Raw genomic sequence first — 56,746 nt, 5'->3', positions numbered from 1 at the left:
TGTCGTGTCTGTGTGCCAGCCGGGGCCGCCCGTTCTGGCGGCCTGTGCGCTGATGGCCGCTGACGGGCATCCGAACCGGCCTGCCTCGATGAGCTACCTCGGCTCTCCTATCGACGCGCGTCTGTCGCCCACCGTGACCAACCAGCTGGCCGAGGAAAAGCCGTTCACCTGGTTCAAGTCGAACATGATCCATACCGTGCCCTTTCCCTATGCGGGCATGGGGCGGCGGGTCTATCCGGGCTTTGTGCAGCTTTACAGCTTCATGTCGATGAATGAGGAGAAACACATCGACGCCCATCGCAGCTATTTCGACAGTCTGGTCAGCGGCGACGGAGACGGTGTCGAAAAGCACGAGGAATTCTACGACGAATACCTGTCGGTGCTGGACCTGACCGAAGAGTTCTATCTGCAGACCATCGACCATGTGTTCCAGCGGTATTCCCTGCCGCGCGGTGTTCTGGAGCATCGCGGGCGCAAGGTCGATCTGTCGGCCATCAGCGACATCGGCCTTGCGACGATAGAGGGTGAGAACGACGACATATCGGGTGTGGGCCAGACACAGGCCGCACATGTGCTGACGCCGAATATTCCTGACAGCCGCCGTCTGCTTCATGTACAGGCCGATGTCGGCCACTACGGCGTGTTCAACGGTCGCCGTTTCCGCGAGCATATCTATCCGCGACTAAGGGATTTCATCACAGCCAATGAAGCTGTTTCAGCCTAGGTATCGTGATGGTGACCGTCTGGCTCTGTCCAGCGGCCACATCCTCAGGCTGTCGGTGAACAAGCGGGCGCGCCGTCTTTCGATCCGTATCGATGCCAGGACCCGCGAGGCGGTGGTGGTTGCGCCATCGGCATCCACCCTTGCGCAGGGTGTGGACTTCGCCCGCTCCAAGACGGACTGGATCGCCGACAAGTTGGACGGGTCTGTCGAGATACGCCCGTTTGCCCCCGGTATGACCGTCGGCCTTCTGGGGCGCATCATACGTCTGGAAGCTGTGGCGGGTGTCGGGGCCGCGCGTCTGGTCGATCTGCCCGGCGGTCCGGTTCTGCGGGCGGGCGGTGAAGCAGAGGCCTATTCCCGCAGGATCGAGAACTGGTTTCGCAAACAGGCTCGTCTGTTCCTGGTGGAGCGGACCGATCACTATCTGGAAAAGCTGGGCCAGCCGCCCGTGCGGGTATCGATTGTGGACACACGCTCGCGCTGGGGGTCATGCAGCCCGCACAACCGTTCGATCCGGTATTCCTGGCGGGTTGTGATGGCCCCTGAAAAGGTCGCCGACTATCTGGTGGCCCATGAGGTCGCCCATTTGATCCGTGCCGACCACAGCCCGGAATACTGGGCCGTGGTCGAAGGATTGATCGGCGATCACAGGCCCATGCGCCAATGGCTGAAACACCACGGCGCAGAGCTGCACGCTAACGGGGCCTAGTAGAAGAGGGCCTCGTCGGATCGCGCGGGTTCGGTGCGCTTGGGTGCCGGTCTGGCGATTTCCACCTGAGGTTCGGCAGGACGCATGTTTTCCGGCACCGTTGGCATGCCGTCTTCATCCAGGACGCCGGTCTCGTTGGCATAGGGGTCCTCGATCTGGCTCAGCGCATTGCCGACAGGGTCGGGCGGGATCCAGCCTTCCGGCAGGGCGGGGCCATTCGGGATGGCCTGAACGGCCAGCTTGGGCAGGGCGGCTTGCATGAAGGTGGCAAAAATGGCCGCAGGCGCGCCCCCGCCGGATACACGGTTCATGGGGGTGTTGTTGTCCTTGCCCACCCAGACCGCGGTCGTGAAGCCGCCGGTATAACCGACGAACCATGCGTCCTTATAGTCTGAGGTCGTGCCGGTCTTGCCGGCAATATCACGTCCTCCAACGGCGGCAGCGCGGCCCGTGCCCGAGGTCACGACGGCCCGGAGCATCTGGTTCAGATAGTAGAGCGACGGGTTCTGGATGGCCTGGCTGACCTCCGGCGTCCCGTGCTCGTAGACCACGCGGCCATCGGCGGTACGGATGCGGCTGATGCCCCATGCCTTCACGCGGCGCCCGCCATTGGCAAAGGCGTCATAGGCCTGGGCCATTTCCAGCGGAGACACTTCTACAGCGCCCAGTGCCATCGACGGCGAGGTGCTGATATTGCCGGTGATGCCCAGGCGACGCGCCGCATTGGCCACGTTCGAGCGGCCGACCTGATCGGCCACCGAGGCCGCCACAGTGTTGGTCGAGGCGGCAACCGCCTGTTGCAGGGTCATCTCGCCGCTGAAGCCGCCCGAATAGTTGCGGGGCGACCAGCCACCGATGGTGACAGCTTCGTCGACCACGCGGGTGTCCGGCGTATATCCGGCCTCAAGTGCGGCCAGATAGACAAAGGGCTTCCACGCCGAGCCGGCCTGACGGCGGGCTTCGGTGGCGCGGTTGAACTGGCTGTCGGGATAGGAGGCACCGCCGATCATGGCGCGGACGCGGCCTTCGCCATCCAGCGCCACCAGCGCGGCCTGCTCGACCCCCTTGTTCTTGTCACGATCCACGATGCGGCGCACGGCGCGCTCGGCATCGGTCTGCAGTGAAAGGTCCAGCGTCGTTTCAACGACGAGATCCTGCGTTTGCTGCCCGACCATGCCGCGGACCTGTTTGTCCAGCCAGTCCACGAAATACTGGGCGTGCTGGCTGGCCAGCGTGCGCGAAACGCGCACAGGCTCGGCTACCGCCGTATCGCGTTGGGCTGGGGTAATGGTGCCCGTATCGACCATCGAGTTCAGCACCACGGTGGCGCGGGTTGCCGCACGTTCGCTCTCGCTGACCGGCGAATAACGCGACGGGGCTTTCAGCAGACCGGCCAGAAGCGCGGCCTCGCCGACGGTCAGGCGCTGGGCGGGTTTGTCGAAATAGCGTTGCGAAGCCGCTTCGATGCCATAGGCCCCGGCACCGAAATAGACGCGGTTCAGATAGAGGGCGAGGATCTCTTTCTTGCTGAATTTCACTTCCAGCCAGACAGCCAGCATCAACTCCTGAATCTTGCGTTTCAGGTTCTGGTCCGGCGTCAGAAACAGGTTTTTGGCCAGCTGCTGGGTGATGGTCGAGCCACCCTGTACAACGCGCTTGGCCTTGAGGTTGGCCGCCATTGCGCGGCTCATGCCGATGGGATCGAAGCCGGGGTGGCTCCAGAAACGACGGTCTTCGATCGCCACAAAGGCGGCTGGGACATAGTCAGGCAGGGCGTCCAGATCGACAGGCGGTGCCATCTGTGAACCGCGCACGGCGATCAAGGCACCCGAGCGGTCCAGATAGGTGATCGAAGGCTGGCGATCGACGTTGTAGAGGCTGGAAGTGTCGGGCAGATCGCGGGCGAATACTGCGAAAAACACGACAGCGAAAATCAGGCCCCAAACGGCCAGGACCGACCCCCAATAGAACAACCGTCCGAAAAACGAGCGGCGTGGCTTGGGCTCGGCCTGATGGTTGCGATCTTTACGCGCCATGAATGTCCTCGTGCATTTGCACCCCCGAACCTAGCGGCTCGGGGGCACTACACAACAGCCATAGCCTGTCGCCAAAATGATGGCGACTTAATTGGATTTCAGGAAGGCGTCGATTTCCGAGTTAAAAACCTCGGCCTGGTCGAACATGATGAAGTGCGCGCTGTCATCGATGCGCTTCAGCGTCGTCTGAGGCCGGCTGGCAAAGCTGGCCGTATAGAGCATGTCCGTTATCTCGTTGGTCACGCGCGGGTCGTTGAATTTGACGTACAGCACAGTCATCGGAACGGTGATCTTGGGCAGGTCGCCGCGCAGATCGGTGATGACCAGGTCATGATAGGCGGCTGCGGAAACGCGCTGGTCGCTGTTGCGGGCGTCAGCGATCGCCTCTTCGCGGCGGCTTTCAGTGTTGATCATGCCGGTGATGGTGGCCGCGGCGGCGTCATCATAGGCCTGTCGGTTCAGGCCGGTCTGGGCCGCCCATACCATCTGTGCCGCGGGCTTTACGCTTTCGGCGGTGGTGCCCGGAGGTCCGAACATCGCGCCGAGGAAGGGCATCATGTCCACGACCATGACCTTGCTGACGGCATCGGGATGCTGGGAGGCCAGCGTCATGGCCAGCGTGCCGCCCAGAGAGTGACCGATCACCGCCGGCCTATCTAGGTCCGCTTCGCGTATATAGCGTGCGATCTCTTCGCTGACGGGCGCGATAAACGGTTGGGGGGTATCGCCGGTCTGGGCATTGTCCTTGGGCTCGGCACCGCCAAAGCCCTGCACATGGATGCGGTGGATGCGGTAGTTGGGCAGCAGATGATCGACCGTTCCCTGCCAGATGCGGGGCGAGGACGACAGGCCGGGGATCAGAATGATGTCGGGCGCGCCTTCGGGGCCATCCACACGTACATGGATACGTCCGGATTCGAAGGCGGCGTGCTGATGGGCGTGCTGGGTCTGGGGCTGCATGTCCTCGACTGCGAAGGCCGGAGCGGCCAAAGCCAGAGGCGCGGTGAGTGCGATCGCGAGAATGGCTGTGCGATGCGCTGCGATGCGGGACAAGGGCATTTCTCCGATGATGTGTTTTCTCGAGCTGTGCAAACCAAAGCTCTCTGCAAGGACTAGAAAGACAATTGCTTTCACTATGGGTATGAAAACGCCATGACCCATGACGCTTACCAAGCTGTACCGTCCGCCACAGCTACACCGCAAACGGCGTTTGGCAAAGGTTTCGTTACCGATGCCTGGTACTTTGTTGCCCTGTCCCGACAGGTCGCCCGTGGCGGTATGAAACGCTACGAATTGATGGGCGAGCCCGTGCTGCTGGGGCGCACGCGCGCGGGCGAGATTTACGCCATGCGTGATATCTGCCCGCACCGCGCGGCCCCCCTTTCTGCCGGTCGTCTGGTCGAGCACGAAGGCGAGGGCGAGACTGTCGAATGCCCCTATCATGGATGGCGTTTCCGTACAGACGGGGTCTGCGCCGCCATTCCTTCTGTCTGCGAGGGGCAGAACATAGAGGCGAACCGGATCAAGGTGCGCTCCTATCCCGTGCGCGAAAGCCAGGGGATGGTGTTCGTCTGGATGGCTGCCGATCCACGCAATCCGTCACAGCCGGATCAGGAGCCGCCGGTGTTTCCGGGTGCCGACGGCGATATCCGCCTTGTCGAATGGATGGATTTCGAGAGCCACATCGACCACGCCGTCGTCGGTCTGATGGACCCGGCGCACGGACCCTATGTCCACAAGCAGTGGTGGTGGCGCTCCGAGAAGTCGATGCACGAAAAGGCAAAGACTTTTGCGCCGCGCGACTATGGCTGGGCCATGGTGCGTCACGCGCCGTCATCGAACAGCCGTCTCTACAAGATCCTGGGCGGGGCACCTGCCACCGAAATCACCTTCCGCCTGCCGGGCTATCGCTGGGAGCATATCCAGGTCGGCCCGAAACAGGTTCTGGCTCTGACCCTGCTGACACCGGTCACGGCCACCAAGACCCGTATCACCCAGATTTTCTGGTCGGATCACTGGGTTTTCGGCCTGGCCAAGCCCTTCCTTCGGGCGGGTGTCGTGGCCTTCCTCCAGCAGGATGGCGGCATGGTGAACCTGCAGAACGAGGGGCTGAAATACGACCCGGCCCTGCTGTGGATCGACGATGCAGACAAACAGGCCAAATGGTACCAGCAACTCAAGAAAGAATGGCTCAAGAGCCGTGCCGAGGGACGGGCCTTCGTCAATCCGATCAAGGAAACCGTTCTGCGCTGGAAGAGCTAGGCGCGCATACAAAAAAGCCGGAAGGGATAACCCTTCCGGCTTTCTTTATAACGGTGGAACCGAGGGCTTATTTGGCCTGTTGGCCAGCCAGCAGCACGTCCATCTGCTTGCGGACCAGCGGGGTCAGCTCTTCGATGCCCCAGTTGTCGTAAGCGGCACGACGGAAGTTCGACAGATAGGCGTCCCACACCATGCGGGCGATCAGGGCGACTTCGATGTCCTGGCGCAGCTCGCCCTTGGCGATGCCGGCCTGCAGGACTTCGGTCAGGGCCGACATGATCGGGGCGAGAAATTCACGGACGCGCTTGTCGGCGTCTTCCGGCTGGAACCACGAGCGGGCGACCATGGCCTGCATCAGCGGCAGGTGGTCCAGGGCGCGGTGGTAACCGGCGGTCAGGCCGCCGGCCAGACGGGCGGCGGTGGTGTCGTCGATGGCGATGCCAGCGGCAAAGTCTTCAGCCAGTGCAGCCATTTCCTCGGCGAAGACGGCTTCGAACAGCTCGGCCTTGTCCTGGAAGTTGGCGAACACAGCACCGGTCGACATGCCTGCACCCTTGGCGATGTCGCGGATGGTGGCGGAGTCATAGCCGCGCTCTGCGAACAGATTGCGGGCGGCTTCGAGAACCTTCAGGCGGGTGCGGGCCTTGGCCACTTGGCGACGGTTTACGCGCGGTTTGGCTTCGGTTTCGGCGGTCGCAGATGCGACAACGACAGTCTCGGTCATCGACTAAATACTCAACACTAAAAAAGGAGGGCGGAGGGGGAGCCGCCAAACTGGCATCGGTCGCCTACGGTGTTATCGATCAGTAACGATGACCGACGAACAAGGGTACGTGCCGATGTGCTGGGCCGAACTTTCATCATCGAACAGTGACCAAAATGGGTCGGAATTCGGTCAAAATGCATTCGGCCTTCTCATGTTTTGTGCTGAGATGTAGGTAGATTTACGCAGGCAAAGAAAAAAACTTCCATTTCTTGCCGCGATTTTCCGAAAGACGCAACAGCGTTGTCTTAAAGCGGATACATCCGCACGGTCTTGCCTATCGGTCTTTTGCAGTTTCTCTTTTCAGACCAATGTCTTGATTGAAACCGCGGCCAAATTTTACCTCCCGCCGTTATTTGATCGGGCGGAAGGGTTGCTGCCAGGCTTGGGGTCGTTGAATAACGACGGAAAACGCATTTTGTGCCGTATAAAAAGACTTCAACCGAGGGAAAACCATGAAAAGACTACTGGCCGGCGCTGCTGTCGCGGCGCTTTTGATGCCTGCCACGGCTTTTGCCCACAATGGCTCTCATGACCACGCCTGTATCGACGACGCCTGTGAGGTGGTCAGCCTGTTCGATACGCCTATGGCCAAAGCTGCGAATGGCGGGTGGCAGGGCACCGAGAGCCCGCGTTACGGCACCTGGGGCTTTGATCTGGCCGGTCGTGACACTTCGGTCCGTGCGGGCGAGAACTTCTTCCGCCATGCCAACGGTGCCGCTCTGGATCAGCTGGTGATCCCATCCGACCGTACCTCGTACGGTTCGTTCGCCCTGCTGCGCGAACTGTCGGACAACCGCATGAAGGAACTGGTGACGGGTCTGGCGGCCCGCACGGATCTGGTGGCCGGTTCGGATGAACAAAAGATCGCCGACGCCTATCGTTCCTACATCGATGAAGCGCGTATCGAGGCCGTCGATGCCCGTCCGCTGGAACCGTATCTGGCCAACATCCGCGCCATCGACAGCCATGAGGCTATGGCCGTCTACATGGGGGCGCACAACGGTGATTTCGGCGCGGCCTTCTTCGGTGCCGGCGTCGGCGCGGATGCCAAGAACCCGACCCGCCACGTCGTCTCGACCGGCCATTCGGGCATCGGCCTGCCGAACCGTGACTACTATCTGGACGAGCGCTTCACCGAGAAGAAAGAAAAGTATCAGGCCTATGTGGCCGACATGCTGACCCAGATCGGCTGGGACAATCCGGTCGAAACCGCGGCCCAGATCGTCGATCTGGAAAACCGCATCGCTCAGGCACACTGGACGCCTGCGGAAAACCGCAACCGCGACCGCACCTATAATGAATACACCATCCAATCGCTGGCGGCCGAGGCTCCGGGCTTTGACTGGCAGGGCTTCTACAATGCTGCGGGTTTGGGCCATGCCGACCGCATCATCGTGCGCCAGAACACGGCCATGCCGAAGATGGCAGCCATCTATGCCGAAGCCGATCTGGATGTGCTGAAGGCCTGGCAGGCGTTCCACACCGCCGACCAGATGGCTCCGCTGCTGTCGAAGCGCTTTGCCGATCTGCGCTGGTCTTTCCGCGACCGCGATCTGTCGGGGCAGCCGGAACAACGCAGCCGCGAGAAGCGCGCCATCTCCTTCGCTGAAGGTGCCCTGGGTGAAGCCGCTGGCCGTCTGTACGTGGCACAGTATTTCCCGCCGGAATACAAAGCCAAGATGGAAGAGCTGGTCCAGAACCTGCGTCTGGCCCAGGCCGAGCGTATCCGGAACCTGACCTGGATGGGCGACGAGACCAAGGCCGCCGCCCTGGACAAGCTGAACAAGTTCACCGTCAAGATCGGCTATCCGGACAAGTGGCGTGATTATTCGGCGCTGGAAATCAGCGGCGATGATCTGGTCGGCAACGCCGTCCGCATGCGCAAATGGAGCTATGCAGACCGCGTTTCTCGTCTCGACAAGCCGGTCGACAAGACCGAGTGGGGCATGACCCCGCAGACCGTCAACGCCTACTACAACTCGGTCAACAACGAGATCGTCTTCCCGGCCGCCATCCTGCAGCCGCCGTTCTTCGATCCGAATGGTGATGCAGCCGTAAACTATGGCGGCATCGGTGGCGTGATCGGTCACGAGATCGGCCACGGCTTCGACGACCAGGGCTCCAAGTCGGACGGCGACGGTGTTCTGCGTGACTGGTGGACGCCGGAAGACCGCGCCAACTTCGTGGCCCTGACCAAGCGCCTGGGTGAGCAGTACGCCCAGTTCGAGCCGGTCGCAGGCTACAAGATCAATCCGGATCTGACGATGGGCGAGAACATCGGCGACGCCTCTGGCGTGGCCGTGGGCCTGCATGCCTACCGTCTGTCGCTGAAGGGCCAAGAGGCTCCGGTTCTCGACGGCCTGACCGGCGACCAGCGCTTCTTCTATGGCTGGGCACAGGTGTGGCAGTCGAAGTACCGCGAACAGGCGCTGATCCAGCAGGTCGCAACCGACTCGCACTCGGCCGCCGAATTCCGCGTGATCGGCCCGCTGCGCAACGTCGACGAGTGGTATACCGCCTTCGACGTCCAGCCGACCGACGAATACTACCTGGCTCCGGAAGACCGCATCCGCCTCTGGTAAGTCATATCGAAAGTTTTTCGATAACAAGAAGGCCGGTGGTTCAACCACCGGCCTTTTTCTTTTTGCGCGGTCAAAGGCCCGCGACAGGCCGGTCAGGGCATGATGAGGCAATCCTTGACCTGCGGATTCCAGGCATGAAAAAGCCCGCTGCGGGGGATACATCGCAGCGGGCCTTCTCGCTCTCTGATGGAGCGGACGTTTCCTCCCCGAAACGCCTCCAAGTGACTGCTTCGCTTTAACAGCGCCGCGTCCCTCGAGTGATCTCAATTGACCCGAAGCATGCCGCTACGTCAATCGAAGCAAGGGGCAGAATCGAAGGATTTATAAGTTATCGCTGATAACCTGTTGCTGAGTAGGGCTGTTTGTCGAAGGTTGTTCGATAATGCCTTTGATGGTTTCCACCAGCGCCGAGCGTGCAACCTTGACCTGACCGGGGCGGGCTGCCTTCCACGCTTCGTTGTCGGCGATCGTGGCGGCTTGGGCACGACCGGCGTCCAGATCCTTGATCGTCACCTCACCGGCAGCGATCTCGTCACCGCCGAGGATGACGGCGGCGGGCGCGTTGCGACGGTCGGCATATTTGAACTGGGCCTTCATGCCTGCACGGCCAAGGTACAGCTCTGCCGGAATGCCCGCGTTGCGCAGTTCGGCCACGGCATCGAGATAGTGCTGCATGTCGTCGTCCGAGAAGACGATGACGACCACCGGGCCGCGGGTGCGGCCTTCGCCCGTCTTGCCGGCGGCCTTGAGTGCCGAGGCCAGACGCGACACACCGAAGGAGAAGCCCGTTGCCGGAACCTGCTGGCCGGTGAAGCGCGCGACCAGATCGTCATAGCGGCCGCCACCGCCGATCGAGCCGAAGCGCATCGGGCGGCCCTTCTCGTCCTTGGTCTCCAGCAGCAGCTCGGCCTCGAACACGGTGGCGGTATAGTATTCCAGACCGCGCACGATGGTCGGGTCGAACTTCACCGCGTCCTGCGAAACGCCCATAGCGTTCAGGGCGCGGTCGATGGCCGACAGTTCCTTCAGAGCCGCTTCGCCCGCAGCGCCCAGACCGGCACCGACATTGGCAATGGCGTCCAAAACCTCGGCGCGCGACAGGCCCGGCTGTTCGGCCGAGGCAAGGAAGGCCTCGATGCTGGTGATCAGGCTGGCCGGAACATTGGCCCCCTTGGTGTAGTCACCGGATTCATCCAGACGGCCTTCGCCCAGCAGAAGGCGTACACCCTCGATACCCAGACGGTCGTATTTGTCGACGGCGCGCAGAGCGGTCAGGCGCTGGTTGGTGTCGGTGATACCGGCGGCGTCGAACAGGCCATCGAACAGTTTGCGGTTCGAGACGCGGATAACGGCCTGACCGGCCTCGAGGCCAGCGGCACCCAGACCCTCACAGGCCATGGCGATGATTTCGGCGTCGGCCTCGGGGCGGTCCGAACCGACGGTATCGGCATCGCACTGCCAGAACTCGCGGAAGCGGCCCGGGCCCGGCTTTTCGTTGCGCCACACCGGACCATAGGCATAGCGGCGGAACGGCTTGGGCAGGGTTTCCCAGTTCTGCGCGGCAAAGCGGGCCAGCGGTGCCGTGTGGTCATAGCGCAGGGCCATCCACTGGTCGTCGTCGTCCTCCAGCGCCAGAACGCCTTCGTTCGGGCGGTCGGTGTCCGGCAGGAATTTGCCCAGCGCATCGACATACTCAAAGGCGGGCGTCTCGAGGGCCTCAAAGCCCCAGCGCTCGTAAACTTCCGACACGCGCGCGATCAGTTGGCGCTCCACGCTCAGATCATGGCCGCGACGGTCCTGAAAACCGCGGGGTGAGCGTGCTTCGGGGCGGGTGTCTGGGCGTGCAGTATCGGTCATGGGGTGGCGATTAAGCCATCACACGTCCCGCTGCAATGCGACTAGGGGAGGGATTTGCGGATCTGCAGCCGCTGACCGTGTGTCAGGCTACGCCACACCCACTCCAGGGGTCCCCAGCGGAAGCGTTTCAGCCACAGGTGCGCGAACACAATCTGCACGATCCAGGTGCCAATGATGAACGGCCACAGCTGTCCCGGTGCAATCTGCCCGAACCATTCCGGTCCAAACGGCAGATAGAAGAAGCTGGCCATGATGACGGACTGACCCAGATAGGTCGTGAAGGCCATCTGTCCCACGGGAGCCAATACCCTGAAGAGGGCAGGGGCTTTGATGACCACGGCGGCATAGCCAAGCGAAACGAGCACCGACAGGGCCGATGTCACCACATCCAGCCCGTGACTGGGCGTCTGCGTTGCGGGTGCCCCGATCTCGAGGGCAAAGGCCCATCCGCGCACGGCCAAAATAACGACGGTAACGGCGATCAGGCCCGCATAAAGGCTGTTGTTCATCCGTCCGTGGAAAAAGCCCAGCTTGTACAGGCCCATGCCCAGCATCATGATCGGCACGCTGGAGAACGGCAGCATGAACAGGCTGGACAGTTGGACCAGCAGCCACGCCATCAGGTTCTGCATCAAGACCGCACCATATCCTGCGTGGTACTGTGCGATCACGGCTGTCGCCTCGCCCGCCAGCGAGGCCGATCCGCTACCTCCCTGCATGGCTTCGGTCATTTCGGGCGGCAGAAGAGGGATCATCAGGCCGAAACCGGCTTGGAAGACGGCGAAGCCAGCCGTCACAGCGGTCCCGACAATCACAAGCGTCTTGCCCGACAGGGATCGGGCCAGCATGGCGAACAGTCCGCACCACGCATAGAACAGCAGGATATCCCCGTACCACAGGGCCAGACCGTGGATCAGCCCGATCACAGCCAGCCAGCCAAGGCGACGCCTCAGCAGCCGTCCACGTGCCGCATCGGTCCGCTCGCCCCCGACCAGAAAAATGCTGACCCCGAACAGCAGGGTGAACAGGTTGCGGAATCTGTCGCGGAAGAACACCTGATCGACCCATTGGAACCACTGGTCCGAACCGGTCCATATACCCTCACGGGCGAACGGCGCACTGGCCGGGTCCAGTGACACAGACATGGGCCAGGCAAAGGCCATGATGTTGACGACCAGTATGCCCAGCACGGCCAGGCCGCGTAACGAATCCAGATTTCCTATGCGTCCCTGATCAGTCACATCCGCCCTCCCCAAGACGTGTTTGATATCAGTAACCCAGCGTGTCTGACTTTCTATAGGCGATGTAGGCCACGCAAAGCCCACCCCACAGGGCGTAGCTGACACCGACCATCAGGGCCAGTGGAATGCCCAGCACGCCATACACCAGTACGACGACCTGCATCGCGCCGAGCGCCTGGACAAAGCTTTCGCCGGACAGGGCCGCAATCGTGGACTGTGCAACCGTCATCAGCAGTTGCAGGCAACCGGCAAGAATGCCGCCGTAGATAACATAGCGCGCCACCACGGCGCGGCGCGTCCACGTCGCATTGTTGGGGCGTTTGGCCTGGGCCAGACGGGCCATGCCGATCGGGCCTGCAATCAGACCTACGACCAGCAATACAATGCGCCAGTCCGTATCCAGCCCTGCCCACAGGTGATGGGGCGGCCACAACGGAAAGGTCAGAAGGATGGGTGGCCAAGCGGCAGCCACCAGCGTCGCCAGCATGCGCGCCTGCACCGACTTGCGGGGTGTCACGCGCTCACCGCCGGGCAGGCGGTCAAGCACTTTGGACGGGCCGGAGGATGCTTCGTGATGGGTCATCAGCGTGTCGGTACCGGAGTTTCGCCCGAATAGTCATAGAAGCCGCGCCCGCTCTTGCGGCCCAGCCAGCCAGCCTCGACATATTTTACCAGCAGGGGGCAGGGACGGTATTTGCTGTCGGCCAGACCCTCGTGCAGCACATTCATTATGGCCAGAGCGACGTCCAGACCCATGAAGTCGGCCAGTTCCAGCGGGCCCATCGGGTGGTTGGCCCCCAGCTTCATGGCCTTGTCGATCGAGGTCACGGTGCCCACGCCCTCATAGAGGGTGTAGATGGCCTCGTTCATCATCGGCACCAGAATGCGGTTGACGATAAAGGCCGGGAAATCTTCGGAGACGGTGGTTTCCTTGCCCAGGCTCTCGGCAAAGCTCACAGCCGCATCATAGGTTGCTGCCGAGGTCGCAATACCGCGCACCACCTCGACCAGGCGCATGACCGTCGCGGGTTTCATGAAGTGGAAACCGATGAACCGATCGGGGCGGTCGGTCACTGACGCCAGGCGGGTGATGGAAATCGAAGAGGTGTTGGTGGCCAGCAGGGCGTGCGGTTCCAGATAGGGCTGTACCTCGCTCCAGACCTGTTTCTTGACGGCCTCGTCCTCGCTGGCCGCTTCGATGACAAAGTCCGCGCCGGCGACAACTTCGGCCAGGGACCCGCATACGGTTATGCGGGCAACGGCCTTCTGGCCCTCGTCTTCGGTGATCAGTCCGCGTGCCGCGCGGCGTGCCAGACTGGCCGCCGCTTCACCCAGAGCCAGAGTGGCACGCCCTTCCGCATTGTCATACAGCCGCACGGCATAGCCGCCAGTGGCCACGGTCTGGGCAATTCCTGCGCCCATCTGGCCTGCACCGATAATGGCGACGGTCTGAAATCCGCTCATAACTCTATTGGTTTCCGCATCACCGAAAAAACATTCGACGGCCAGCATGAGAAGCCAACCGCACCTGTGCAAGTCACGATTGTTGACGGCGCGCCGATTTCCCTAGGGCGTGTCGCCATGCCAACGCGCTCAGCCGGCCAGACCCATCGCGGTCATCCGCAACGGCGGAAGGATGAAGTTCTGGATGCCCTGGATGATGATGATCACAATGATCGGCGTGATATCGATACCGCCCAGTGGCGGAATGAAACGGCGGAACGGAGCCATCAGCGGGGACGTCAACCGGTCCAGTCCCGTCGCGATCTGATAGACGAAACGGTTGCGGTAGTTGATGACGTCAAACGCCAGCAGCCAGCTCATGATCGCGTTGATGATGATGGCGAACAACAGCAGTTGAAGCGCCGAGTTCAAGACGAAAAAGAGAAAGCCGATAAGGCCTTGCAGCGGGGTCATATACAGCCTGCTTTTATAAATCTGACTGTCGTTCTAGCTGTCGTAGACCAATCCGCCAAGAACAACCCTGCTTGGCGTTGACAGCCATGCCTGCGACCTCTTACCTCATCCTCTGTCGATGGGGCCGTAGCTCAGTTGGTAGAGCGCGTCGTTCGCAATGACGAGGTCAGGGGTTCGATTCCCCTCGGCTCCACCACCTCCAATGTTCCCTGCACATTGCACGGCGCAGCCGCCTGCGAGCGCGCAGCGTCAAGCTGAAGGGTAACATCGCCTCTGTCCTGTGCCTGATTGGAGCCGCCAAATAGCTCACGCGTTGGGTAGGGAAGGATCAATGGAAGGGCGGGCACCGGGAGGGCACGTCCGGAGCCGTATTTGCCAGGGAGGAACCGATGCCTGTTCTTTATTATGCTGTGGGTGCGTGTTCGCTTGCCCCCCATATCGTTCTCGAGTGGATCGGGGCACCGTATGAAGCGGTAAAGGTCCAGTTCGGATCGCCGGAACTGCTGGCTGTCAATCCGGCCGGTGCGGTGCCGACCCTGCGGGAGGATGATGGCTGGTTGCTGACACAGGCGGGCGCGATCCTCGACTATCTGGCCCACAAACACCCGGAAGCGAACCTTGCCGGAGGTGACAGCCTGCGCCAGAAGGCCGAGGCCCACCGCTGGTCATCGTTCCTGACCTCGGACATGCATGCGGCCTTCTGGCCTATTTTCATGCCCGCCCGCTATACGACCGACGAGGGTGACGAGGCCCGCGCCAAGGTCGTAGAAGCCGCACATGCCCTGGCACACAAACAGTTCGCCATCCTCGACGAACATCTCGATGGCCGCGAGTGGATCCTCGACGGCAGGTCGGTGATCGACGCCTATGCCTTCCCCATGATCCGGTGGGGCAAGAAGCTGCTGGAAGGCAAGCTGTCGCAGTATCAGAATGTGCTGGCCCTGCATGATCGCCTGGCGGCTGATCCTTCGGTCCAAAAGGTTCTGGACCGCGAAGCCGGAAAATAAAGCGTGACCCATTTGGCCCCGCGTCCGTTATGGCGCGGGGCCATTTCCGTTCTGAAAGAGACACTGTGACCACGGGCATTCATCACGTCACCAGCATTACCGCCGATGTGCAGGCCAATGTGGATTTCTACATGGGCTTTCTGGGCCTCTCCCTTGTCAAGCAGACGGGGGGTTATGAGGATGCCCAACAGCTGCACCTGTTCTATGGTGATCCCCAAGGTCGCCCTGGTACATTGGTCAGCTTCCTTGTGTGGGAAGCGACGGGGCGTGGCCGCACGGGGCTGGGACAGGTGTCCGAAATCGCGTTTGCGGTTCCGGCGGACAGTCTGGGCGAATGGATGATGCGGGCCATCTCGGCCAACATCCCTGTCGAGGGGCCGCTGAAGGAGTTCGGTGAATCCGTCCTGCGTCTGAAGGACCCCGACGGGCTGATTATCAAACTGGTGGCCAGCGGGGCAGCGACCGGATCGGGATCGGTGACGGCACCGTGCTATATCCGCGGCGTAACCGTTCTCAGTGATGTGGCAGAGGCGACGACGGCCTTCATCGGACAATTTGGCTATCGGCCCCACGCCACCGAGGGCGCTATCACCCGCCTGAAGTCCGACACCGACATTGTCGACATCCATGCCGTCACGGGCTTTCCGCCGTCGGTGAAGGGGGCAGGGGTGCCGGACCATGTCGCCTTCCGTGCGCCCGATATCGAGGCCGTGCGCCAGATGCGGCTGGACCTGATCCATCACGGCCCGACCAATGTGCATGATCGCCAGTATTTCGTGTCGCTCTATGTGCGCGATACCTCGGGCCTGCTGATCGAATATGCGACCGACGCACCGGGTATGACCGCCGACGAGCCTGCCGACCGACTGGGCCAGAAGCTCAAATTCCCGCCCGAGATCATGTCCCATGTGGCCGAGGAGCTGAGTATCCGCCTGCCGCAGTTTGCACGGCCGGGCGAGATGCGTTGTCCCAAACGCGATCTACCCTTCATCCATCGCTTCTACTGGCCCGAAGAGATGGACGGCAGCACCATCGTCGTCCTGCACGGGACGGGCGGGGACGAGGGCGATCTGATGCCACTGGCGCACCGGATCAACCCGAAGGCCGCCATCCTCGCCGTGCGCGGACGTGCGACCGAAGAGGGCAAGCTGCGCTGGTTCCGCCGCTTCGGTCCGGGCGAGTTCGATCAGGACGATATCCGTTCTGAAGCGGCTGCCTTCAACGCCTTCCTCGCGGGGGCTATCCGTGGCTATGCGCTGGACCCGGACAGGCTGATGCTGCTGGGCTATTCGAACGGGGCCAATATGATCGGCGCAATGGCCCAGCTTTATCCCGACAGTGTCCATCAGGCCGTGCTGCTGCGCGGGATGAAGGTTCTGGAAGGGGATATCGAAGCCAGCGCGGGCACAGGTCGGGTGCTGCTGGTGTCGGGTGACAATGACCACATGATCCCGATGGAGCGGGCGACAGCCCTCGCTTCCGGGCTATCGGCTTCGGGTTATGATGTCAGTCATCGCGTCATCGGTTTCGGTCACTGGATGACCGATGCCGATCGGGCCGAAATCGAGACGTGGCTGAAGGGCGTTTGACAGCCGCCCTTACTGGTCCTCGTCAAAGCGGCGTTCGACCAGGTCGGTCAAAGCCGTGATGGCCGTATCGGCGTCGGGGCCTTCGGCCTCGACATCGATGGTCGAGCCGATACCGGCACCCAGCATCAACAGGCCCATGATCGAGCGGGCATCGACGGTGGTGCCGTCCTTGCTGACGCGGACTTCGGATTCAAATTCCGAGGCCGTTTTCACGAATTTCGCAGACGCACGGGCGTGCAGGCCACGCTGGTTGCAGATGGATAGCGTCGCCTTGGCCGTCTGGCTCATTTGTCCCCCGCCAAAACCCAAGACGCGACCGAAATGTATTTGCGCCCGGCATCCTGGGCATGGGCCACGCAGGCCTCGAGGGACTCGCGGCTGCGCACACTGGCCAGTTTGATCAGCATCGGCAGGTTCAGACCGGCGATCACTTCGGCCTTGGTCTGTTCCATGACCGAAATCGCCAGATTGGACGGTGTACCGCCAAACATATCGGTCAGCAGGATGACGCCATCGCCGTCATCGACCGCGGCAGAGGCATCGAGAATATCCTGACGGCGGCGCTCCATATCGTCGTCAGGGCCGATACATATGGCCGCGACGCCGCGCTGGGGGCCGACGACGTGTTCCATCGCCGAGATGAATTCCGAGGCAAGGCCCCCGTGGGTGACGATCACCAGACCGATCATGAAGGCAACACCAATAAGGTCCAAACCCGTCAAACATGGCAAAGGGCGCGGTCGCGCTCTGGAGCTGCCCCCTTCGCAAACCATACGTCTTAAAGCCAAACCCCCAAGGGTTAAAGGGCTTCTATGGCACGAGCGACCACAGTCGATGCCGACATCGGGCGAGGGTTGATCTCAATACGGGGCAGCGGGATATCGGCCAAGCTGGTAAACTCGGCTTCGGGCATGCGCTCCGGCGCGGTATCGATCAAATCCACGACCAGACGGATACGGCACATATCCAGCGGCGAGGTTGCCACTATGCCAAGGCCGCGAACCTCGATCATACCGCTGATTGTGGCGGGCGCGCGGGCGTACAGGCATCCGTTGCTGGCCCACAGGTGCACCCTGTCATCGGCGATCAGCCGCGCCCCTTGATCCAACAAACGCAGCGCCAGATCGCTTTTGCCCGATCCGGACCGGCCGCGGATCAACACGCCCCGCCATGCGCCCATATGGCGCAGGGCGACAACGCTGGCGTGATGGGTGGGTGTGGTCACGACCGGCGGGCGGCGTTGGGCAGGCGTACCGTAAACGTCGCCCCCTTGACGGCCTCGCCCTCGCTACGGTTGGCGGCGAAGACCGACCCTTCGTGCGCTTTCACGATTTGGCGCACGATAGACAGGCCGAGGCCCGAGTTGGTGCCAAATGCCGTCCCCTTGGGACGCGAGGTATAGAAACGCTCGAACACGGTTTCGAGATTGTCGGGCGGAATACCCGGCCCGTCGTCCTCGACACGTATGCGCCAGAAGTCCGCGCTGTCGTCCTTTTCAAGGAAGACACGCACTTCGCCACCAGCCGGACTGAAGGATCGCGCATTGTCGATAAGATTGCGGAACACCTGACCCAGTGGCGTGTCGCGACCGATGACATTGGTGCCATTTCCGGCAGTGTTGACGAGGCGAACCGGAATGTCTCCCTCGCGCATGCTGTTCTCGTATACGCCGACGATGTCGCCCAGCAGTTCGGCCAGATCGATGGAGCGCGGACGATCACGTGACAGTTCGGCATCAAGGCGCGAGGCGTTGGAGATGTCGGTGATCAGGCGATCCAGACGCCGCACATCGTTTTGAAGCAGGTTGGTCAGGCGCTGGCGCTGTTCCTCGGTCTTGACCAGAGGCAGCGTCTCCAGCGCCGAGCGGATGGAGGTCAGCGGATTCTTGATCTCGTGCGACACGTCGGCGGCGAAGCGCTCGATAGCGTCCATCCGCATGGACATGGTGTCGGTCATGCTTTCCAGCGCGCGGGCCAGACCGCCGACCTCGTCCTTGCGGGCCGTCAGGTCGGGCAGGGAGATGGCGCGGGCACGCTGCAGGCGCACCTGATCTGCCGCAGCCGACAGGCGCAGTACGGGGCGGGCCACAAACAGGTGCAGGACCAGGGATGCGAACAGGTTCACGGCCAGTGCGACAAAGGCGAACGGCATCAGCGCGCGGCGCTGGGCCGCCAGCGTCTCGTTCACGTCACCCGCTTCCAGCGTCAGAACGCCCAGAACCTGCTGGACGTGACGAACGGGCAGGGAGACAGAGACAACTCGCTCGCCTTCCTCGTTACGGCGGATCGTGGCCTGTGACTCGCCCTGAAGCGCACGCTCCACCTCGGAGGCCAGAGCGGCATCGGCTTTGAAAAGAGCCTGTTCGATCAGGGCCGGATCGGGTTCGGGTGCGAGGGGGGTGCCGGCCGGATTCGCCGGTGGCAGAGGCTCGCCCGGAATGGCATCGGAGACGCTGTAGGAATCCGAGACCTGAATACCGTCAGCATCGAAAAGTCGGGCGCGCTGGCCCATCGGAATAAAGTTGTCGCGCAGCCAGAAAGCCGCCGCACGATCATCAAGGGCAGGGTAGGGGTCGCCTTGGGTAATGCCCAGTTCGCCCAGAACATTGGCCAGTAGTTCGGCCTGCACGGTCAGGGATTCCTGACGTGCATTGATCAGCCCGCGGCTCCACTCGTTCAGGGCAAGGGCCCCGCCGAGCAGAATCAGCAGGCTGAGAAGATTGAGGGCCAGCATAAAGCCGCCCAGACGCGATCCGCCGAAACGGAACCGTCTGCGCGGCTTGTCAGTCTTAGCTTTCGCGGTAGCGGTAGCCGACGCCATACAGGGTCTCGATCGCGTCGAATTCTGGGTCAACCATGCGGAACTTCTTGCGCATGCGCTTCACGTGGCTGTCGATGGTGCGGTCGTCGACGTAAACTTGGTCGTCGTAGGCGGCGTCCATCAGGTTGTCGCGGCTCTTCACGAAACCGGGACGCTGGGCCAGGGCTTGCAGAAGCAGGAATTCCGTGACGGTCAGCTTCACCGGCTTGCCGTCCCAGGTGCATTCGTGACGGGCCGGGTCCATAGCCAGCGGGCCACGCTTGATCGCCTTGTTGGCGTCGCTGGCACCCGAGGCATCAGCCATGTCGATGCCTTCGACACCGGCGCGGCGCAGCAGGGCCTTGACGCGTTCGATCAGCAGGCGCTGGCTGAACGGCTTGTGCATATAGTCGTCAGCCCCAAGGTTGAAGCCGAGGATCTCGTCGATTTCCTCGTCCTTGGACGTCAGCATGATGACGGGCAGATTCGAGGTCTGGCGCAGGCGGCGCAGCACTTCCATGCCGTCCATGCGCGGCATTTTCACATCCAGGATCGCCAGATCCGGAGGCGTGGTTTCAAGCGCTTCCAGACCGGAGGCACCGTCATGGTATGCGGTTACCTTGTGGCCGTGGCTTTCCAGCGCCAGGGAAACGGAAGCGACGATGTTCTCGTCGTCATCGACCAGGGTGATGTTAGCCAAGGGCTTCTCCTTGCGAGCGAACGCGGACGGGGTTGCCGTAAACAACGCGCGGCGAGCGGTACCGTTCGTTATGATTAAGACAGATTAGAGCCACATGAAATGGGGCTTTTGCGTTTTGCTGCAAGTGCTCTGAACCGCGAACATACGAAACTATGCCTTAAAACCCCTGTGTCATGATCAGGGGTCACAAGAATTGCGGGATATTCATGGCCGGTCCGGTTCACTACGAAATTTATGTTCGCAAAACGCCCGCAGCGAACTGGACCCTGCTTATGGCCAGCGAGGACAGGCGTCACGCCATAACGACCGCCGAAGAAGTGATGCGCGACAAGATCGCCGCCTCGGTCAAGGTCACCAAGGAAACCCTCAATCCGGCGACGATGGAGTTCGCCAGCGTCAGCGTGCTGCGACTGGGCGCACCTGATCCCGTCAGGAAGAAGCCCAAGGCCGAGGCTCCGGCGGGGCCCGCCTGCCGTACTCCGGCCGACCTCTATACCGTACATGCGCGTGAAAGCCTGGGACGTGTGCTTGAGGACTGGCTGCGCCGTCAGGGGGCGACGGTGTTCGAGCTGTTGCATTCGCCCGTACTGGCAGAGCGCCTGGACGCCTCCGGTGTCGAGGTCCAGCACGCGATCCAGAAGGTGGCGGTGCCCGAGGCCCAAGCCACCGGCCAGGATCTGCATGGCCTGATCCGCACCTATCAGAAACTATCCGACCAGGCGGTCGAACGGGTGATCAGGGCGGGCCGCAAGGGCGACTTCATCGACCCTGCCACCATGCCCATCGCCAGGATTGCCGAAAAACTGCAAGGCGAGCAGGAACGCGCCTTTCGCATGGGAGGCAGTATAGCTTTGGCGCTTCAGGGGCTTCGTGGATCGCGCGCACGCCTGACGGCCCTGCTGGACCTATGCGATCAGGCCCCCGAGAGCGGACCGCTGCGGGCGATGATACTGGTGCCGATCGAGCAGATACTCTGTGAAATGCTGGCGGCCCGCTGGAATCTGCCGGATCTCTTCGGTCCATCTCTGGACCAGGGGGCGACACTCGCGGCGGTTGTGCGCATGGTGGCGCCGAACGAGGTGACGGCGGTGATCTCCCACGATCCGCGCCTGATGCTTCTTGTCCCGCCGGTGGATGGACCTGCGGTGCGACTGGGCGAAAAGCTTGCGGCGGGCAGTTTCCCGCAAGTCGCGGCCGCCCTGGCCAAGATGGTGCTGAGCGAACTCAACAGCCAGCGGCGCCTCTGTCCCGGAGATGCCGAGGGCGAGATCAATATCCTGCGGGCTCTGGCCATGTCGCTGACCGCCACGGCGGGTCGTCTGCTGACACTGGAAGAAGTGCAGAACGCCTTCATAGAACGTTCGCGCTCGCTCGTGACGGCTGACTTTGTCGGGGCCTATGTACAGGGCTGTCCTACGGTCATGGCCGAGGCCGAAAAGCTGGCGCGACTGAGTGACAATGTGACGGGCGGTGCCAGCAAACGCGCTGCGGCCCGCTGGCTGGAGGCCTGCGTCGCATCCCTGCGTTTCGAGGCTGAAATGCGCGCGCCGGGCACACCGCCAACGCAGAAACTGGCCGCGCTGCGCCGCCTTCAGCGCAGCATCGAGACGGCAGGCCTGGCGGGCAAGGATGCCGAGAACGCCCTCGTCGCGCTCGGTAATCTGGGCACCAAGATCGCCGAGGAAAGCCGGCTGCTACAGCAGATTACCAAGGCCCCTGTCCCCTTGGGGCAGCGGCTTTCCATCCTGCTGAAACTGGCATCGGGCGAGGCGGCCCCTGTCGGCAAGCTGGGGGATCTGGCCCGCGCGGAAATCGTCCGTCTGGTGCGAACTGCAGAAGACCGCGAGGCTCTGAAATCCAACCCCGAACTGGTCAAGGCCATAGTGCCGATCATGAAGGCGGCAGGTGTCGCGGCCTAGACCGCCTGACCCGCGACCCAGCCGGACGACCACGCCCACTGGAAGTTGTAGCCGCCCAGCCAGCCGGTGATGTCCACGGCCTCGCCGATGAAATAGAGGCCTTTCACCGCCTTGGCCTCCATCGTCTGCTGGTCCAGCTGCATGGTGTCCACGCCACCCAGCGTCACTTCGGCCGTTCGGTAACCTTCGGAGCTAACGGGTTTGACACTCCAACCGTTTACGCTCTCGGCCAGGGCTCGCAGCTTCTTGTCGCCCTGTTCGGCCAGCTTGCCCTTCAGCCCGGCGCGCTCGCACAGAACCTCGGCCAGACGACGCGGTACGATGTGGCCCATCGCGGTATGGACCATCTGTTTGCCGTTCTCGTTCTTGGCGGCCAACAGCGCGGCGGCAACGTCGGTGTCCGGTGCCAGATCGATGGTGATGGCTTCCCCTTCGCGCCAATAGGAACTGATCTGCAGGATCGACGGACCTGAAAGGCCACGGTGGGTGAACAGCAGGCCCTCACGGAATTCGGTCGGCTTAGCCGGGCGTTTCGGGTCGGCGTCCTTGGGCAGGCGGTGGCGCACCACGGCATCCAGAGACACGCCGGCCAGCGGCTTGAGACTCTCCAGCAATGTCGGCTCGAACGTGAGCGGTACCAATCCCGGCCGTGTCTCGGTTACACGCAGTCCGAACTGTTTCGCGACGTCATAGGCCCATCCCGTGGCACCCATCTTCGGGATCGACTTGGCTCCCGTGGCGATGACGACCGATTGCGCCTCGATGCGGGATCCATCGTCCAGATCGATGCTGTAAACGGTGCCGTTCCGGCTGATCGATTTCACGCCGAGGTTGAGAGACAGCGTCACGCTCGCCGCGCGCATCTCGTCGGTCAGCATACGGATAATGTCCTTGGCGCTGTCATCGCAGAACAGCTGGCCGAGGGTTTTCTCGTGATAGGGAATGCGGTACCGCTCGACCATCTTGATGAAGTCGTGCTGCGAGAAACGCTTCAGGGCCGACAGGGCAAAGCGCGGGTTCTCGCCCAGATAGGCCGCCGGATGGATGCCCGTGTTGGTGAAGTTGCAGCGACCGCCACCCGAGATGCGGATCTTCTCGCCCGGGGCGCGGGCATGGTCGATCACGCGCACGCGGCGACCGCGCTTGCCTGCTTCGATGGCGCACATCATGCCGGCGGCACCGGCGCCGACGATCAGGACATCTAGGGTGTTGTTCTTCATTCGCCTGCCCTAGCAGGCGTCGGGCGGGAAAGCGAACCCGCCCTTCGTCATGCCGGGATCAGAGACCCAGAACCGCCTTGTATCCGTCCTGTACCAGATCGCGGTACTCGTCCGGATGTTTCTGGATATAGGCGGCGAAGAATGTGCAGGTCGGCAGGATTTTCAGCCCCTTGTCGCGAATATCCTGCAACACATGCCTGGCCAGGCGCGAGGCAATGCCCTGACCCTCCAGTTCCTTGGGCACCAGCGTCTTGGACACCAGACGCCCGCCGGCAACATTGTTGTACTCGACATAGGCCAGTTGGCCGTCGATTTCGAGCTCGTACCGATGCTCGTTCTGGTTGTCGCGGATGGGGGATAGGTTGGTCATAATTCGGCCTGTCGTGAGGATTTTTGGCAACGGGTGTTATCAAAAATGCAATGTTAATCCTGCGGTCGATTTCAGTCGTTCAGAAATTGGTGTTTCCGCGAGGCTTCGCAAGCTCTCCTGAAGAACGCTGTTTTCTTATTGAAATATCATGGAAATTTTCGGCACCAGTGGGGCGGGCGGACGGCTGGCAGAAAATACAGCTTTGCCGAATGGTTAACGTTCTGGGCGATCGGGCCTGCCAAAGTCGCAAATAGTAAGATGACGTCGTTATAATAATTGTGTCTAACCTGTGTCTGTATCAGGACATGCCGGCGTTATCCGGTTGGAGGGACCTTTATGATTACGATGAGAAACGCGCTTCTCAGCTCGACTATGATTGTCGGTTGTGCCGCTATGGCATTGCCGGCCTATGCCCAGAGCGGCAGCAGCAGTCAGTCTGATGAAGTCACCCAAGTCCAGGAAGTCGTGGTTACGGGCTCGCGCATCCGTCGTGATCCGGCTACGGCGCCGACGCCGCTGATCCAGATTTCGAAGGAAGAGCTGATCGAAACGGGTCAGAGCTCGGTCATCGAATACCTGGCCACCATCCCGGCTCTGATGAACTCGCAGGTTCCTTCGGACACCACCGCTGGCGTGCTTAACGCTGGTGGTCTGTCGCTGCCGAACCTTCGCTCGCTTGGCTCGGGCCGTACCCTTTCGCTGGTCAACGGTCGCCGTCACGTGGGTTCGGCCGCTGGCTCGCTGTCGGTTGACTCGGACGTCATTCCGCGCCTGCTGGTCCGCAACATTGAAATCGTTACGGGCGGTGCCTCGTCGGTTTACGGCGCTGACGCTGTTTCCGGCGTTCTGAACTACGTCCTCCGCGACGATTTCGAAGGCATCGAAATCGATGCTCGCGCGGCACAGATCAACCAGGACGGCCAGATGCAGTACCGCATCGCAGGTCTGGTTGGCCGCAACTTCTTCGATGACCGTCTGAACCTCTATGGCTACGCTGAATACGAAAAAGGCGAGCGCCTTGACGCCGAAGACATCGACTGGCTGCGCGACGGTTGGAGCTTCACCGGTAACGATGCCGATCCGACCGCTGCACCGGCAGACGGTGTGTGGGACGCCGTGCTGTATCGTGACGTCCGCACCCTGCAGCTCTTGAAGTGGGGTCAAGTGACCCTGGCCGGTAACTACATCCCGAGCCCGACGAGCAATCCGAACATCGTTCCGACCGCCCAATGTACCACTGGCATTACGCAATCGATGTGCTTTGGCGTCGATCCGACCCGTACCTGGGTCTTTGACGGCCTGAACGCTCGCCTGGCAAACTTCGGCACCTGGGTACAGCAGACCGGTACCAACCGCGTGACCAACGTCGGCGGTGACGGCCTGAACCCGAACACCACCTTCAACGTGGACGCGGTCTATCCGGAAAGCGAACGCCAACTCTACCAAGTTGGCATGAACTTCAAGGTCAACGACTACATCAACATCCACGCCGAGGCTAAGTATCAGGACGAAACCACCGATCTGGCCACGGGTTACGCATTCGCTGACGTCTACATCGCGAACGTCGGCAGCGCGACGGACTCGGCCCAGATCCTCAGCGCGCGTACCTCGGGTCCGTCGGCCTTCCTGACCCGTCTGGACAATGCCTTCCTGCCCGCTAACCTGCGTACGGCGATCCAGAACAACGTGCAGCCGGTCTACTGTCTGACGGTGGCAGGTTGTGCCGGTGGTGTGCCTTATGGTGGTGTCACCAACCCGGCACAGGCTATGCCGTTCGCCCGCTATTCGGCTTGGACCCTGACCCGTCCGCAGCTGAACGAGAAGCAGCTCCAGCGCTATGTGATTTCGGCTGATGGCGAACTGGCCGAGCTCGGCTTTATCAAGAACCTGAACTGGGACATCGGCTATACCTATGGCCGCGTCGACAACAGGAACTACGAACGTTCGGTTGACGGCGAGCGCTTCAGCTATGCCCTGGATTCGGTCGTGGACACCCTGGGCGTGCTGGGTACGCCGGGCAAGATCGTCTGCCGCGTCCAACTGGGAACGGCTAACGGTGGTCTGGTTACGAACCGTAACCCGTTCAACCCGTTGACCGGCCAAGGTGTGGGCCCCGCACGGATCGGCGCTGACGATCCCGATATCCAACAGTGCGTGCCGCTGAACATCTTCGGTGAGGGCAACCAGTCGCAGGAAGCTCTGGACTATGTGCGTTCGGAAATCATCGTCGATCAGATGAACGAACAGCATGATGTCATGGGCGTTGTCTCCGGTCAGCTGTGGGATATGTGGGGCGCAGGCCCTATCGGCTTCGCTCTGGGTGGCGAATGGCGTAAGGAAGTGACCGAGGGTACCGGCCGCGACAAGACCACTGCTGGTCGCTGGCTGCTGTCCAACACTGGTCCGGATTTCCTGCGTCGCGACTACTCGGTGAAGGAAGGCTTTGCTGAAATCAGCATCCCGCTCTTCCGTGAATCCGTTCTGGGTGACTACGCTGAGTTCACTGCCTCGTACCGTTACTCGGACTTTTCGCAGTTCGGTGCGAGCGACGTTTACGGTGTGAACCTAGTCTATCGTCCGATCCCGGATATCGCCGTCAAGACCAGCTTCAACACCTCGGTTCGTGCACCGTCGCTGGGCGAAAACTACTCGCCGGCGACCCAGACTTTCGCTCAACCGACCGATGTCTGCGATTCCCGCCAACTCAACGCCCTGCAAGATCAAGAGCTTAAGACCCGCCGTCTCGCAAACTGCGAACTGCTGGCTCAGAGCATCGGTTTTGCTCCGAACACCTTCAACTTCGCTGATCAGTTCGCAACGAACGCCTATCGTCCGGAATATCCGTCGAGCGTTGCCGGCTTCAACCAAGGTAACCCCGACCTGCAGCCGGAAGAATCGGAATCCTTCACCTTCTCGGTGGTTCTGCAGCCGCGCTTTATCCCGGACTTCCAACTGGTTCTGGACTACTATGAAATCGCGATCGACAACGTGATTGCATCGGTGGCTGTCGGTACCAACGTGGCGCTCTGCGTATCGGGTCCGGTGAACACGCTGGTCGCTCAAAACTGTGACCGCGTGACCCGTTCTCTGGTCAACGATCCTGCAACGCCTCGTGACGACCGCATGGTCATCACCTCGTTCGTGCAGGACTCGCTGAACTACGCCCGTCGTGAAGTGCGCGGTCTGGACTTCACCACTCGCTACCGTTGGGATCTGAGCGATTTCATGGGCCGCGACATGGGTCGTCTGGAGCACTCGCTGAACGGCTCGTGGCTGATCGAACAGAAGAACTTCAACAACATCGACAACCCGGCTGACTTCACGTCTTCGGAAGGTAACGTCTACTATCCGCGTGTCCGTATGTCGTCGAACCTGTCCTGGCGGCCGAACGAGAAGTTCTCGGTCACCTGGACTGCAGACTGGCAATCGGCTCAAGATCTGAACCGTCGTGTCGCAACCGTCACCAACTGGGACAACCGCGAGCCTCGCTATCAGCGTCTCGAGAACTTCATGCGTAACGACCTGACCGTTCGCTATAAGGTCCGTGACGATCTGACCCTGCGCGCCGGTGTCGTGAACATGTTCGATGCCGAGCCGCCGGTTTGGGTTGGTGGTAACATCTACTCCAACCTCGACCCGTTCGGTCGCCGCTTCTCGATCGGCCTGAACTATCAGCGCTAATCGATAAGCTGGAGAGAACTTGGGGCACCCGGTCGAACCGGGTGCCCCTTTTCTTTGCCTAAATGAACTCGGAAAGTTTAGTGCGCCTGATCCCAGTTGGCGGCGGCCTTGGCTTCCACCTCCAGAGGAACGCTGAGGGCGACGACCGGTTCGGCGGCCTTTTCCATCACCGACTTGATGATCTTCAGCGCGCGCTCGGCCTCGGCCTCGGGCGCTTCGAACACCAGTTCGTCGTGCACCTGCAGCAGCATGCGGGTTTTCAGGCCCGCATCCTCAAGCGCCTTGGGCATGCGGATCATGGCACGGCGGATGATGTCGGCGGCGGCACCCTGAATGGGGGCATTGATGGCGGCCCGCTCGCCGAACTGGCGCTCGGCACCCGACTTGGAATGGATGGCCGGAATGTGGATGCGGCGGCCGAAGATGGTCGAGACGTAGCCGTCGCGTTTCACCGCTTCCTTGATGCGGTCCATATAGTCGCGGATGCCGGGGAACCGTTCGAAATAGGTCTTGATATAGGCACCGGCCTCGCCCTGATCGATGCCCAGCTGATTGGCCAGACCGAAGGCCGAGATGCCATAGACGATGCCGAAATTGATCGCCTTGGCGCGGCGGCGCGTCTCGGACGGCATGCCCTCGATCGGCACGCCGAACATCTCCGATGCTGTGGCCGCGTGAATGTCGAGGCCCGCCTTGAACGCCTTTTTCAGTTCTGGAATGTCGCCGATGTGGGCCAGCAGGCGCAGCTCGATCTGGCTGTAGTCGGCGGAAATCAGCACATGGCCGTCTCGCGCAATGAAGGCCTGACGGATTTCGCGTCCCGTCTCGGTGCGGATCGGAATGTTCTGCAGGTTCGGATCGGAGGAGGCGAGGCGCCCTGTCGAGGCGGCGGCCAGCTGATAGCTGGTGTGGACGCGCTCGGTCTTGGTATCCATCGCTTCCAGAAGGGCGTCGGTATAGGTGCTCTTGAGCTTGGACAGCTGGCGCCAGTCCAGGATCAGGCGCGGCAGTTCGTGCGTCAGCGCCAGGTCTTCCAGCACCGAGGCATCGGTCCCCCACTGGCCCGACGCGGTTTTCTTGCCGCCGGGCAGGTTCATATCCCCGAACAGAATCTCGCCGATCTGTTTGGGGCTGCCGATGTTGAAGGGACGGCCCGCAACCTCGTGGGCCTTCTTCTCCAGCTCGTCCATGCGCAGGCCAAAGCTGCTGGACAGACGGCGCAGCAGGGCAGGGTCGATACGGATGCCCGCCAGCTCCATGTCCGACAGGACCGACGGCATCGGGCGCTCCAGCGTCTCATAGACGGTCAGCAGGCCCTGCTCGGCCAGTTGCGGCTTCAGGATTTGCCAAAGGCGCAGGGTCACATCGGCGTCCTCGGCGGCGTATTCGGTCGCCGCCTTCAGCTCGACGTGTTTGAACGACTTCTGGCTCTTGCCTGTACCGGCCACCTGTTTGAACGGGATGCACTCATGGCCCAGCAAGCGCTTTGCCTGTTCGTCCATCCCGTGCGCGTGCAGCCCCCCGCCCAGCACGTATGACAGCAGCATGGTGTCATCGACCGGAGCAACCGTAATGCCCTGATTGGCCATGACGGTGATGTCGTATTTGCCGTTCTGCATCACCTTGAGAACGCTCGGGCTTTCCAGCAGCGGCTTGAGTGCCTTGAGCGCCTCGTCGCGGTTGATCTGAATGACGGGCGCGGCCTCGGACGGCTCGTCGCCGAACAGTCCGCCGCCGGTTGCCGAGGGCTCGTTCTTGTGGGCCAGCGGTACATAGCAGGCCTGGTTGGGGCCTATGGCCAGGGACAGACCGACAAGTTCGCCATGCGTCGAGGACAGGCGATCCGTCTCGGTGTCAAAGCCGATGACGCCCACTGACTGCGCGCGGGAAATCCATGCCTGCAGTGCCTCGATGGTGGTCACGCACTCATAGGCGCTGCGGTCAAAAGTCTGAGCTTCGGCGGCGGTCACGCTGGCATCGCCATAGCGCGGGGTGGCGACCGGTGCTGCCATCGGCGCAGCGCGTTTGGGCGCAAAGGCCGAGCTACCGTTGTCGGTCGTCTTGCCGTCACCGACGCGGCGCAGCAGCGAGCGGAACTCCATCTCTTCGAGGAAAGCCCCCAGCACGGCGGGGTCTGGATCGCGCAGCGCAAAATCCTCGACCGGTTCCGGTATGGGCGCATCGCACGTCAGCTTCACCAGTTCGCGCGACATGCGGATCTGGTCGGCGAAATTGATCAGGGTCTCGCGGCGCTTGGGCTGTTTGATCTCGCCCGCACGCGCCAACAGGGTGTCGAGATCGCCGTATTCGGTGATCAACTGGGCAGCAGTCTTTGGGCCGATGCCGGGAGCACCCGGAACATTGTCGACGCTGTCGCCGATCAGGGCCTGAACCTCGACCACCTTGTCAGGGGTGACGCCGAACTTTTCCAAGACTGCGTCTTCGGCCAGCACGCGGTCCTTCATCGGGTCCCACATGACCACGCCGTCACCGATCAGCTGCATCAGGTCCTTGTCGGACGACACGATCACGGCCTCGCCGCCCGCATCGCGGACCTTGCAGGCATAGGTGGCGATCAGGTCGTCGGCCTCATAGCCCGCCAGTTCGACACACGGCACGCCAAAGGCCTTGGTTGCTTCGCGCACCAGCGGGAACTGAGGCACCAGATCCTCGGGCGCGGGCGGGCGGTGGGCCTTATAGCCATCGTAGAGGTCGTTGCGGAACGTCTTTTCCGAATGGTCAAAAATGGCGACCAGGTGCGTCGGGCCGTCCTCGCCCTTGGTGTCCTTCAACAGCTTCCACAGCATGTTGCAGTAGCCCTGCACCGCGCCCACCGGCAGGCCGTCCGACTTGCGGGTCAGCGGCGGCAGGGCGTGATAGGCCCGGAAAATATAGGCCGAGGCATCGATCATCCAAAGCCGCACGGGCTTGTTGTCGGTTGTGGCGGGGGTGTCGGTGGTCGCTTCGGTCATAGGGGCACAATAGGGGGCGGCGGGGCCGCCGTCATCACGGCAAAAAACAAAACCCCGTCCGGTCGGCTGACGGGACGGGGTTTGCGGAAATCGGGGGAGGGGCCGCTATCAGAGCGGGGACCAGCCACCCGGCGTTTCATAGACGGTATCGTCTTCCTCTTCGGCGACCACATCGCGGTCACCGCGCAGCTTGCGCACCTCGGCATAGGCCGCGCGCAGCAGTTCGGTCACGCCTTCGCCCGACACGCCCGATACCAGCAGCGGACGGCGTCCGGCCACGGCTTCGAGGGCGTCGGCCTTTTCGTTGCGCTCTTCCTCGGTGAGGGAGTCGATCTTGTTCAGCGCAAGGATTTCGGCCTTGTCCGCTAGACCGTCGCCATAGGCTTCCAGCTCGCCACGGATGATGTTGTAGGCACCCACCACATCTTCCTGCGTGCCGTCGATCAGGTGGATCAGGCTGGCCGAGCGTTCGACGTGGCCGAGGAAGCGCGTCCCCAGGCCCGCACCCTCGCTGGCCCCTTCGATCAGGCCAGGGATGTCGGCGATGACGAAACGCTCGGTTGGCGACAGGTCCACCACGCCGAGGTTCGGCACCAGCGTCGTGAACGGATAGTCCGCAACCTTGGGCTTGGCCGACGACACGGCCGACAGGAAGGTAGACTTGCCCGCGTTCGGGAGGCCCGCCAGACCGATGTCGGCGATCAGCTTCAGACGCAGCCAGACCCACATTTCCTGACCCGGTTGGCCGGGGTTGGCGTGGGTCGGAGCCTGATTGACCGGCCCCTTGAAGCGGGTGTTGCCCCAGCCGCCGTTACCGCCCGCCAGCAGGCGATAGCGTTTGCCCGCCTTGTCCATGTCGACAATGACGGTTTCCTTGTCTTCCGACAGGACCTGGGTGCCGACCGGAACGCGCAGTTCAATGTCCGCGCCCTTACCGCCGTGCATCTGGCGGCCTTGGCCGTGATGGCCCGTCTGGGCTTTGAAATGCTGTTGGTAGCGGTAGTCGATCAGGGTGTTCAGGCCGTCCACGGCCTCGATCCAGACATCGCCACCACGACCGCCATCGCCGCCGTCGGGACCGCCGTTGGGAATGAATTTCTCGCGTCGGAAGGACACGGAGCCTGCGCCGCCGTTGCCCGAGCGAATGTAGATTTTGGCCTGATCGAGGAACTTCATGCGCGCCTTATGGCCGATCTTGGTGGCTTTTTACAGGTCAGTGCCGCTTGAAGCGCAAAACGGAAAGCGAAAAGGGCCCTTTCCAACAGGAAAGAGCCCTCGAACAAAGCTTACTGAAAGCTACTGTACTTAGTTCTTGGCGTCGCGAGCAGCGCCCTCAACAGCCGAACCAGCGGCTTGGGTGTCACGACCAAGGCCTTGGATGGTGTTGCAAGCCGAGGTGGCCAGGGCGGCGGCGACGACGGTCAGCACGATCAGTTTACGCATAGCGTTATCCTTTAGTCCGTTCGAGAGAGAGGGCGGCATGAGCCTTGCGATCAGAACGTGACGGGACGTGACTGGTTCCGAATACTTTGCTGCGGTCAGTGAATCTGCTCGACAGGATGGTCGGGTGCGCGCGGTGTCTCGAACACCAGGGTTGCCAATGTGCCGCCGGCGGGAGCCTGTGTCGTTGTGACCGTACCGCGAAGCTGTTTGGCAAAGGCGGTCATCAGGGTCAGTCCCACGCCGGTGCTGGCTTCACCCATGCCCGGCCCGTCGTCTTCGACTTCCAGGGTGCTGGTTTCCCCATCGACACGGAACCTCACCTTCAACTCGCCGCCACGCCCGGCAAAGGCGTGTTTTTGCGCATTGGATATTGCCTCGACCAGCCAGAGCGCCATCGGAGCCAGTTTTTCCGGATCGATGTTGAGCGGATCGGACTGGATCGAGCTTTTCACCACAGGGCCGCGCAGGGATTCCGATGCCACCAGATGCCCGACCAGCTCGCTCAGGAACACCTCGGCTTCGGCGTGGCGTACATCCTCGCCCTGATACAGGGTACGATAAATGAGGGCGAGGGCGGAAATCCGTTGCCGTGTATCGCCCAGGGCGGCGCGGGCGGCAGGGTCGTCCACGGCGCGTTGCTGCATGGACAGAAGAGACGAGATGATCTGCAGATTATTTTTTACGCGGTGGTGGATTTCGCGCAGCAGGGCATCTTTCTCGTGCAGGGCCTCGGTCAGGGCCGCATCCCGTCTGGCGATATTGTCGGCCAGTTCATCCATAGTCTCGGCCAGATGGCGTATCTCCAGCGGAGAATTCTCGGCCTGTACCGGACGGATCGAATAGCGCCCCCGCGCGTAGATGGCGGCGATCCTGTCCAGATAGTCGAGCCAGCGGATGATGATCCGCTCCGATGCCAGCATCACGGCGGCAAATGCCGTCAGCCACGCTGCCAGCGGCAGGGCCAGAAAACGTATGGGATTGTTGCGCGCCCAGAACCACGGCGATGCGGACGGTGCCGCAATAACCGCATAGACGTTCTGGTCCTTGAGTTTGGATGCCGCATAGAGGCGGTTCACGCCGTCCGCGCCTCTGGCCTTTAGAATTTCGCCCTGATTTTCGGACTGGGTCGGCAGCCATTTACGAAGGTGCGCGGCCTCGTCGCCAAAGCCCAGATTGGCCGTCGGGGTCAAAGCCCGTCCGTTGATATCGAATAGTCCCATCAGGCTGTTGGGCGGCAGATAGGGGTCGTCTTCCGGATTGGTGAGGATGGAAGTCGGAATGGTCGCGATCAGCACGCCGTCGAATCCGCCCAGCGGACGTGTGGCGCGCTGGGCCAGAACCAGCCGGCTTTGCGGCCCGACACCGTCCAGCGCGATGATCCGGTTCGTCTCGCCCTTTTCCAGGGATTTGAACCACCAGCTGTCCTTGATGTCTTCGACGACCCACGCGCCCCCGCTTTCAGAGGAGCATAGGGTGGAGCCGTCGGCACCGAACCTGTAGAGATCCTGGACATCGTCAACGGCGCGCGCAATGCCGTTCAGCCTTGCATTGCAGTCAAAGCTCTTGCCTTCGGGGGCCAGAATACCCAGCAGCACGCTGACACGATCAAAGGTCGATTCCGCATCACGTACACTGTTTTCAGCTGCGAGACGCAGGTCCACCTGCAGGTTGGAGATCTGCTGCTGATATTCGCTGCGTACCTGAAACAGGCCCAGCACCATAAACGGCAGCAGGGCCACGGCCATCGCCAGACCCAGGCGCGCGCGAATGCCTTCGATCCGCCTGCGCCGTCTCCGGTCAGAAGGTTTGCCGAACAATTTCCGCAGGAGCTGCGGCACTCGCTAGTCTCTCGTGGTGCCGCTTAGCCGGTCGGCGTCCGCGAGGATGGACCTCATCGCGTCACCGGCCGCCTTTCCGTCACGCGCGTAGCCACCACGCTCGAGCGCGGCTTGCAGGGCCTTGCGTGCGCGCGACACGCGGCTTTTGACTGTTCCGACCGCGCATTGGCAGATTTCGGCAGCTTCCTCGTAGGCAAAGCCACCGGCACCGACCAGAATAAGAGCTTCACGCTGTTCTTCCGGAAGGGTTTGCAAAGCCTGTCGCAGCTCGTCCAGCGCGACCGGAGCTTCCGGGTCATCGACAGCAATAAGGGTTCGCTCTGCGGCTTCCTGGTCCAACTGGGTCGAGCGCCACGAGCGGCGCTTTTCGGAATAGAACTGGTTGCGCAGGATCATGAAGGTCCAGGCCTTCATATTGGTGCCCATCTGATAGGACGCGCGGGCGTCCCATGCCTTCATCATGGCTTCCTGGGCGAGATCGTCGGCCGCAGTCGGGTCGCCGGTCAGGGTACGCGCAAAGGCGCGGATATGCGGGATGAGGCCGACAAGTTCTTTCTTGAAGCCTTCGTCATCCGATGAGGGCGGCTTGGGAGCCGCGCCGGTTGATGTCATGCCCCACCTGTGTTGTCGCGTTGGTCCGCCCGCTTGAGGATGGCTAGAAACTCATCCGGTACGGGTTCGTTGACGACTTCGTCGAAGAGGTGACGAAGTTTTACGCCAATGGCCTGCTGCCTCAGTCTCGCTTCATCGAGATCAAGGTCATCAGCTTCGTCGGCTTGGCTCAGAAGTTGAGATTTTTCAGTCATTAACTCTCGGACCGTCCCCCGCTCCGGTACCATTGTGACCGGACACGTATGTGTGCTTAACGCCGTAACAGGCTCTACTGTTCCGGCAGGTTAGCGGAAATATGTAAAACGGTCGGTAAAGGTTGGAACTGCGGCCAAGGTTCTTCGTTAAACCTTTCCGTCGTATGGGTGAATAGTCACTCCACGACATCGGGGAATCCAGAATGAGCCTTCTGGCAAGACTTGCGCCGCACCTTCCTTATGTTCGGCGTTTCGCACGTGCTTTGACCGGTGATCAGTCCACCGGAGACCATTATGTTCGCGTTGCTCTTGAGGCTTTGGCCGCTGGCGAGCGCCAGTTGCCGGCCGACATGACGCCGCGCGTGGCGCTTTATCATATTTTCCATGCCATCTGGTCGTCCTCGGGTGCCCAGTTGGAAGATCAGTCGGGTGCAGACGGCAACTCTGCCGAGGACAATGCCTCGCGCCGTCTGATGAAGATCTCGCCGGCCTCGCGTCAGGCCTTCCTGCTGACCTCTCTGGAAGGGTTCACCCCTTCCGAAGCGGCGCAGATCCTTGACGTCGATGTATCGGCAGTCGAGCGCCTGATCGCCAAGGCACAGTCCGACATCGACGCCGAACTGGCCACCGATGTTCTGATCATCGAGGACGAAGCGATCATCGCCGCCGACATCGAAAGCCTGGTTCGCGAACTGGGCCACAATGTCTCGGGTACGGCCGCCACCCACACCGAGGCCGTCGAGGCTGTGCGCCAGCGCCGCCCGGGTCTGGTACTGGCCGATATCCAACTGGCCGATGGTTCTTCGGGTATCGATGCGGTGAAGGAAATCCTCCAGAACATCGATGTGCCGGTGATCTTCATCACGGCCTTCCCGGAACGCCTGCTTACGGGCGAGCGTCCCGAGCCCACATTCCTGATCACCAAGCCGTTCCAGCCGGAAACGGTCAAGGCCGCCATCAGCCAGGCCCTGTTCTTCCACCCGGCCCAGCGCAGCTAGTTGTAAGCGTTTTCCATCGACGGAACCGGACCTGTTCGGCTAACGTTGGGATGTTGTGTTGCCGGGCTGTGCAAACCGTCCGGCAATGCACCTCATTTCTCGATGATGCGACTTATCGGGCGGCCGCGAGGTCGCCCTTCTTTTTGCGCTCTCCACCAGAACATGTCAGGACTTTGCAGGCGCGGGCCTGAGGGGCGGATCATGGACGAAATTCTGAGCATTACCTTCGAGCAGATCGAGATCGGCCAAGTGATGTCGACCGGCGTCATCGCCGTCGATCAGGCGTCGCTGGAGGTATTTGTCGAACGCTTCCTGCCCGGTTGGGACGAAGGCTATGGTGCCCCCGATGCAATGGTCTACGCCATATGGAGCCGGCTCAGCCATGACGTCTGCAACCGCTGGGCGGGTTTCAAACTGCTGGCGGTGGATGGTATCCGCTATCTGCGCAATCCCCCCGCAGGCGAACTGCTGAGGGGGCGTATCACCATTATGGGCAAGGATCCGGTGGGCGATGCCAAGGGTGTCGTCATTGCCCAGCAGGATCTGCTCGATGAAGCGGGCAGACTGGTCTTTTCCTGCCTGACCCGCGCTCTGGTAACGCGCCAATGAAAAACGCCCCGCAGTGTCCTGCGGGGCGTCTTCCTATCCGGCTTTTGCGGATCAGGCGTTGGCAGCGGCCTGACGGGTCAGGGCCAGGGCGATAAGACGGTCCCAACCAGCCAGCGACACCAGATGGGCATAGATCTGGCCCAGGGCACCGTTGTCGCGCAGCTCGGCCAGCTTCTCGGCCGGCAGGGCCTTCAGCTTGTCTTCCGAAACGGCGAAATATTCGGCCAGCTTCTGCGGAGCGGCAGGCGTGCCGTCCGGATTGCGCGGGGTGAAGGTCGCTTCCTTCACTTCGAACAGGTCCAGTTCGTTCAGCAGTTGCACGAACGACTCGGTGCGCACGCGCTCCTGTTCGAAATTGTTGCAGAACTCCATCGCGTTCTTGACGTAGGCGCTCGGCTCGTTGCCTTCGAACAGCGGGGTTTCGCCGCCTTCGACGAAGTACGGTGCAGCGCGGTCGATGCACAGGATCATGCGCTGTTGCGAATCGTCGTTGGCGAAGACGAACGGATAGCGACGGGCATAGGCCGGAATATAGGCGTCTGCGCGGAACTCGCCGTCGGTGACAAACAGGTTGTCATTGACGTTCAGGCCCATAGCCACGACCGGCTGCTTGTTCTCGCCGACGAAGATCACCGGATACGACAGGGCGGCCGGTGCGAACTCGGTCACGGTCAGCGGAACGATGTTGGTCTGGCCGATGAAGGCATACGGCTTTTCAACCGGCTGGACGCCCAGCTTGCCGTGGGCTTCGACCGACAGCGGCTCCGGTTGCGAGTAGAAAAGGACGTTGCCGGTCAGGTTGCCGGCGTTTTGAGCAGTGGTGTCGGTCATAGAAACTTTTTGATGTTCTGGACTGAAAGGAGGCGCGTTCTAGCCCAATGCAGGGCGATCGGCAAACGAGCAGGGGTATTTGTGAACCACGTTTTATGTGCTTCGACTAGCCCCGCCTTCATTACGGTTGCGACAAGCTCTCCGAAACCCTAGCTCTTGTGTCATGAACCTGCCCTGCCAACACGACCATCTCGATAACGCCCGGAGGCCGGGTGAAGTCGCGCGCATCCTTGATGGCGTGGAGGCGTCCTGCATCGCCGAGGGCGAGCGTATGACGGCCCCGCGCCGCCGGGTGCTGGAACTGCTGCTGACCGCCGGAGAGCCGGTAAAGGCCTATGATCTGATCGCCCGCTATGGCCTGAACGGCGAGGCGGCCAAACCCCCGACCGTCTATCGCGCGCTCGAGTTTCTGGAACGGCGTGGTGTGGTTCACCGCATTGCCTCCATCAGTGCCTATGTCGCCTGCTCGGCGCACGATGACGATCTGCGCGCCCATGCCGCGGCGTTTTTGATCTGCGACTGCTGCGGTTCGACGGCAGAGGTGGCTGTTCCGCTCAGCGAGCTGGGTCTGGGGGCTGCGGCCAAGGCTGCGGGTTACGACATCCAGCACACCACGATCGAGGGCCACGGCCGGTGCGCCCAATGCCGGACCACCGGCTGATGGCCGAATACGCGGCACCGCGCCGTCTGACCGTTCCCATAAGCAACCGCTATGGTGAGGGGGATATGGCGGTTCTGGACTTCGGCCCACCGGATCGCCCCATCGATCTCGTATTTGCCCATGCCAATGGCTTTAACGCCTACACCTATCGGTCGCTTCTGGCACCATTGGCGAAACACCTTAGAATCTGGGCTCCGGACCTGCGGGGGCATGGCCGCACAACCCTGCCTACAGACATTCAGAACCGCCGCAACTGGCATGACCACCGCGAGGACCTGATCGCCCTGATCGAGGCGATAGACCGCCCCGGGCTGTTGCTTGCCGGACATTCGATCGGCGGGGTTTCCAGCTTGCTGGCGGCATCGCGCGTGCCCGAGCGGGTGTCGAGCCTTCTGTTGCTCGATCCGGTGATCTGGCCAAAGACGACTGTCGCGGCTTTCCAGATGCCGGTTTTCGACAAACTGCCGTCGCACAGCCCGATTGTCCGATCGACCCTGCGACGTCGCAGCGTTTTCGACAGCCGCGATCAGGCGTTTGAATCGTGGAAGGGACGGGGAGCCTTCAAAGGCTGGCCCGACGAAGTTTTGCACGACTATCTGGTGGATGGTCTGGTGGAGACACCGGAGGGTCTGCGTCTGGCCTGTTCCCCCGAATGGGAGGCTTCAAACTATTCGGCGCAATCGCATAATCCGTGGCAGGCACTGCGTCGTTTCGAAGGCCCCGTACGCATCCTGCGCGCCGAGTACGGCAGCCTGTGTGCGGTGATGCGTGGGCGCGGCAATGTCCGTGTCGAAACGGTCAAGGGGGGCGGTCACCTGTTCCCCATGACCCACCCGCAGGTCGTGCGCAAAGCCCTGACCGATATGGTGTTCTGCCGTGTGGACTAACCGTATCGCGCTTGCGCTGGCGGCGGGCCTGGGGCTGGGCCTGCTCATGGCGGGCATCGTCATCATCGTCTGGTGGAATGTCTCTGCCCGTCAGCAGCCGGTACAGGTGGTGGCAAAGGCCGCCTCGTTGGAAACCCTGCTTGAAGGGGCACCCTATATCGCGCTCAACGAAGGCGACCGTCCGGTCTATGTGATCGCCCCACGCGCTTCACCGGGGCTGGAGACATGGCTTTCAACCGATGCCGCCGAACTGGCCGCGCAGGGACGCCAGGTGCGGGTCATCATGGTACCGTCCGGTCATGGCGGCGGTTCGGAAGAGGCCACGGTTGCAGAGTTGTGGCTGAACCGGGATATCGACCTTCTGGAAGAATGGATGTCGATGCGTGCCGAGCACTGGACCGCCATCGGTATAGCGCCTTCCAATGCGACGCCCGAACGTCTGGCCGTGCTGGCCGAGGCCAGGGCCTTTGCGCAGGGCGTGATGCAGGCCGTGGGGCGGGGCAGGGATGACAATCGCTGGCCGGTCATCGTCTGGCGTGATGGAGCGAACCAGCTTGCGGCGTGTCTGTGCCAGACGCCTTCGGCGGTGAACGAGGCCCGCTATGCGCTGCGACTGTCCGGCGATTATGGCCCGCCCGTTGCCGAGCCCGCTCTATCGGAGCCGCTGGAGCCGCCCTACGATCAAGCGCCCTATGAAGAACCGTATGAGGATTCCTATCCGCGTCTGAACTACGGTGATCGCCCCGCCTATGAAGACGGGCGCGAGGAATATGACGACGAGGATCGATACAACTATCGCACCCCGTCACCGGCTCTACCGGGTGATACCCACGAAGAGGTGGTGCGTCCGCCGGCACCTGCGCGTTCGACAGCCCGTCCGGTACCGGCGCAGCCGCAGACGGCACCGAGCCGTCCGCGACCTGCGCCCCGCGAGCTGAACACAGCCCCGCCCAAGGCCGAGAAAGACGCCGAGTCCCTCTTTTACTGATCAGAGCTGATGGCAGGCCTGTATCAGGCGTTCGACATCGTCCTGATCCTGATAGGGGCCAAATCCGAAACGGATCACGTCGTCCCGCACATCGGTGATGATGTTCTGTTCGATCAGGCGGCTGCGGACGTCGGCGGCCTTGGGATGCTGGATGGCCAGGAAGCGCGCGCGCGGACCATCGCCCTCGACCGGATTGAGCCAGTCGGCCTGTCCCAGTACCGTCTCGGTATCGCCGCGCATGGCCTGTTGGAACCGCTGCATCAGGTCGCGTGAATGGGCCGCCAGATCGCCCACGCCCAGGCCTTCCTCGCCCAGCATCTCCTGCACGGCGTTGAAGCGATAAAGCGCACTGGCGTCAAAAGTCGCGCCCCAGAAACGCCCGCCGTCGGTGCGGTATCCGACACCGCCGGGCGGCCCTTCCAGATCGCCAAACTCGGCAAACCAGCCCGTGACCACTGGGCGCGAGCCGAACCCCTGCGGAGCATGCAGGAAACAGGCCCCTTCGCCCGCCATCGCATATTTGTAGCCGCCCGCCAGATAGAAGACCCGGTCGCCAATAGCCGACAGGTCTGTCGGTGTGGCCATGAAGCCGTGATAGCCGTCAATGACGACCCAGGGCCCTTCGGGTTTCGACAGCGCCGCCAGCGGGGCCAGATTTCCGCTGACCTGACCTGTGCGGAAAAAGACCTGACTGACAAAGATCAGATCATGCCCGCCCGCGGTTGCCGCCTGCAGGAAGCGCTCTTCGAAGGTTTCAATAGGCGTGAGGGGAATGCGTGTGACGACAGCATCACCGGCCTCTTCCCAGCGTTCGGCCTGACGGCGGAAGGAGTGGAACTCGCCATCTGTCGACAGGATTCGCACGGGCTTGCCGTCTACCGCCGAGACCACCCGCAGAAGCAGGTCATGGGTGTTGGGCGAAAAGACGATGCTGTCACCGGATGGCAGGCCTAGCTGGCGGGCCACATGGTTTTGCGCGGCCGGTATGACCTCGCCGAACACCAGGTCCCACTTTCGGTCGGCATAGTGGTTAGCCTCGGCCCACGCCCGTACCTGAGCGTCGAAGGTTACGTCCGGCCACAGATGGTGGCTGTGGGCCGCGAAATGCAGCCGTTGCGGATCAAGCGAGAGGGCGCGGGTAAAACGGTGCTTCAACATGGCACCACCTTACCGCGATACTCGAACCGTCCAACAGAAAAGGGCGATGTCCAAGCACCGCCCTCAACCTAAGTAGATTTTTGCCGCTCAAGCAGCGACCGACCGCGTCGGTCGCGTTAGCGGCGGCGGGCAAAGCCCGCCACGCGTTAAGGCGCGGGATTTAAACCAAGCTGCCGTGGCAGTGCTTGAATTTGCGGCCCGAGCCGCACGGGCAGTCGCCGTTGCGGTTGGTGCGTTCCCAGCCTTCCGGCAGGGCTTCGACCGGCAGTTTGGAGCGGTCATCGCCCTGCAGGATGCCTTCAGGGTTCTGGGCTGCCGGATCGGCCATCTGGTTCTCGCCGGTACCCGGATTCAGGTGGATTTCCTGGAATTCCGGCATTTCCATTTCCGGCGGCGGCTGGAAGCGGAACTCGACCGTCATCAACCATCGGGTCACATTGTGACGCAGGTCGTGCAGCAGGTTTTCAAACAGGTTGAAAGCCTCGGTCTTGTATTCGTTCAGCGGGTCGCGCTGGCCGTAACCGCGCAGACCGATGACCCCGCGCAGGTGGTCGAGATGTACAAGGTGCTCGCGCCACTGCATGTCGATCATCTGCAGCAGGAACTGCTTCTCGAGATTGCGGGTCTGCTCGGCACCGATCATTTCCTCGCGCTCGGCGGCGCGGGCATTGGCGGCTTCGGTCAGACGCTCTTCGATCTCTTCGTTCGACACGCCTTCCTCGGCGGCCCAGTCGTGCAGCGGCAGTTCCAGACCGAGGGTGTGCTTCACCTTCTCGTCCAGACCGTCGATGTCCCACTGCTCGGCATAGGCCTTGGGCGGCATATAGCGTTCGACCAGATCGCTGATGACGTCCTGACGGAAGTCGGCGACCAGTTCCGACAGGTCGTTGGAGTCCATGAACTCCTGACGCTGCTCGAACACGGCCTTACGCTGGTCGTTCACGACGTCGTCGTACTTCAGCACGTTCTTGCGCATGTCGTAGTTGCGGGCTTCGACGCGCTTCTGGGCGGTCTCGACGGCGCGGTTCAGCCACGGGTGGCTGATGGCCTCACCTTCGGCCACGCCGAACGATTTCATGATGGCGTCCAGACGGTCACCGGCAAAAATGCGCAGCAGGTCGTCTTCGCACGACAGGTAGAATTTCGAGGTGCCCGGGTCGCCCTGACGGCCGGTACGACCGCGCAGCTGGTTGTCGATACGGCGGCTTTCGTGACGCTCGGTGCCCAGAACGAACAGGCCGCCTGCGGCCAGTGCCTGTTCCTTGGCGACGGCGATCTCGGCCTTGAACTCGGTTTCCTTGGCCGCGATCTGCTCGGGCGTGACCTCGATGGCCATGTTGCGCTGTTCCTGCAGCCAGCGCTGCATGCGCATTTCGATATTGCCGCCCAACTGGATGTCGGTACCGCGACCGGCCATGTTGGTGGCGATCGTCACCGCGCCCGGCAGACCGGCTTCGGCCACGATGAAGGCTTCCTGTTCGTGCTGACGCGCGTTCAGGACGTTGTGGGGGATGCCGCGGCCGGTTCTGTAGGTGATGTTGTAGGCGTCATCACCGACCTTCTGGGCTTCCTTCTCGCGGCCAGCGTATTCCGGCTTCAGCTCGCGGCTGACCTCGACCTTGTAATCATAGGTCTTGAGCAGTTCCGACAGCTCTTCGGACTTTTCGATCGAAACCGTGCCGACAAGGATCGGCTGGCCCTTCACATGGCATTCCGCGATCTGTTTGACGATGGCGGCGTTCTTTTCCTTGAAGGTGCGATAGACCTCGTCGTCGTAGTCCTTGCGCTGGATCGGACGGTTGGTCGGCACTTCCAGGACATCCATCTTGTAGATGTCCATGAATTCCTGCGCCTCGGTCGAGGCGGTGCCGGTCATACCCGACAGCTTTTCGTAAAGGCGGAAGTAGTTCTGGATCGTCACCGAGGCCAGAGTCTGGTTCTCGGGCTGGATCTTGACGTCTTCCTTGGCCTCGATGGCCTGGTGCAGGCCTTCCGACAGGCGGCGGCCCGTCATCATACGGCCGGTGTACTCATCGATCAGGACGACCTCGCCGCCCTTGATGATGTAGTCCTTGTCGCGCTGATACAGGGTGTTGGCACGCAGCGCCTGGTTGACGTGGTGGACCAGCGAGACGTTCAGCGGGTCATACAGGTCCTCGGTGCCGTCCACGAGGTGACCGGCTTCCTTCAGCATGTCCTCGATACGCTCCGAGCCCAGCTCGGTCAGCAGGGCCTGGCGCTGCTTCTCGTCGAGGTCATAGGTGTCCTTGTCCTTGACCAGTTCCTTCACCAGACCGTCGACGATCTTGTAGAAGTCCGAGCGGTCTTCGGTCGGGCCCGAGATGATCAGCGGGGTACGGGCTTCGTCGATCAGGATGGAGTCGACTTCGTCGACGATGGCGAAGTGGTGCGGACGCTGCACCATCTCGCGACGGTCGTAGACCAGGTTGTCGCGCAGATAGTCGAAGCCGAATTCGTTGTTGGTGCCGTAGGTGATGTCGGCCTGATAGGCCATCTGGCGCTGGCCCTGGCTCAGGCCATTGACGATCACGCCTACTTCCAGACCCAGGAAGCGATAGACGCGGCCCATTTGCTCGGCGTCACGGCGAGCCAGATAGTCGTTCACGGTAACGACGTGCACGCCCTTGCCCAGCAGGGCATTCAGGTAAACCGGTGCCACGGCCACAAGGGTCTTGCCCTCGCCGGTGCGCATTTCGGCAATACCGCCTTCATGCAGGATCATACCGCCGGTCAGCTGCACATCGTACTGGCGCTGGCCCAGAACGCGCTTGGAGGCTTCACGCGCAACGGCAAAGGCTTCAGGCAGCAGCTTGTCCAGCGAAGTGCCGCCTTCGATCCGGTCGCGGAAAGTCTGCGTCATCATGCGCAGCTCGTCGTCGGACAGCGCCTCGAACTTAGGCTCTAATGCATTGATTTTTTGCACCTCGGCCATGAAGGTCTTGACCTTGCGGTCGTTGGAGGAACCGAAGAATTTCTTGGCGAAGCCGAGCATGGGCAATCCGGAACGGGCGAGCAGTTGAAGGCTCAGAGAAAGGGTAGCTCACGCCCAGTCTGAGGTTCACGGAGGATGGAACCCGGCCTTGCGTCGAAATAACGCGCAACCAAAGGTACACCTATCCAGTCGGAAACCCCTCGACTTGGGCGAAGGCTGGACTTAAGCACCCACCTAGAGCCTGTCAACGCGAGCAGTGTTTGCTGTGCGCGAACAGCCTACCGTCGCCCTCGGCCCTAGAGGCTGTTGTCCACCCCGCCACGGGAGTGCCCGATGCGAATGTCGCGCCCCTCTTTCCTGTACGGACCCTCATTTTCCAGCCCTGCCGCACGGCGGCTGACGCTGGGGTTGTGCGCGGCGCTCAGTCTCGCCGTCGCGGCCTGCGGCGATAATCCGGCCAAGACCCATCCCGACGCCGGTGACCGCGTGGTCGCCCGCGTCGAGAAACACGAGATCTGGGCCTCGGACGTGCGCCGCGAGGCGGTCGCCCAAGGCCTGATCGGTGAGGGTGAGCCTCTGGATGTTTCCAGCGAGCTGTTCCGGCGTGTCCTTGACGAGGTGATCGACCAGACCCTTCTGGCCCGTGAGGCCGAACGGCGCGGTCTGGCCGACAGCCCCGCCGCCCAGCGGCGCCTAGAGGCTGTGCGCCAGCGTATTCTGGGCGACATGCTGGTCGAGACGGTGGTGAACAAGGCTGTATCCAACGAGGCTGTCGAGCGCCTCTATGCCGAACAGCAGCGCCGCGCCCAGAAGTCGGAAGAGGTGCGGCTGCGCCTGATTCTGACCGAAACGCGAGAGCAGGCCGATGCCGTGGTGGCACTGATCGGACAGGGCACAGCCTTCGAGGCTGTCGCAGCCCAACGTTCGGTCGATCAGGCATCGCGCGCCCTCGGCGGCGATCTGGGCTATGCCACCCCCGACCTTCTGCCTGCCGCATACGCGGCTGCGGTTGCGGACAAGCCCGCAGGGGCACTGGTCGGACCGGTCGAATACGACGGCCGCTGGGCCGTGCTGCGGGTCGAGGACCGTCGCGCCGAAACCCCGCCGACCCTCGAACAGGCCCGTCCGGTTATTGTCCGCTACCTGACCTATGAGGGCGTCCGGCAACTGCTGGAACAGCTGCGCGGCAAGGCCAAGGTTGAATTCGAGATTGACCCGCCGCGCTCCGCGCCGCAAACGCCGCCTCCTGCGTCTGCTTCGGCACCTGCAGGTTCCAACCCGGCCACCGCCCCGGCGACGGCCTCAGTTTCTACCAAGTCTTCGTCTGGATCTGCTGCATGAGCCGTCCCCCCGCCAAAACGTCCTCGACCGGCCAAAAGATTGAATCCGCCATCGAGAAGGCTCTCGATCCGCTGGCGTCCGTGATCAAGCGCGCGACCCAGCCGGCCAAGGCGGCTGCGCCTGCGGCGGGCAAGCCGGGTCTGATGATCTCTCCGCTGGCGGTGCCGTTCCCTGAAATGCCGCCGGTTGAAGGCGTCGAGATCGCCACCGCCCGCGCGGGCTTCTACAAGCACGAGCGCGACGATCTGGTGGTGTTCCACTTCCCTGACGGGGCCAACTGCGCGGGCGTGTTCACCCGTCACAAGGTCGGCTCGGCTCCGGTGGACTGGTGCAAGAAGCAGCTCGACACCGACAAGGGCGGCGAGGGCGTCAAGCTGATGGTCGTCAACGCCGGTTGCGCCAACGCCTTTACCGGCAAGGCAGGTGCCGATGCCGCCAAGGCGACCGCCGCCGCTGCCGCCAAGCGCTTCGACTGCCGCCAGCGCGACGTCATGCTGGCCTCGACCGGCGTGATCGGCGTGGTTCTCGATGATACTAAGATCACCGCCAAACTGCCGGAAATCGAGGCAGGGCTGAGCGCTGACAACTGGGCCAAGGCCGGTGCGGGCATCATGACCACCGACACCTTCCCCAAGGGCTCGACCGCTGAATGCGAGATCGAGGGTGTGAAGGTCCGCATCTCGGGCATCGCCAAGGGCTCGGGCATGATCGCGCCGGACATGGCGACCATGCTGGCCTTTATCGTCACCGATGCCGACATCGCCCCGCCGGTGCTGAAGGCGCTGCTGAACCTGCACGTCCGCACCACCTTCAACTCGGTGACGGTGGACGGCGATACCTCGACCAACGACACCGCCCTGATCTTCGCCACGGGCAAGTCGGGCGCGCCGCGTATCGGCCGTGTCGGCGACCGCCGCCTGAAGGATTTCTCGCGCGCTCTGGAACAGGTGATGCTCGACCTCGCCCACCAGCTGGTGAAGGACGGCGAGGGCGCGACCAAATTCGTCAAGGTCACCGTGGACGGTGCGGCGTCGCCGGCCTCGGCCCGCAAACTGGCCAAGTCGATCGCCGACAGCCCGCTGGTGAAAACCGCCATCGCCGGTGAGGACGCCAACTGGGGCCGTATCGTCATGGCCGTCGGCAAGACCGAGGAAGCCGTTGACCGCGACCGTCTGGCCATCTTCTTCGGGCCGCACACCGCCGCCGTCGATGGCGCGCCCGCGGCCGACTACAACGAAGAGGTCATGAGCGCCTATATGAAGAACGACGAGATCGACATCACGGTCCACGTCGGTTCGGGCCGCGCCTCGGCCACGGTCTGGACCTGCGACCTGACCAAACGCTACATCGAAATCAACGGGGACTACCGTTCGTGACCGATAACGCAAGTGCGGGGGCGGTTCCGACCGTCCTCGTCGTCGCGGTCGCCCTGATCGACCCCGACGGTCGCATCCTCATCGCCCAGCGCCCCGAGGGCAAACAGCTGGCCGGACTGTGGGAGTTTCCGGGCGGCAAGGTCGAGCCGGGCGAGCGTCCCGAACAGGCCCTGATCCGCGAGCTGAAGGAAGAGCTGGGCATCGACGTCAAGGAGGCCTGTCTGGCGCCTTTCGTATTTACCAGTCACGGTTACGAAAAATTTCACCTACTGATGCCACTCTACCTTTGCCGTAGATGGTCGGGAACGGTGGTGGCCAAAGAACACACCGCTCTGGCGTGGGTAAAACCGGGCAAGCTGATGGACTATCCCATGCCGCCTGCCGATGAGCCCTTGGTCGCATGGCTGAGAGATTTAATCTGACTGCCCGGTCAGAGGGGGTAGACGATGTACATGATTGTAAAGACCTTTTCTGTTGATGAAGGCGGCGCGACAGCCATTGAATATGGCTTGGTCGCCTCTCTCATCGCTATGGTCGTACTGGCTGCACTCTCTGCCACCGGAGACGGCGTCATGGCCAAGTGGCAATACGTCATGGAAAAGGTCACCGCCGCGCTCAGTGGCGGCGGCGGCGGTGAAGGTGGCGGCGGCGACGGTTAATCGTTCTCTTCGCCCGTTAACTCTTTAACGCCCAGCGCATCGGCCAGACGCATCTTGGCCGATCCCCGCTTGGCCGGCTTCTGCTGGCTGTCATCCGGTGCCCATCCGGCCAGATGCACCATTTCAAACGTTGCAGGGATTCGGCCGTCTTCCTCGGCATAGCGTTCGACATAGAGCTGTGCCGCGCGGGCCAGGATGGCGCGGTTGAGAGGTTTGATCTCGCCCGCCAGCACATTGGTCTCGCCCATTGCCCGCAGATCACGCATCAGGCTGAACGGATCGCGATAGCGCACGGTCACACGGTCCACATCCGACACCGGCAGGGCAAAGCCCGCCCGCTGCAGCAGGGCCGCGCCGTCAAAACCATCGGCAAAGGGCGAGACACGCGCCTGCGCTCCGCCGCGCACCTCAAGCTCGGCCTCTGTCAGCACCCCGCGCAACTCCTTGAGGGTCGCCGCGCCGAACAGGCTGCCGATAAACAGCCCATCCGGCCTTAATGCCCGCCGGATCTGCGCCAACGCGCCCGGCAGGTCATTGGCCCAGTGCAGGCCGAACAGATTGACCGCCAGATCGACCGACTGGTCTTCCAGACCCAGGGGCGCTGCCCCCGGTGCCGCGCGCTCGGCTACCGTACCGACAGATGCCAGCGCGCCGATCCGTTCTTTTGCCGGTGTGCCTTCCAGTGCCTCGGCCAGCAGGCCAGAATGAGGAGACAGATCGACGGCGGCCTTAAACTCGCGCAGGATGGCCGACAGCGTATGGGCCGCGTCTTCCGCCGCCCTGCGGTGCAGAAAGTCTGCTTGGGGAAACAGGCGTTGCGCACGCGCCAGACGGTGGGACCGCCGGGCGGCGTCAAAGATAATCGGGGGACCGGAAGAGGGGGCGCTCATGACGGGGACAAATGGCGGTTCAGGCGCCGAATGGAAAGGCCTTTGGGCGATTAAGCTGCGCAATGCGGGTCGGTCTTTGGTCGATCTGGTCCTGCCGCCCGCCAGTCTGGACGGAGAGGTGGGCGGATCGACAATGGGGCTGAGCGCCCGCGCCTTTGCCCGCATCACCTTTCTGGAAGACCCTGTCTGCGATGGCTGCGGCCTGCCTTTCGAATACGAACTGGCACCCGGGCAGAGATGCATTGTCTGTACCGAACGGCCCCATGTCTTTACCCGCGCCCGTGCAGCCTGCCTTTATGACGAGCATTCACGCGGATTGATCCTGGCGCTCAAACACGGTGATGAACAGGCGCATGCCGCCCTGTTTGCGCGCTGGATCAGTCGGTCGGCCGATCCTCTGATCCGTGACTGCGACGTCATCGTTCCGGTGCCTCTGCATCCCTTACGCCTTCTGCGCCGCCGCTTTAACCAGTGTGCGGAGATCGCCCGGCCTTTGGCAAAGACCCGGGGTCTCGTTAATCTGCCCGATGTCCTGAAGCGCGTCCGCGCCACACAGTCGCAGGGTGGCCGATCCCTCCGGGGTCGGAAACTGAACGTAAAGGGTGCGTTCAAGGTGACCTCGCGCGGGGCGGCAAAGCTGTCGGGCAGGCGCGTGCTGTTGTTGGATGATGTCCTGACCACGGGGGCCACGGCGGATGCCTGTGCCCGTGCTTTGCTGGACGCAGGTGCGGCCAGTGTCCATCTGGCTGTGATTGCAGGGGTGCGCGGCGCGCGGGAAATCCCTAAATAGTCAACCGAACGGGTGTCCGATGCGTTGAGCAGGGCATCTCCCCCTTATTAATCCGCATGGAGTGAACCTGTGGCCGAAGTCGTCATCTATACCAAGCCCGGCTGCCCCTATTGCATCCGCGCCAAGTCGCTGCTGGATCGCAAGGGTGCCGCCTATACCGAGATCGTCGCCTCGAACGATCCGGAAAAGAAGGCCGAGATGGTCGCGCGTTCGGGCGGTGCCGCAACCTTCCCGCAGATATTCATCAACGACCAGCACATCGGCGGCTGCGACGACATCCACGCCCTTGATGCCAAGGGCGGTCTCGACCCCCTGCTGGCAGCCTGAATCTAGAGGCACGATATGAGTTCCAGCCTCCAAGTGGCTCTGATCCAGACCACCACCCCCGCCACGGCGGCCAAGGGGCTGGAACATATCGCGCCGATGATCCGTCAGGCGGCCCTGAAGGGGGCCGAACTGATCCTGACGCCCGAAGGGACCAATTTTCTCGAACAGAGAAAAGGTCTGCGCGAAGAAGCCCTGAGCGATGAAGCCTCGGACGTTGCGGTTCAGGGCCTGCAGAAGCTGGCGGCTGAGCTGAAGGTCTGGATCCTGATCGGATCGGCCATCGTCCGCTCGGGCGTTGATGATGACGGCCGCGCCGCCAACCGCAGCCTGCTGGTTGACCCGAACGGCAACATCACCGCCCGCTATGACAAGATGCATGTCTTCGACGTCGATCTGGACACCGGCGAGCGTTGGCGCGAAAGCGCCGTGATCCGCCCCGGTGCCGAAGCGGTCGTGGCAGACACCCCTTGGGGCGGGCTGGGCCTGACCATCTGTTATGACGTGCGCTTTGCCTATCTGCACCGCGCACTGGCGCATGGCGGTGCAAAGATCATCACCGTCCCCGCCGCCTTCACCCGCCCGACGGGCGAGGCGCACTGGGAAGTCCTGCTGCGGGCTCGCGCCATCGAAACCGGCAGCTTCGTTCTGGCCCCCGCCCAGGGCGGCGAGCATGAGGATGGCCGCAAGACCTGGGGCCATTCACTGGTCATCGACCCGTGGGGCGAGGTGATCGCCCGTCTTGACCACGACCGCCCCGCAGTGCTTCACGCCACGCTGGATTTGTCGGCTGTGGACCGCGCCCGAAAGGCCATCCCCGCGCTGACGCACGACCGCTCATTTGTCTCGCCCCAATGATCCGCTACGCGCTTGTATGTGATCGGGACCACGGCTTCGAAGCGTGGTTCGCCTCGTCTTCAGACTATGATGACCAGTCCGCACGGGGCCTTGTCGAATGCCCGTTCTGTGCCTCGCATCAGGTGCGCAAACAGATCATGGCACCCGCTGTCACCGGCACCAAGAAGACCGAGGCAGCCAAACCCGACGCGCTGAAGGTCATGCAGGCCATGATGATGCAGGCCGCACGCGAGGTCCGCAGCCACGTCGAGGAAAACTTTGAGTATGTCGGTGACGCCTTCGCCCGCGAGGCCCGCGACATCCATGAGGGGCGCAGCGAGCAGCGCGAAATCTATGGCGAGGCCACGCCCGCCGACATCAAGAAGCTGAAGGACGACGGCGTGCTCTGCATGCCCTTGCCCGACCTTCCGCCCGATCCCTCGAAGGCGAATTAGGTCCAATGTCGGGGGCGGGGGTTTTCAGACAGTATGCGGTGCCGGAACCGCTGGCCCCCTATGTGCGACGCATCTGGTCCTATGTCGATGAATGCCCCTCGGCCATAGAGCGGATCGTGCCCGATGGTTTTCCCGAACTGGTGATCGATCTTGCCGGACGTGCCCTCGAAATCCGCACTGATGGCACCGCATCCGCGCAACCGCCCGTTCTGATGGCAGGCCAGCTTACACGACCCATGACCTTGAAGGTCGAAGGCCCTGTGCATGTGGTCGGTGTCAGCTTCCATCCGGATGGCGCGCGCGATTTCTGGGGACAGGCCATGCAGGGTCTGACCGACCGGCGGCTGGATGCCTCCCACCGCCTGCCAGAGGCACTGGCGTCCATAAAGGACGAGACGGCCTTGGTGTGCGCCCTGATCGGCGAACTGTCCGAAAAGGCCTCGGGTTGGTCCATCGACCCGCTGGTTCGGGAGCAGATCGAAGGGCGTGCTCCGGTCGCAACGGATCCAGCTTCCGTGCGAAATCTTCAGCGCCGCTTTCTGGATCGTGTCGGTGTTTCGGCGCGTTCCCTGCGCTCGGTCCAGCGCTTCCGTGCTGTATTCGACCATGCCGATCAGGATGAAAACTGGCTGCAAGCGGGTCTGGCGGCCGGATATTTCGATCAGCCCCATCTGGCGCGGGATTTCCAGCGGTTTGTCGGTTGTTCGGCCACCGCCTGGGCCCGCGAACGGCTGGCGCTGACACGGGCGATATTGTCGTAACCATACAAGCCATCGGAACCACCGACCGCTAGAGTGACGTCATCCAGCAGGGAAGGGGAAACCATGTGGCAACTGTTAGTATCGCTGGCGTTGATACCGCCTGTGTCCGACGATCCGGATCTATCGTGGATGTCCGGTGCCTGGCTCCAGTGCAGCGAAGGCCGCGAGGTCGCGGAGGTCTGGAGCGGGCAGGAGCAGGGCTTGATGATGGGCTATAACCTGAGCCGCGGCGGTACCCGCTCCGGTTTCGAATATGCCCGCATCCAACGCCAGCAGGACGACCACTGGGCCTATGTGGCCCAGCCCGGCGGAATGCCGCCGACCGCCTTCAGGCTCGTGCGTCATGATGCCACTTCGGCTGTCTTCGCCAATCCGGAGAACGATTTTCCGCACCGGATCGTTTATTGGCGCGAAGGTGATCGTCTGCGCGCCCGCATCGAGGGTGCCGACGGTGATCCAGACAGGAGTATAGAATGGTCCTTCAACAAGTCGGAACTGAACAGGCGGTGCCCGCCCTGAAATGGCGTGCCATGACCGAGGCCGATCTGGATGGTGTGGTCGAGGTGGCGAAGGTGTCGTTTCCCGATCATCCGGAGGACCGTGTCTGCTTTGCCAATCGGCTGGAACTGAACCCCTCGGGCTGTTTCGTCCTGTCCGATGAAGCGGGTCATGTCAGCGGATATCTGGTCGCCTATCCGTGGAAGCGGAATGCGGCCCCCGCACTGAACGTCTTGATCGACGCCCTGCCGGATGATGCAGAGACCCTGTACCTGCACGATCTTGCCCTGCATCCGTCCACGCGCGGCGGAGGCTATACACGTCCTGTTATCGAAGCACTGGCGGCATCGGCGCGCGAGAACGGCTATGGTGTGGTTTCTCTGGTGGCCGTGAACAATGCCTCAGGCTTTTGGGCGCGTAATGGATTCGAGATCCAGAGCCCGCCGGGCATGGCCGAAAAGCTGGCCTCCTATGGCGAAGACGCCCGCTATATGGAGCGGTCTTTGGTATAGGGGAACTATGTTAAGCTATGCAGCGTTGCCATAGTCATGAACAGATCATCCCTTCCCAAACTCTTCCTTGTCGGCGCGGCGGTTGCCGGTGTTCTGGCCCTTGGTGCCTGTGCGACGATTGCCCGTCAGGGGCCTTCGGGCAACCCGAATGTGCCCGAGCCCGCAAAGGCCGTCGAACTCGATCGCTACCTCGGTAAGTGGTACGAACTGGCCCGCTATGAATTCGGTTACCAGAAGGGCTGCGAGGCCGTGACGGCTGAATACCGCCTGCTGGAAGACGGCCAGATCGGCGTCACCAACGGCTGCCGTCAGGATTCGGTCAACGGCGAATACCGTGAAGCCACCGCCAAGGGCAAGATTGTCGAAGGCAGCAACAACACCAAGCTGAAACTGTCCTTCTTCGGCCCGTTCTACGTCGGTGATTACTGGATTCTCGACCACGCCGACGACTACAGCTGGTCGATCGTGGGCGAGCCGTCGGGCCGCAATCTGTGGATCCTGAGCCGCGAGGCAAAGCCGTCGCAAGAACAGCGCCAGCGTCTGTACGACCGCGCTGCCGCTCTGGGCTATGACATGAGCATGCTGCGCGAAACTCAGCACTGAACGGGCTTCGGCGTATGGACGAAAAAGGGGGGAGAGGCCCGCGCCTCTCCCCTTTTTCAGGCCTGTCTGACCGCCACCATCATATAGTTGATGTCGGCGTCGCCCTCTTTCCATTTGTCGGTCAGGGGATTGTATTCCAGCCCGAACGGGCCGGTCACCGTGAGCGGTTCGGACTTCAGCATCTCGCGGATTTCGTCGGGCTTCAGGAACTGGCGCCAGTCGTGTGTTCCCGCCGGAACCCAGCGCAGCACATATTCCGCCGCGAACTTGCCCAGCAGCAGACCCTTCAGCGTCCGGTTCAGGGTGGCGACGATCATGATCCCGCCCGGCTTCACCAGTTTTGAACAGGTGCGGACGAACTCGCCCGGATCGGCGACGTGCTCGATCACTTCCATCGTCAGCACGACATCGAACGGCCCTGCGCCCTCGGCGACGATCTGTTCGACGGTGGCGGCGCGGTAGTTGATCTCCAGCCCCACCTGCGCGGCATGGGCGCGGGCGGTGCCGATGTTTTCGGACGAGGCATCCAGCGCCGTCACCTCGAAACCCATGCGGCGCATCGGCTCGGCCAGCAGGCCGCCACCGCAGCCGATATCGATCAGGCTCATGCCTTTGAACGGGGCGCGGGTGTTCGGATCCAGACCGTAATGATCCGCCACGCGATCACGCACGAATTTCAGGCGCGCCGGATTGAAACGGTGAAGCGGCGCGAAGGGACCCTTGGCATCCCACCATTCCGCCGCCTGGGCGGAAAAACGTGCCACATCTGCGGGGTCGATACTGGGACCTTCGGCACGTTCCATCGCGGGAGCGGGCGAATTTTCGGTAAAACCCTGCGTGGTTTGGGGTTTGCGCTCGGGGCCGGTGTCGTTAGAAGCGGACATGAGCCAAGGGATGGACTGCCTTTCTTCCCGACGCAAGTGCAACACGACCCCGATTGCGGGGCATGAGATTGGATACCGGTATGACGGGGGCTATCCCAGAGACGGACTATAGCCGTCTGGTCATGAAGTTCGGCGGAACTTCGATGGCCGATCTGGAGCGAATTCGCCGCGCCGCGCGTATTGTCGCGGCCGAGGCCGCTAAAGGCAAAAAGGTTGCCGTCGTGGTCTCTGCGATGGCGGGCAAAACCAATGAACTGGTCGCGTGGACCGACGGCGCGGGGGCTCCGGCACCGGGTCTTTATCCGCCCGGTTCCATGTCCGACGACGAGTATGACGTTGTGGTCGCCTCTGGCGAACAGGTGACCTCGGGTCTTCTGGCCATCACCTTGCGCAACATGGGCCATAAGGCCCGTAGCTGGATGGGCTGGCAGGTGCCGATCATCACCGATGACGCCCACGCCCGCGCCCGCATCGAGGAAATCCGCGCCGAGGCGATGGCCGCCAGCATGGATGCGGGCGAGATCGCCGTCATTCCGGGCTTCCAGGGCGTAACGCCTGAGGGCCGTATCACCACGCTGGGTCGTGGTGGTTCGGACACCTCGGCTGTGGCTGTGGCGGCGGCGCTGAACTGCCCGTGCGACATCTATACGGACGTGGACGGCGTCTATACGACCGACCCGCGCGTCGAGAGCCGCGCCCGCCGTCTGGCCAAGGTGTCCTACGAAGAGATGCTGGAAATGGCGTCTCTGGGGGCCAAGGTGCTCCAGACCCGCTCGGTCGAGATGGCGATGCACAACCAGGTGCCTGTGCGTGTGCTCTCCAGCTTTATCGAGCCTGATGAAAACGGAATTCTGCCGGAAGATGCCGGCACACTGATTTGCGACGAGGATGAGATCGTGGAAAAGCGCATCGTTTCCGGCGTGACCATGAGCCGGGACGAAGCCCGGATCACGCTTCTGGGTCTTTCGGACCGTACCGACGCTCCGGCGGATGTCTTCACCCGTCTGGCCGAGGCCAATGTGAACGTGGACATGATCGTCCAGTCGCAGGCCCGCACCGAAGGCGCCGTGAACCTGACCTTCACCACGGGCCGCCGCGATGCCGCCCGCGCTTCGGAACTGATGACCTCGCTCAAGTCGGAAATCGGCTTCGAGGAAATCCGCGTCGATGACGATGTGGCCAAGGTATCGGTGATCGGCGTCGGCATGCGCTCGCACGCCGGTGTGGCCCAGACCATGTTCCGGGCCCTCGCGGACAAGGGCATCAAATTCCAGGCGATCTCGACCTCGGAAATCAAGATCAGCGTTCTTATTGAATCGGCCTATGCTGAACTGGCCGTTCGCGCCCTTCACGCCGCTTACGGTCTGGAGAGCCTCTAGGCAGAGACAAACACGCTTCCCCTGTGACATTGTGCGGATCGGGGAGCGAGAGGAGTGGCTATGGCCAAGAGTGGCGGATTGACGATGCGGGGGCCCCGTAACCTCCTGCGCCAGATCCGCGAGGCTCTGGCCGGAGGGGGCGACGCATCGGCTGTTGCCAGCGCCCAGCAACGGCTGGACCTGGTGGTGAGCATTATCGCCCGCTCCATGGTTGCCGAGGTCTGCTCCATCTATCTGCGCCGCGCTTCGGGCGAACTTGAACTGTTCGCGACCGAAGGGCTGAATCCGGACGCTGTCCACAATACGCGCCTGCGCCCGGGCGAGGGTCTGGTGGGCGAGGTGGCACGTCTGGCCCAGCCGGTCAGCCTGTCGAACGCGCAGGAACATCCGAACTTCTCGTACCGTCCGGAAACGGGCGAAGACCCCTTCAACGCCTTCCTGGGTGCGCCCCTGCTTCGCGGTGGTCGCGCCATCGGTGTGCTTGTCGTCCAGAACCGCGCCGCCCGCGTCTATGACGAGGACGAACTGGAAGACATCCAGAACATCGCGATGGTGCTGTCGGAGACGGTGGCATCGGGCGGCCTTCTGGCCGAGGCCGAGCTTCGTGATGTCGAACTGGCCCCGCACCGCCCCGAGCGCCTGTCGGGCCAGAAATTCGCCGAGGGTCTGGCCGTTGGCCGTGCGGTCCTGCACGAAGCTCCGGTTCCGCCGGACAAGCTTCTGGCCGATGATCCGGTCATTGAGGAACAGCGCCTTCGTGCCGGTCTGGCGGCGCTGAAATCCAGCATCGACGTTCTGCTCGAAGGCGGGCAGGGCAAGTTGAACGGCACCCCCTACGAGGTGCTGGAAACCTATCGGATGTTTGCCGACGACCGCGGCTGGAACCGCTCTCTGGAAGAGGCCGTGCGTTCGGGCCTTACCGCCGAAGCCGCCGTTGACCGTGTCCGGACCGAGCACCGCGCCCGTTTTGCCAGCGCCCGCGATCCCTATATCCGCGAGCGGCTGCACGATTTCGAGGACCTGGCCAACCGCCTGCTCCGGGTGCTGATGGGTGACGACCCCAATGATCGCCAACTTCCGGATGACGCCATCCTTGTGGCCCGTAACCTCGGCCCCGCCGACCTGCTGGAATATCCCCGCAGCAAGCTGAAGGGGCTGCTGCTGGAAGAAGGCTCGCCCGCCGGTCACGCCGCCATCGTGGCGCGGGCACTGCAGATCCCGTGCGTCGGACGCCTCAGCGGATTGCGCGATCGCCTGTCCGAAGGTGATCCGCTGATCGTCGATGGCGAAACGGGCGAAGCCTATCTTCGCCCGCGCCCCGACATGCTGACGGCGGTACAGAGCCGGATGGAGGTGCGGGCACAACGTCGGGCCGAGTTCGACCAGCTGCGCGATACGCCCGCTGTCACGCTGGATGGCACGCGTATCACCCTGCTGACCAATGCCGGTCTGGCGGTGGATCTCGACAACCTCGACATGACCGGGGCCGAGGGTATCGGCCTGTTCCGCACCGAGTTCCAGTTCATGGTGGCCGACGAACTGCCGCGCCTGACCGCGCAGACGGCCCTCTACAAACTGGTTCTGGACGCAGCGGGCGAGCGTCAGGTGACCTTCCGCACGCTCGACATCGGCGGCGACAAGATTCTTCCCTATCTGGAGCCGGAGCGCGAGGAGAACCCCGCCCTGGGCCGCCGTGCCATCCGTCTGGGGCTGGACCGTCCGGCCCTGCTGCGGATGCAGCTGCGCGCGCTTCTGGCGGCGGCGGCGGGCCGCGAACTGGGGGTCATGTTCCCGATGATCGCCTCGGGAGAGGAATTCCGCCGCGCCCGCGATCTGGTGGACCGCGAGATCGAGTGGGCCAGACGACGCGGGCGCACCCTGCCGCGCACCATCCGCGTCGGGGCGATGATCGAA

The 56,746-nt window shown here is 62.4% G+C and carries 53 protein-coding genes and 1 tRNA gene (1 of these 54 only partly in view); 28 read left to right on the top strand and 26 right to left on the bottom strand.

Going from position 1 to position 56,746, the window contains the following annotated elements; translation table 11 throughout:
• Positions 1–724: the 3' portion of a polyhydroxyalkanoate depolymerase gene (locus B3H86_RS13475; RefSeq protein ID WP_292054803.1), read on the top strand. Its footprint begins 530 nt before the window's first position; the window shows 724 of its 1,254 coding nt (coding positions 531–1,254); its start codon lies beyond the left edge, outside the window; the stop codon is at positions 722–724.
• Complete coding sequence (locus B3H86_RS13470) at positions 705–1,433, top strand: M48 family metallopeptidase (protein ID WP_292054800.1); 729 nt, start codon at positions 705–707, stop codon at positions 1,431–1,433. The genes B3H86_RS13475 and B3H86_RS13470 overlap by 20 nt, the downstream gene beginning before the upstream one ends.
• Here B3H86_RS13470 and B3H86_RS13465 read toward each other — a convergent pair.
• Positions 1,430–3,469: a transglycosylase domain-containing protein gene (locus tag B3H86_RS13465; protein ID WP_292054798.1), complete on the bottom strand. Its 2,040-nt coding sequence runs from the start codon at positions 3,467–3,469 to the stop codon at positions 1,430–1,432. The genes B3H86_RS13470 and B3H86_RS13465 overlap by 4 nt on opposite strands.
• An 87-nt stretch (positions 3,470–3,556) precedes the next feature.
• Positions 3,557–4,522 carry an alpha/beta fold hydrolase gene (locus B3H86_RS13460; RefSeq protein WP_292054796.1) on the bottom strand — a complete coding sequence of 322 codons (966 nt, stop codon included), beginning with the start codon at positions 4,520–4,522 and terminating at the stop codon, positions 3,557–3,559.
• 99 nt (positions 4,523–4,621) lie between these two features.
• Between B3H86_RS13460 and B3H86_RS13455 the strand changes: the two genes are divergently transcribed.
• Complete coding sequence (locus B3H86_RS13455; RefSeq protein WP_292054793.1) at positions 4,622–5,731, top strand: aromatic ring-hydroxylating oxygenase subunit alpha; 1,110 nt, start codon at positions 4,622–4,624, stop codon at positions 5,729–5,731.
• A 67-nt stretch (positions 5,732–5,798) separates the two neighbouring features.
• On the opposite strand, the gene B3H86_RS13450 is transcribed toward B3H86_RS13455, so the two are convergent.
• On the bottom strand, positions 5,799–6,455 hold the full coding sequence (locus B3H86_RS13450; RefSeq protein WP_292054791.1) for a TetR/AcrR family transcriptional regulator: 657 nt from the start codon (positions 6,453–6,455) through the stop codon (positions 5,799–5,801).
• A gap of 494 nt (positions 6,456–6,949) precedes the next feature.
• Here B3H86_RS13450 and B3H86_RS13445 point away from each other — a divergent pair, with 494 nt between their 5' ends.
• A complete protein-coding gene (locus B3H86_RS13445; protein WP_292054788.1) occupies positions 6,950–9,079 on the top strand; it encodes a M13 family metallopeptidase in 2,130 nt (709 codons plus the stop codon).
• Between the two features lie 321 nt (positions 9,080–9,400).
• On the opposite strand, the gene hisS is transcribed toward B3H86_RS13445, so the two are convergent.
• The 5 genes from hisS to B3H86_RS13420 all read right to left on the bottom strand — a co-directional run bounded on the left by hisS (position 9,401) and on the right by B3H86_RS13420 (position 14,094).
• Entirely contained in the window at positions 9,401–10,936 is a 1,536-nt protein-coding gene (gene hisS / locus B3H86_RS13440; protein WP_292054785.1) for a histidine--tRNA ligase, read from the bottom strand.
• A gap of 41 nt (positions 10,937–10,977) precedes the next feature.
• Positions 10,978–12,177: a DUF418 domain-containing protein gene (locus tag B3H86_RS13435; RefSeq protein WP_292054782.1), complete on the bottom strand. Its 1,200-nt coding sequence runs from the start codon at positions 12,175–12,177 to the stop codon at positions 10,978–10,980.
• A 28-nt stretch (positions 12,178–12,205) separates the two neighbouring features.
• The gene (locus tag B3H86_RS13430; protein WP_292054779.1) at positions 12,206–12,760 is read right to left on the bottom strand and encodes a hypothetical protein; all 555 of its coding nucleotides are present in this window, start codon (positions 12,758–12,760) and stop codon (positions 12,206–12,208) included.
• The gene (locus B3H86_RS13425; RefSeq protein WP_292054776.1) at positions 12,760–13,641 is read right to left on the bottom strand and encodes a 3-hydroxybutyryl-CoA dehydrogenase; all 882 of its coding nucleotides are present in this window, start codon (positions 13,639–13,641) and stop codon (positions 12,760–12,762) included. The genes B3H86_RS13430 and B3H86_RS13425 overlap by 1 nt, the downstream gene beginning before the upstream one ends.
• Positions 13,642–13,770: 129 nt before the next feature.
• The gene (locus B3H86_RS13420) at positions 13,771–14,094 is read right to left on the bottom strand and encodes a YggT family protein (RefSeq protein WP_292054773.1); all 324 of its coding nucleotides are present in this window, start codon (positions 14,092–14,094) and stop codon (positions 13,771–13,773) included.
• 120 nt (positions 14,095–14,214) lie between these two features.
• Between B3H86_RS13420 and B3H86_RS13415 the strand changes: the two genes are divergently transcribed.
• The 3 genes from B3H86_RS13415 to B3H86_RS13405 all read left to right on the top strand — a co-directional run bounded on the left by B3H86_RS13415 (position 14,215) and on the right by B3H86_RS13405 (position 16,690).
• Positions 14,215–14,290, top strand: a tRNA-Ala gene (locus B3H86_RS13415).
• Positions 14,291–14,483: 193 nt separating this feature from the next.
• Positions 14,484–15,101: a glutathione S-transferase family protein gene (locus tag B3H86_RS13410; protein ID WP_292054770.1), complete on the top strand. Its 618-nt coding sequence runs from the start codon at positions 14,484–14,486 to the stop codon at positions 15,099–15,101.
• 65 nt (positions 15,102–15,166) lie between these two features.
• Positions 15,167–16,690: a VOC family protein gene (locus B3H86_RS13405; RefSeq protein WP_292054767.1), complete on the top strand. Its 1,524-nt coding sequence runs from the start codon at positions 15,167–15,169 to the stop codon at positions 16,688–16,690.
• Positions 16,691–16,699: 9 nt separating this feature from the next.
• Here the strand turns inward: B3H86_RS13405 and B3H86_RS13400 are convergent, their stop codons facing one another.
• The 5 genes from B3H86_RS13400 to B3H86_RS13380 form a co-directional block, all read right to left on the bottom strand.
• Positions 16,700–16,978, bottom strand: coding sequence for an HPr family phosphocarrier protein (locus tag B3H86_RS13400; protein WP_292054764.1), 279 nt, complete (start codon positions 16,976–16,978; stop codon positions 16,700–16,702).
• A complete protein-coding gene (locus tag B3H86_RS13395; RefSeq protein WP_292054892.1) occupies positions 16,975–17,379 on the bottom strand; it encodes a PTS sugar transporter subunit IIA in 405 nt (134 codons plus the stop codon). The genes B3H86_RS13400 and B3H86_RS13395 overlap by 4 nt, the downstream gene beginning before the upstream one ends.
• A 110-nt stretch (positions 17,380–17,489) precedes the next feature.
• Positions 17,490–17,915, bottom strand: coding sequence for an HPr kinase/phosphorylase (locus tag B3H86_RS13390; RefSeq protein WP_292054762.1), 426 nt, complete (start codon positions 17,913–17,915; stop codon positions 17,490–17,492).
• A complete protein-coding gene (locus B3H86_RS13385) occupies positions 17,912–19,510 on the bottom strand; it encodes an ATP-binding protein (protein WP_292054759.1) in 1,599 nt (532 codons plus the stop codon). The genes B3H86_RS13390 and B3H86_RS13385 overlap by 4 nt, the downstream gene beginning before the upstream one ends.
• Complete coding sequence (locus tag B3H86_RS13380) at positions 19,479–20,189, bottom strand: response regulator transcription factor (protein ID WP_292054756.1); 711 nt, start codon at positions 20,187–20,189, stop codon at positions 19,479–19,481. Before B3H86_RS13380 ends, B3H86_RS13385 begins: the two co-directional genes overlap by 32 nt.
• Before the next feature lie 206 nt (positions 20,190–20,395).
• Between B3H86_RS13380 and B3H86_RS13375 the strand changes: the two genes are divergently transcribed.
• The gene (locus B3H86_RS13375; protein WP_292054754.1) at positions 20,396–22,108 is read left to right on the top strand and encodes a hypothetical protein; all 1,713 of its coding nucleotides are present in this window, start codon (positions 20,396–20,398) and stop codon (positions 22,106–22,108) included.
• Here the strand turns inward: B3H86_RS13375 and B3H86_RS13370 are convergent.
• Both B3H86_RS13370 and B3H86_RS13365 read right to left on the bottom strand, forming a co-directional pair.
• Positions 22,105–23,328: an NAD(P)/FAD-dependent oxidoreductase gene (locus tag B3H86_RS13370; RefSeq protein ID WP_292054751.1), complete on the bottom strand. Its 1,224-nt coding sequence runs from the start codon at positions 23,326–23,328 to the stop codon at positions 22,105–22,107. The genes B3H86_RS13375 and B3H86_RS13370 overlap by 4 nt on opposite strands.
• A 58-nt stretch (positions 23,329–23,386) precedes the next feature.
• The gene (locus B3H86_RS13365) at positions 23,387–23,698 is read right to left on the bottom strand and encodes a GNAT family N-acetyltransferase (protein ID WP_292054748.1); all 312 of its coding nucleotides are present in this window, start codon (positions 23,696–23,698) and stop codon (positions 23,387–23,389) included.
• A 372-nt stretch (positions 23,699–24,070) separates the two neighbouring features.
• Here B3H86_RS13365 and B3H86_RS13360 point away from each other — a divergent pair, with 372 nt between their 5' ends.
• The gene (locus B3H86_RS13360) at positions 24,071–27,379 is read left to right on the top strand and encodes a TonB-dependent receptor domain-containing protein (RefSeq protein WP_292054745.1); all 3,309 of its coding nucleotides are present in this window, start codon (positions 24,071–24,073) and stop codon (positions 27,377–27,379) included.
• A 77-nt stretch (positions 27,380–27,456) separates the two neighbouring features.
• On the opposite strand, the gene polA is transcribed toward B3H86_RS13360, so the two are convergent.
• The 6 genes from polA to B3H86_RS13330 form a co-directional block, all read right to left on the bottom strand.
• A complete protein-coding gene (polA, locus tag B3H86_RS13355) occupies positions 27,457–30,351 on the bottom strand; it encodes a DNA polymerase I (RefSeq protein ID WP_292054742.1) in 2,895 nt (964 codons plus the stop codon).
• A 108-nt stretch (positions 30,352–30,459) separates the two neighbouring features.
• Positions 30,460–31,527, bottom strand: a complete 1,068-nt coding sequence (obgE, locus tag B3H86_RS13350; RefSeq protein ID WP_292054739.1) for a GTPase ObgE — start codon at positions 31,525–31,527, stop codon at positions 30,460–30,462.
• Positions 31,528–31,656: 129 nt separating this feature from the next.
• Entirely contained in the window at positions 31,657–31,794 is a 138-nt protein-coding gene (locus tag B3H86_RS13345; protein ID WP_292054737.1) for an entericidin A/B family lipoprotein, read from the bottom strand.
• A 95-nt stretch (positions 31,795–31,889) separates the two neighbouring features.
• Entirely contained in the window at positions 31,890–33,611 is a 1,722-nt protein-coding gene (locus B3H86_RS13340; RefSeq protein ID WP_292054735.1) for a sensor histidine kinase, read from the bottom strand.
• 24 nt (positions 33,612–33,635) lie between these two features.
• On the bottom strand, positions 33,636–34,244 hold the full coding sequence (locus tag B3H86_RS13335) for a sigma-70 family RNA polymerase sigma factor (protein ID WP_292054732.1): 609 nt from the start codon (positions 34,242–34,244) through the stop codon (positions 33,636–33,638).
• Positions 34,241–34,438 carry a NepR family anti-sigma factor gene (locus B3H86_RS13330; RefSeq protein WP_292054729.1) on the bottom strand — a complete coding sequence of 66 codons (198 nt, stop codon included), beginning with the start codon at positions 34,436–34,438 and terminating at the stop codon, positions 34,241–34,243. Before B3H86_RS13330 ends, B3H86_RS13335 begins: the two co-directional genes overlap by 4 nt.
• A 203-nt stretch (positions 34,439–34,641) precedes the next feature.
• Between B3H86_RS13330 and B3H86_RS13325 the strand changes: the two genes are divergently transcribed.
• Together B3H86_RS13325 and B3H86_RS13320 are read left to right on the top strand one after the other, a co-directional pair.
• Positions 34,642–35,436, top strand: a complete 795-nt coding sequence (locus B3H86_RS13325) for a response regulator (RefSeq protein WP_292054726.1) — start codon at positions 34,642–34,644, stop codon at positions 35,434–35,436.
• A 201-nt stretch (positions 35,437–35,637) separates the two neighbouring features.
• The gene (locus B3H86_RS13320; RefSeq protein WP_292054723.1) at positions 35,638–36,045 is read left to right on the top strand and encodes an acyl dehydratase; all 408 of its coding nucleotides are present in this window, start codon (positions 35,638–35,640) and stop codon (positions 36,043–36,045) included.
• A 51-nt stretch (positions 36,046–36,096) separates the two neighbouring features.
• Here the strand turns inward: B3H86_RS13320 and B3H86_RS13315 are convergent, their stop codons facing one another.
• Entirely contained in the window at positions 36,097–36,876 is a 780-nt protein-coding gene (locus tag B3H86_RS13315; protein WP_292054720.1) for a SapC family protein, read from the bottom strand.
• Between the two features lie 163 nt (positions 36,877–37,039).
• On the opposite strand from B3H86_RS13315, the gene B3H86_RS13310 reads away from it, so the two are divergent.
• From B3H86_RS13310 to B3H86_RS13300, 3 genes are read left to right on the top strand one after another with little or no spacing between them, the layout of a single operon-like run.
• Positions 37,040–37,537 (top strand): Fur family transcriptional regulator, encoded by a 498-nt coding sequence (locus B3H86_RS13310; RefSeq protein ID WP_292054717.1) that lies wholly within the window; start codon positions 37,040–37,042, stop codon positions 37,535–37,537.
• Positions 37,519–38,424 (top strand): alpha/beta fold hydrolase, encoded by a 906-nt coding sequence (locus B3H86_RS13305; RefSeq protein ID WP_292054715.1) that lies wholly within the window; start codon positions 37,519–37,521, stop codon positions 38,422–38,424. Before B3H86_RS13310 ends, B3H86_RS13305 begins: the two co-directional genes overlap by 19 nt.
• Positions 38,414–39,412, top strand: coding sequence for a hypothetical protein (locus B3H86_RS13300; RefSeq protein WP_292054712.1), 999 nt, complete (start codon positions 38,414–38,416; stop codon positions 39,410–39,412). The genes B3H86_RS13305 and B3H86_RS13300 overlap by 11 nt, the downstream gene beginning before the upstream one ends.
• On the opposite strand, the gene B3H86_RS13295 is transcribed toward B3H86_RS13300, so the two are convergent.
• On the bottom strand, positions 39,413–40,570 hold the full coding sequence (locus B3H86_RS13295) for an aminotransferase class V-fold PLP-dependent enzyme (RefSeq protein ID WP_292054710.1): 1,158 nt from the start codon (positions 40,568–40,570) through the stop codon (positions 39,413–39,415).
• A gap of 160 nt (positions 40,571–40,730) precedes the next feature.
• Positions 40,731–43,583, bottom strand: coding sequence for a preprotein translocase subunit SecA (gene secA / locus B3H86_RS13290; RefSeq protein WP_292054708.1), 2,853 nt, complete (start codon positions 43,581–43,583; stop codon positions 40,731–40,733).
• A 279-nt stretch (positions 43,584–43,862) separates the two neighbouring features.
• Between secA and B3H86_RS13285 the strand changes: the two genes are divergently transcribed.
• From B3H86_RS13285 to B3H86_RS13270, 4 genes are read left to right on the top strand one after another with little or no spacing between them, the layout of a single operon-like run.
• Positions 43,863–44,864: a peptidylprolyl isomerase gene (locus B3H86_RS13285; protein WP_292054705.1), complete on the top strand. Its 1,002-nt coding sequence runs from the start codon at positions 43,863–43,865 to the stop codon at positions 44,862–44,864.
• Positions 44,861–46,240 (top strand): bifunctional glutamate N-acetyltransferase/amino-acid acetyltransferase ArgJ, encoded by a 1,380-nt coding sequence (gene argJ / locus B3H86_RS13280; protein ID WP_292054702.1) that lies wholly within the window; start codon positions 44,861–44,863, stop codon positions 46,238–46,240. The genes B3H86_RS13285 and argJ overlap by 4 nt, the downstream gene beginning before the upstream one ends.
• Positions 46,237–46,662: a (deoxy)nucleoside triphosphate pyrophosphohydrolase gene (locus B3H86_RS13275; RefSeq protein WP_292054700.1), complete on the top strand. Its 426-nt coding sequence runs from the start codon at positions 46,237–46,239 to the stop codon at positions 46,660–46,662. The genes argJ and B3H86_RS13275 overlap by 4 nt, the downstream gene beginning before the upstream one ends.
• 24 nt (positions 46,663–46,686) lie before the next feature.
• Entirely contained in the window at positions 46,687–46,899 is a 213-nt protein-coding gene (locus B3H86_RS13270; protein WP_292054697.1) for a Flp family type IVb pilin, read from the top strand.
• Here B3H86_RS13270 and B3H86_RS13265 read toward each other — a convergent pair.
• Positions 46,896–47,789, bottom strand: coding sequence for a methyltransferase domain-containing protein (locus B3H86_RS13265; RefSeq protein WP_292054694.1), 894 nt, complete (start codon positions 47,787–47,789; stop codon positions 46,896–46,898). The genes B3H86_RS13270 and B3H86_RS13265 overlap by 4 nt on opposite strands.
• On the opposite strand from B3H86_RS13265, the gene B3H86_RS13260 reads away from it, so the two are divergent.
• The 8 genes from B3H86_RS13260 to B3H86_RS13225 all read left to right on the top strand — a co-directional run bounded on the left by B3H86_RS13260 (position 47,788) and on the right by B3H86_RS13225 (position 52,569).
• A complete protein-coding gene (locus tag B3H86_RS13260; protein WP_292054691.1) occupies positions 47,788–48,579 on the top strand; it encodes a ComF family protein in 792 nt (263 codons plus the stop codon). The two genes, B3H86_RS13265 and B3H86_RS13260, sit on opposite strands and share 2 nt — an antisense overlap.
• 69 nt (positions 48,580–48,648) lie before the next feature.
• Positions 48,649–48,906, top strand: coding sequence for a glutaredoxin 3 (grxC, locus tag B3H86_RS13255; protein WP_292054687.1), 258 nt, complete (start codon positions 48,649–48,651; stop codon positions 48,904–48,906).
• A gap of 15 nt (positions 48,907–48,921) precedes the next feature.
• Complete coding sequence (locus tag B3H86_RS13250) at positions 48,922–49,761, top strand: carbon-nitrogen hydrolase family protein (protein WP_292054684.1); 840 nt, start codon at positions 48,922–48,924, stop codon at positions 49,759–49,761.
• A complete protein-coding gene (locus tag B3H86_RS13245) occupies positions 49,758–50,195 on the top strand; it encodes a DUF1178 family protein (RefSeq protein WP_292054682.1) in 438 nt (145 codons plus the stop codon). Before B3H86_RS13250 ends, B3H86_RS13245 begins: the two co-directional genes overlap by 4 nt.
• Before the next feature lie 5 nt (positions 50,196–50,200).
• Complete coding sequence (locus B3H86_RS13240) at positions 50,201–50,956, top strand: helix-turn-helix domain-containing protein (protein WP_292054679.1); 756 nt, start codon at positions 50,201–50,203, stop codon at positions 50,954–50,956.
• A 63-nt stretch (positions 50,957–51,019) separates the two neighbouring features.
• Entirely contained in the window at positions 51,020–51,475 is a 456-nt protein-coding gene (locus B3H86_RS13235; protein ID WP_292054677.1) for a DUF6265 family protein, read from the top strand.
• Entirely contained in the window at positions 51,430–51,966 is a 537-nt protein-coding gene (locus B3H86_RS13230) for a GNAT family N-acetyltransferase (RefSeq protein WP_292054676.1), read from the top strand. Before B3H86_RS13235 ends, B3H86_RS13230 begins: the two co-directional genes overlap by 46 nt.
• Before the next feature lie 36 nt (positions 51,967–52,002).
• Positions 52,003–52,569 (top strand): lipocalin family protein, encoded by a 567-nt coding sequence (locus B3H86_RS13225; protein WP_292054674.1) that lies wholly within the window; start codon positions 52,003–52,005, stop codon positions 52,567–52,569.
• A gap of 56 nt (positions 52,570–52,625) precedes the next feature.
• Here the strand turns inward: B3H86_RS13225 and ubiG are convergent, their stop codons facing one another.
• Positions 52,626–53,453, bottom strand: a complete 828-nt coding sequence (gene ubiG, locus B3H86_RS13220) for a bifunctional 2-polyprenyl-6-hydroxyphenol methylase/3-demethylubiquinol 3-O-methyltransferase UbiG (RefSeq protein ID WP_292054672.1) — start codon at positions 53,451–53,453, stop codon at positions 52,626–52,628.
• Between the two features lie 80 nt (positions 53,454–53,533).
• Between ubiG and B3H86_RS13215 the strand changes: the two genes are divergently transcribed.
• Both B3H86_RS13215 and B3H86_RS13210 read left to right on the top strand, forming a co-directional pair.
• Positions 53,534–54,832, top strand: a complete 1,299-nt coding sequence (locus B3H86_RS13215) for an aspartate kinase (RefSeq protein WP_292054670.1) — start codon at positions 53,534–53,536, stop codon at positions 54,830–54,832.
• Between the two features lie 60 nt (positions 54,833–54,892).
• Positions 54,893–56,746, top strand: a 1,854-nt coding sequence (locus tag B3H86_RS13210; RefSeq protein WP_292054667.1) for a putative PEP-binding protein, incomplete at its 3' end; no start/stop codon positions are given.

The organism is Brevundimonas sp. UBA5866, from assembly GCF_002432125.1.
Lineage (GTDB): Bacteria > Pseudomonadota > Alphaproteobacteria > Caulobacterales > Caulobacteraceae > Brevundimonas.
The sequence above is the reverse complement of the archived record's forward strand: the minus strand, read 5'-3'. Positions and strand labels throughout refer to the sequence as shown.

What these genes read in the sequence shown, in the direction of transcription:
- B3H86_RS13470 (WP_292054800.1), top strand. Translation starts at nt 705, where the DNA reads ATGAAGCTGTTTCAGCCTAGGTATCGTGATGGTGACCGTCTGGCTCTG.
- B3H86_RS13445 (WP_292054788.1), top strand. Translation starts at nt 6,950, where the DNA reads ATGAAAAGACTACTGGCCGGCGCTGCTGTCGCGGCGCTTTTGATGCCT.
- secA (WP_292054708.1), bottom strand. Translation starts at nt 43,583, where the DNA reads ATGCTCGGCTTCGCCAAGAAATTCTTCGGTTCCTCCAACGACCGCAAG.
- B3H86_RS13295 (WP_292054710.1), bottom strand. Translation starts at nt 40,570, where the DNA reads ATGTTGAAGCACCGTTTTACCCGCGCCCTCTCGCTTGATCCGCAACGG.
- B3H86_RS13375 (WP_292054754.1), top strand. Translation starts at nt 20,396, where the DNA reads ATGGCCGGTCCGGTTCACTACGAAATTTATGTTCGCAAAACGCCCGCA.
- B3H86_RS13285 (WP_292054705.1), top strand. Translation starts at nt 43,863, where the DNA reads ATGTCGCGCCCCTCTTTCCTGTACGGACCCTCATTTTCCAGCCCTGCC.
- B3H86_RS13310 (WP_292054717.1), top strand. Translation starts at nt 37,040, where the DNA reads ATGAACCTGCCCTGCCAACACGACCATCTCGATAACGCCCGGAGGCCG.
- polA (WP_292054742.1), bottom strand. Translation starts at nt 30,351, where the DNA reads ATGACCGAAGCGACCACCGACACCCCCGCCACAACCGACAACAAGCCC.
- B3H86_RS13465 (WP_292054798.1), bottom strand. Translation starts at nt 3,469, where the DNA reads ATGGCGCGTAAAGATCGCAACCATCAGGCCGAGCCCAAGCCACGCCGC.
- B3H86_RS13425 (WP_292054776.1), bottom strand. Translation starts at nt 13,641, where the DNA reads ATGAGCGGATTTCAGACCGTCGCCATTATCGGTGCAGGCCAGATGGGC.
- B3H86_RS13450 (WP_292054791.1), bottom strand. Translation starts at nt 6,455, where the DNA reads ATGACCGAGACTGTCGTTGTCGCATCTGCGACCGCCGAAACCGAAGCC.
- B3H86_RS13330 (WP_292054729.1), bottom strand. Translation starts at nt 34,438, where the DNA reads ATGACTGAAAAATCTCAACTTCTGAGCCAAGCCGACGAAGCTGATGAC.
- ubiG (WP_292054672.1), bottom strand. Translation starts at nt 53,453, where the DNA reads ATGTCCGCTTCTAACGACACCGGCCCCGAGCGCAAACCCCAAACCACG.
- argJ (WP_292054702.1), top strand. Translation starts at nt 44,861, where the DNA reads ATGAGCCGTCCCCCCGCCAAAACGTCCTCGACCGGCCAAAAGATTGAA.
- B3H86_RS13345 (WP_292054737.1), bottom strand. Translation starts at nt 31,794, where the DNA reads ATGCGTAAACTGATCGTGCTGACCGTCGTCGCCGCCGCCCTGGCCACC.
- hisS (WP_292054785.1), bottom strand. Translation starts at nt 10,936, where the DNA reads ATGACCGATACTGCACGCCCAGACACCCGCCCCGAAGCACGCTCACCC.
- B3H86_RS13215 (WP_292054670.1), top strand. Translation starts at nt 53,534, where the DNA reads ATGACGGGGGCTATCCCAGAGACGGACTATAGCCGTCTGGTCATGAAG.
- B3H86_RS13270 (WP_292054697.1), top strand. Translation starts at nt 46,687, where the DNA reads ATGTACATGATTGTAAAGACCTTTTCTGTTGATGAAGGCGGCGCGACA.
- B3H86_RS13250 (WP_292054684.1), top strand. Translation starts at nt 48,922, where the DNA reads ATGAGTTCCAGCCTCCAAGTGGCTCTGATCCAGACCACCACCCCCGCC.
- B3H86_RS13240 (WP_292054679.1), top strand. Translation starts at nt 50,201, where the DNA reads ATGTCGGGGGCGGGGGTTTTCAGACAGTATGCGGTGCCGGAACCGCTG.
- obgE (WP_292054739.1), bottom strand. Translation starts at nt 31,527, where the DNA reads ATGAAGTTCCTCGATCAGGCCAAAATCTACATTCGCTCGGGCAACGGC.
- B3H86_RS13305 (WP_292054715.1), top strand. Translation starts at nt 37,519, where the DNA reads ATGCCGGACCACCGGCTGATGGCCGAATACGCGGCACCGCGCCGTCTG.
- B3H86_RS13410 (WP_292054770.1), top strand. Translation starts at nt 14,484, where the DNA reads ATGCCTGTTCTTTATTATGCTGTGGGTGCGTGTTCGCTTGCCCCCCAT.
- B3H86_RS13315 (WP_292054720.1), bottom strand. Translation starts at nt 36,876, where the DNA reads ATGACCGACACCACTGCTCAAAACGCCGGCAACCTGACCGGCAACGTC.
- B3H86_RS13335 (WP_292054732.1), bottom strand. Translation starts at nt 34,244, where the DNA reads ATGACATCAACCGGCGCGGCTCCCAAGCCGCCCTCATCGGATGACGAA.
- B3H86_RS13430 (WP_292054779.1), bottom strand. Translation starts at nt 12,760, where the DNA reads ATGACCCATCACGAAGCATCCTCCGGCCCGTCCAAAGTGCTTGACCGC.
- B3H86_RS13230 (WP_292054676.1), top strand. Translation starts at nt 51,430, where the DNA reads ATGGTCCTTCAACAAGTCGGAACTGAACAGGCGGTGCCCGCCCTGAAA.
- B3H86_RS13260 (WP_292054691.1), top strand. Translation starts at nt 47,788, where the DNA reads ATGACGGGGACAAATGGCGGTTCAGGCGCCGAATGGAAAGGCCTTTGG.
- B3H86_RS13360 (WP_292054745.1), top strand. Translation starts at nt 24,071, where the DNA reads ATGATTGTCGGTTGTGCCGCTATGGCATTGCCGGCCTATGCCCAGAGC.
- B3H86_RS13235 (WP_292054677.1), top strand. Translation starts at nt 51,020, where the DNA reads ATGTGGCAACTGTTAGTATCGCTGGCGTTGATACCGCCTGTGTCCGAC.
- B3H86_RS13245 (WP_292054682.1), top strand. Translation starts at nt 49,758, where the DNA reads ATGATCCGCTACGCGCTTGTATGTGATCGGGACCACGGCTTCGAAGCG.
- B3H86_RS13385 (WP_292054759.1), bottom strand. Translation starts at nt 19,510, where the DNA reads ATGGCGTCGGCTACCGCTACCGCGAAAGCTAAGACTGACAAGCCGCGC.
- B3H86_RS13400 (WP_292054764.1), bottom strand. Translation starts at nt 16,978, where the DNA reads ATGAGCCAGACGGCCAAGGCGACGCTATCCATCTGCAACCAGCGTGGC.
- B3H86_RS13320 (WP_292054723.1), top strand. Translation starts at nt 35,638, where the DNA reads ATGGACGAAATTCTGAGCATTACCTTCGAGCAGATCGAGATCGGCCAA.
- B3H86_RS13370 (WP_292054751.1), bottom strand. Translation starts at nt 23,328, where the DNA reads ATGAAGAACAACACCCTAGATGTCCTGATCGTCGGCGCCGGTGCCGCC.
- B3H86_RS13325 (WP_292054726.1), top strand. Translation starts at nt 34,642, where the DNA reads ATGAGCCTTCTGGCAAGACTTGCGCCGCACCTTCCTTATGTTCGGCGT.
- B3H86_RS13265 (WP_292054694.1), bottom strand. Translation starts at nt 47,789, where the DNA reads ATGAGCGCCCCCTCTTCCGGTCCCCCGATTATCTTTGACGCCGCCCGG.
- B3H86_RS13225 (WP_292054674.1), top strand. Translation starts at nt 52,003, where the DNA reads ATGAACAGATCATCCCTTCCCAAACTCTTCCTTGTCGGCGCGGCGGTT.
- B3H86_RS13420 (WP_292054773.1), bottom strand. Translation starts at nt 14,094, where the DNA reads ATGACCCCGCTGCAAGGCCTTATCGGCTTTCTCTTTTTCGTCTTGAAC.
- B3H86_RS13395 (WP_292054892.1), bottom strand. Translation starts at nt 17,379, where the DNA reads ATGATCGGTCTGGTGATCGTCACCCACGGGGGCCTTGCCTCGGAATTC.
- B3H86_RS13455 (WP_292054793.1), top strand. Translation starts at nt 4,622, where the DNA reads ATGACCCATGACGCTTACCAAGCTGTACCGTCCGCCACAGCTACACCG.
- B3H86_RS13365 (WP_292054748.1), bottom strand. Translation starts at nt 23,698, where the DNA reads ATGACCAACCTATCCCCCATCCGCGACAACCAGAACGAGCATCGGTAC.